Raw genomic sequence first — 56,998 nt, 5'->3', positions numbered from 1 at the left:
GACGTTCGAGGGCCCGCCGCTGATCACCACCGCCACCTTGCCGCGCAGGTCGACGCCGGCGAAGTCGTCGTGGCCGGCCTCGGGCATGTGCAGGCCGTAGCCGATGAACACCAGTGGCGCTTCGGGCAGGCTGGCCGGCTGGGCGACGCGGGCTGACAGCACCAGATCCTCGCCCAGCGCCATCGGGGCGGCGACGCCGTCCTTGACCAGGGTGACGCTGGACTTGTCGGGGAAGATCCGCTGCACGTCGAACGCGACGGGCTGCAGGTAGCCATCGACGCCGGCGGGCTTCAGGCCCATGGCCGAGAAGCGGCCGGCGACATAGGCGGCGGCGCGGTCATAACCGGGCGTGCCGGCCAGGCGGCCTTCCATGTTGTCGTCGGCCAGCACCTTGACGTGGGCCCACCAGCGCTCGGTGGCGGGAAGGTCGGCGGCGCAGGCCGAACCGGTTGCGACGAGGGCGGCCAGCAGGGCCAGGGGCGTGAGCTTGATCATGACGCGGACTTTCCAGGCGGCCGCTCAAGCTGGCAAGACTTCGTTCGTCGAACGGCGTCGATCGCACGTCGAACGTCAGCTCTCCTCGATCTGGCGCTCGTCCTCGCGGCTGATCGAGACCTCCTCGAAGTCCAGTTCCTCCTGCAGGATCAGGAAGGCGTCGGCGCCGACCTCGCCGGACAGCCGCAACTCCTCCAGCCGCAGGCGCTGGCCGTGGATGGCCTTGAGACCGATGGCGCGGCGGGCCTCCAGCGGGCCGGTGGCGGGCGGGAAGCCGGCGGGCACGGCGGCGAAGCGGTAGCGCCAGTGGTCAACGGCCTCGCCCGTCCGACCGTCCAGCACCCGCAGAGCGGCGCCGGCCAGGTCGGCGCGCAGGCGCACCAGCTCCTCGCCCAGGGCGTCCTCGCGATCCAGGCCCATCAGCCGGATCAGCGGCGTCAGGGTCAGGCCCTGCAGAACCAGGGTGGCCAGCACCACCGCGAAGGCGGTCAGCACGACGAGGTCGCGCTGCGGGAAATTGGCCGGCAGGGCGAAGGCCGTGGCCAGAGTCACCAGCCCCCGCATGCCGCACCAGCCGACCAGCACCCCGTGCTTGAGGCTGGGCATCGGATAGCCGCCGCGCAGGCTGTGGAACTGCTGGGCCAGGCGGATATAGACCAGCACCCAGACCATCCGCACCACGATCAGGCAGGCGACCACGGCCGAGGCGAACATCGCCGCCTCCATCAGCCGGTCGCGATCCATGGCCAGGACGATGGTGCGGGCCTGGAAGCCCATCAGCAGGAAGGCCACCACGTTCAGCAGGAACACCGCCGAGGTCCAGACCGCGAAGCTGTGGATGCGCATGCGCGGCGGCGTGCGCAGGGCGGCGGTGCTGGCCACGGTCATGGCGAAGGCCACCAGGCACAGCACTGGCGACACGCCCAGTCGCTCGGCCACCACCCAGCAGCCGAAGGCGACCACGAACTCCATGATGTTGCCGCCCAGGGTTCCGGTGACGAACGGGCTAAGGAACCGCAGAAGCCGCGCCAACAGCATGCCCAGGATGATCCCGCCCGGCGCGGCCAGGGAGAGCTTCACGCCCAGGGCCGGATCGATGCCGCCCTGGGCCTGGAAGGCCAGGGCCGCCGAGAACAGCAGCAGGGCAGAGGCGTCGTTCAGCAGGCTCTCGCCCTTCAGCACCGCGATCGAGCCGCGCGGCATGCGGACGCTGCTGAGCACGGCGGTGGCGGCCGCTGCATCCGGCGGAGCCACGATCGCGCCCAGGGCCACGGCGGCGGCGATCGGCAGGCCGGCCATGGCCACGCCCAGCCAGGCGACCGCGCCGGCGCTGAGCGCCACGGCGACCACGACCAGCGCGAACAGCGGCCGCCACAGCTTGCGGATGTCGGCCAGCGGGAAGTCGAAGGCCGCGTCCACCAGGGCCGGGGCCAGGAACAGGGCCAGGGCCGTGTGCGGCTCGATCGAGATGTTCGGCGCGCCGGGGACCAGCGCCAGGCATACCCCGGCGGCGGCCAGCATGGTCGGGTACGGCGCCTTGATGCGCCGCGAGACCTGCAGCAGCAGGACCGCGATGCCCACCAGGGCCAGCAGGCTCTCAAAGAAACTCACGCGGCGCGCTCCGAACGGTCAGGCATCGTAGCGGAAATCCTCGACATTCTCGTTGGCGACCGGCGCCTCCAGGCTCTTGCCGACGGCGATCTTGGACAAACGCACGTCGCGGACCGGCAGGGTGGGCTCGCCCCTGATGCGGCAGACGAACTTGGCCTCCTCCACGCGGACGTCGCGCATCACCAGGCCCTGGATCGGCGTCAGGCGGCGCTCATAGGTCGGGACCAGGTTGCGCCACTGATAGAGGACGTCGGTGTCGACGCTCAGCACCCCGCCGACGATCTTGGTGGCGCTGACGTTCTCGACGACGATGTTGCGGACATAGCCCCCTCGCCGCTCGTTGGTCTTCACGAACAGCAGGTTGTTGATCGGCACCGCCCAACCGTCCGCGCCCTTGCCATCGCCGGTGAAGTGGCAGTTCTGGACGAAGACGTTCTCGATCCCCGCCGACAGCTCGCTGCCGATCGCCATCAGCTGGTGGCCGTTCAGGATCTTGCAGTCGCGCATGACGATGTTGCGCGCCGGCCGGCCCAGCCGCCAGCCGTCCTGGTCGCGGCCTGACTTCACCGAGACGGCGTCGTCGCCCTGGTCGAAGACGCAGTCCTCGATCAGCACGTTCTGGCTCATCTCCGGATCGACGCCGTCATTGTTGTGGCCGTGGGCGCGGATCTTCACCCGCCGGATCACCACGTCGGTGCACAGGAACGGATGCAGCACCCAGAAGGGGCTGTCCTCGATGCTAATGTCCTCGACCAGCACATGGCGGCAGCGGTTGAACTGGATGAACTGCGGGCGAAGGTTCGCCTCTCCCGCCGTCATCTGCCGTTCGGCCACCGGCTCGCCCTTGGCGCTGGCGTGGTACAGCTTCACCAGCATGTCCATGTGCGGCTTGGGCCGCGCGTACCAGACCTTCCAGACGTCCAGCTTGGCCTTCAGCTTGCCGGATCCGGTGATGGCCACGTTCTCGCAGTCATAGGCGTAGACCAGCGGCGAATAGTTCCAGCACTCCAGCCCCTCCCAGGTGGTCAGGACCGGCGGCAGGTAGTCGGCGGGCTTTTCGGAGAACAGCAGCGTCGCGCCCTTGGAGAGATGCAGGGCGACATTGCTCTTCAGGTGGATCTTGGCCGTCGGCCAGGTCCCTTCGGGCACGACCACCACGCCCGAGCCCGCCGCGTTGGCGGCGGCGATGGCCTGAGCAATGGCGTCGCTGGTCTTGCTCTGGTCGCCTTGATCGGCGCCGAAGTCGGTGATCGGGAAACGGCGGCTCTTCGAGAAGTCCGGGACGCCAATGCTGGGCATGTCGAACGGCGCGGCCGGGCGGATCAGCTTGCGCGGCGCGGCGGACGCGATCGTCGGCGTCAGCAACGCCAGACCCGCAATGCCCCGTCGCGTCAGCTGCACGCCCATCGACCTCTCCGACTCTTTGAGCCAGGACAACCGATCAGCGGCCAATCACCAAGACAAAAGCGGCCCCGGGGTGTCCCCCAGGGCCGCTCGAAAACACATAGTCCCCCTGCGGAGGGCCGCTTTAGTCGTCGCGGTGGACGCGTTCGCGGCGCTCGTGCCGTTCCTGGGCTTCGACGCTCATGGTCGCCGTAGGGCGAGCATCCAGTCGAGCCAGGCCGATGGGCTCGCCCGTCTCCTCGCAATAGCCATAGGAGCCGTCCTCGACTCGGCGCAGGGCCTGGTCGATCTTGGAGATCAGCTTCCGTTGACGATCGCGGGTACGCAGCTCAAGAGCCCGATCGGTTTCCGAGGACGCGCGATCGGCGAGATCGGCGTGGTTCTCGGTTTCTTTCTGGAGATGAGTGACCGTCTCGCGAGATTCGCGGAGGATCTCTTCTTTCCATGCCAGCAGCTTTTGCTTGAAGTACTCAAGCTGCCGTTCGTTCATAAAAGGCTCGTCCTCGGAAGGACGGTAACCAGACTTCTCAACAAGAACAGTGGCCGTTTGCATCAACGCCTCACGCCCCAATGAACTCAGCCCTTAAGGGCTGCGTGCTTATAGCAAAAGGTGAGCCGCGTTCAATGAACCTCGCGTGAGTGGCGCGTTCACGTTGCGCCCCTCGCTCACGAAGCTCATTTCCACGGCGCGGACAGGTGTAAAACGCGCGAGAAGGCCAAGCGTGGCAGGGAAAAACCGCTTTCAGGTTCCCTGCCCGACGCATGTCAGTGGCCCGCCTGCAGCTTGGCCAGCTCGACGGCGGCGCGCGTCTCGATCTCGTTGAGGACCCCTTCCAGTTTGGGGTCGTCGGTGTTTTCGCGCTGCTCGCGAATGGCGCGGGTCAGACGGTCCAGGGTGCTGGGCGAGATGTCGCCGTCGATCAGAGCGATGCGGACCTCACCCAGGATGTCCAGGATCTGATCGGCGCGGCGGACCGCGCGCTTCTTGCGCTCCAGCGGGCTGCCGACGGCGCCCGTCTCCTGCAGCGCCAAGAGAGCATCGACCGAGCCGACGCCGGTCAGGCCGCCGACGGAGGTGGCGCCGACCGCGCCGGCCGGGGCCGCGCTCACGGACGGCAGGGAAAAGCCCGTCGATCCGCCGGCGGGCTTGGCCCGCGACGCGCCAGTCGACGAGACGCCCCCCGTGCTGGAAACCTTCATCCGACCGCTCCAAAAAGCTCGTGCGCGCGAGTCACTCTTCTCATCGCACGAAACATAGTGCGTCCGCGCGCTTGAAGTATGGTTAATGCCGGGCAGATTCTGCCGCCGGGCGCCGGGCGGACCACCGCCAAATCCGGAATCCCTTGAGTCATAAGGCCTTCAAAGTGGCCCGCTTCTGGCAAGAGGCGGCGCGGGGATCGTCCCCCGCTACGGAATTGCCATGTCGCGTTCATTCTTTCGCACCGTTCTTCGTCCGGTTCTGGCCGCCCTCGCCGTCGCCTCGGCCTTCGTCGCCGCGCCGGCGATCGGCAAGTCGCGCATCAAGGACATCGTCGCCTTCGAGGGCGTCCGCGAGAACCAGCTGATCGGCTACGGCATCGTCGTGGGCCTGAACGGCTCGGGCGACAGCCTGCGCAACGCGCCGATGACCAAGCAGAGCCTTGAGGCGATGCTGGAGCGTCAGGGCGTCAATGTCCGCGACGGTAACCTGAACACCAAGAACACCGCCGCCGTCATGGTCACGGCCAACCTGCCGCCGTTCTCGGCCGCCGGCTCCAAGGTCGACGTCACCGTCTCGACCCTGGGCGACGCCAAGAGCCTGCTGGGCGGCACCCTGCTGGTCACCAGCCTGCAAGGCGCGGACGGCCAGACCTATGCCGTGGCCCAAGGCAGCGTGCAGACCGGCGCCGTCGCGGCCGGCGGCGCCTCGGGCAGCTCGGTCACCAAGGGCGTGCCGACCGCGGGTCGGATCGCCGGCGGCGGCGTCATCGAGCGCGAGACCGGCTTCCAGATGGTCAATATGGACATCATGCGCCTGACCCTGCGCAATCCGGACTTCACCACCGCCCGCCGCATCGCCGACGCCATCAACGCCAAGTTCCCCAACTGCGCCCAGGCCCAGAACCCGACGATCATCGCCACCCGCGCCCCGCCCGGCACGGACATGATCACCTTCATGACCAACATCGAGAACCTGGAAGTCGAGCCCGACGGCCCGGCCAAGGTGGTGATCGACGAAGTGGCCGGCGTGATCGTGATGGGCGACGACGTCCGCATCAGCCAAGTGGCGATCGCTCAAGGCAACTTGACCATCTCGGTCCAGGAAAACCCCGCCGTCAGCCAGCCGGCGCCGTTCAGCCAGGGCCAGACCACCGTCGTCCCGCAGTCGACCGTCAATGTCGACGAGGAGAAGGGCAAGAAGCTGATCACCCTGGGCGGCGCGCCGTCGCTGAAGGGCCTAGTCGGCGGCCTGAACGCCCTGGGCGTCACGCCCCGCGACATGATCTCGATCCTGCAGGCCGTGAAGGCCGCGGGCGCCCTGCAAGCCGACATCGAGGTGATGTGATGAGCGCCTTCGACACCATCTCGACCTTTGTCCCGCAGTTCGGCGCGGCCGCCGCCACGGTGAAGACGGCCGCCAAGGCGGTGCAAACCGCCGGCGCGGCTGTCCAGAACGCGGTCGAGGACACGACCAAGGACACCGCCGCCCGCAAGAAGATCGCCGAGACGGCCAAGACCTTCGAGGCCTCGTTCCTGTCGGTGATGATGCAGCAGATGTTCGAGGGCGTGAAAACCTCGGAACCCTTCGGCGGCGGCAACGGCGAAGAGATGTTCAAGTCGATGATGACGGACGCCATGTCCAAGGAAGTCACCAAGGCCGGCGGCGTCGGCCTCTCCTCCGTCATTCAGCGCGAGATGCTGAAGATGCAGGGCCTGAAGGAGCACTAAGCCATGGCCATCGCCGCCGTCGACGCCGACGATCGCGTCCATCAGCTGACCCTGCTGACCGAACGCCTGACCGACCTGATCGCCAAGGAGGCCACGGCCTTCGAAAGCCACCGCCCGCACGAGGCGGCGCAGTACGTCGAAGAGACGGCGAAGCTCGCCAATGTCTATCGGCACGAGTCGATGCGGGTGCGCCACAGCCCCGCTCTGATCGAGGGCGCCAAGCCCGAGCTGCGCCATCGCCTGATGCGCGCCACCGAAGCCTTCGACGCCGTTCTGGCCCGCCAGGCCCGCGCCGTGAACGCGGCCAAGACCGTGACCGAGGGCCTGGTGCACGCCGTCGCCTCGGAAATCGCCAGCCAGCGCGCGGCGCCCGCCACGACCTACGGCGCCGGCGGCATGGTCAACGACCGCCCGCAGCATGGCGCGGCGATCACGCTGAATAGGAAGGCCTAGGGGGCCAGCCTCCTCCTAGACCTCCTCTTTCGTTGCCTTCCTGGGCCTTGTGCCCAGGACCCATCTGTCAGCCGGTTAGGCGCAGCTCCAGCGCGCTTCCACACCGCCGGAACAGCCCGCGGGCGCCGAACCTAGCGGCGCGATGGGTCCCGGGCACAAGGCCCAGGAAGGCGGTTGTGGGTTGGGTGGGGACACTATCCGATCAGCTCAAACACCGCCGCCCGCCGCATAGCCCCCTCCACGTCCCCGAAGTCCGCCACCGGATACTCGGCCAGCACCGTCAGCCGGTCGGTCGGCAGGGGCGCACGGAAGGGGTCGCCGATCAGCACCACGATCCCCGCCGCCACGCAGCGTCGCAGGAAGGTCTCGGTGCGCATCGCCAAGTCTGGTTCGTAGAACAGATCCCCCACCAGCATAAGCTCGACCTCCGGCGGGTCGCCGTCCAGCAGGTCGGCCTGCTCGACTTCGATCGTCACGCCGTTGGCCGCGGCGTTCAGGTGTGCGGCGGTGACCGCGTAGGGATCGACATCGACCGCCCTCACCGCTTTCGCGCCCACCAAGGCGGCGGCGATGGCCACCAGGCCCGAGCCCGCGCCCAGGTCCAGCACACGCTTGCCGGCCACGGTCTCCGGGTGATCAAGCACATGCCGCGCCAGGGCCAGGCCCCCGCCCCAAGGCCGCGCCCAGTAGGGTGAGCCGAAGTCCGGATCGGCGTCGGCCAGACGCATCAGGCCGCTGCTCGGCCCAGCACGGTGCAGGCGGATCTCCGGCGCGCCCGGGACGGGCTCGAGCGGCAGGCGGTCCTGGATGAAGGCTTCAAGATTCACCGGCGGACTTAAGCGCCTAGTGGGCGTCGCCGATCAACCGCTTCTTGCGCCGGTGCAGGCTGGCGGCGACGGCGATCAGCACCAGCGGGACCAGGGCCGACATCAGGTGCTCGGCCACCCCGTGCAGCCACGGCTTCAGCAGATAGCCGACGAGGCCCAGCACGTAGTAGCCGACCGCGAAGATCGACAGCCCCTCGACCAGACCCTGCAGCTTGGTCTGCAGCTGCAAGCTGGCGTCCATGCCGCGCAGGGTCTCCTGGTTCTGGCGGTCCTGGGCCAAGCCCAGCTTCGTGCGCAGCAGGTCGCCGCTGCGGGCGATGCGCAGAGACAGGTCATCCAGCCGCCGGTCGGCCGCCTCACGCGTGCGCATGGCCGGCAGCAGGCGCCGGGCGATGAACTCGCTCATGGTCGAGTGGCTGGGCACGCGGCGCTCGCGCAGGGCCTCCAGCCGGTCCAGGGTCAGGCGGTGGTAGGACTCGGTCGCCCCGCGCCGGAAACGGCTCTTGGCCGCGCGCAGTTCGACCTCGGCCGAGAGGGCCAGCAGGTGATCCAGGACACTCTGGCTGTCCTCGCCGGCCGCGAGACCACTGGTGATCGCCGCCAGCCGCGCCTCGGCCCCGTCCAGCCAGGCCAGCAGCTCGCGGGCCGGCGGAAAGCCGATCAGCGCCAGCTTCCGGTAGTTGCCGATCTCCAGCAGGGTCTGGACCAGGCGCGAGACCTCGTCATGGGCCAGGCTGACGTTCTGCACATGGATGCGGCCCGTGCCGCCTTCGCGCAGGCGGAAGTCAGTCCAGATCCGCGCCGCGCCGTCGAACACCTCGCACGAGACGCAGCGGGCGAGGTCGATGTGGCCGCCCAGGTCTGCATCGGAAGGCTGCTCGGCGCCGGGGGCCGAGACCGAGATCTCGACACCCCGGAACACCTGGCCCGGCGCGCCGTCCAGCCAGAAGGCGCTGGCCTCCGGCTGAGGCTGGAATCCGAGGTCGCGTCCCAGTTCCCCGTAGGCGAACCAGGTCCAGGTCGAGAATTCCTGGTGACGCTCCCACAACCAGCCGCCGTCTTCGTTCGCGACGACCACACGGCCCAGCGCGGGGTCCTGCCCCGGCGCGAACAGGGAGACGAAACCCGCCTCCGCCGTTCGCGCGTCGGGCTCGACCAGATAGACCCACTGGCGCAGCCGGACCGGCGCGCGGTCCAGTGGCAGCGCCCGCAAGTGCATCAGTTCGCTCAACGTCACTCGAAGAGGGTGGTCCCGACCGCCGTCCATCTCGTCCTCGCCCTGCGTTGCCGGGTCATCGAGTCATGCTCAATGTTACCGGTCACATAGACTTAACCGAGGGCGATCCTCCGTTCAATGCCGATCGCTTCAAGGAAGTCGGGATCGTGGCTGACGACCAGCAGCGCCCCGTCATAACCCGACAGCGCCGCCTCGACGGCCTCGATCGAGGCCAGGTCAAGGTGGTTGGTCGGCTCGTCGAGGATCAGCAGCTGCGGCGGCGTGGCGGCGCACAGCACGCAGGCCAGCGCCGCCCGCAGGCGCTCGCCGCCGCTCAGCGTACCGGCGACCTGATGCGCGGCGGTGTTGCGGAACAGGAAGCGGGCCAGGGCCGCATGGGCGTCGTTCTGGGTCGCGGCCGGGTTCAGGCGGCGGAAGTTCTCCAGGATGGTCTCGTCGTCGGCCAGCAGCGCCGCCCGCTGGTCCAGCAGGGCGACGGGGACGGAGAGCTTCACCTCTCCCGCAGTCGGGGTCAGGTCGCCGGTCGCCAGCCGGATCAGGGTCGTCTTGCCCGTCCCGTTCGGTCCCGATACCGCCACCCGTTCGGGGCCGGCGAGGCGGAACGACAGATCCCGGAACACCGGCGTCCCGTCCGGCCAGGCGAAGCCGACCGCGTCGAAGGCCAGCACCGTCCGCCCCTCAGGCAGACTCGACGACGGCAGGTCGAACCCCAGGGTCCGCGCGCGCTCGACGCGGGCCTCCGCCGACGCCTTGGCTTCGGCCGCCTGGCCCGCCAGCTTTTCGGCCAGCTTGCCCTCGCGCGCGCCGCTGTTCTCGGCCCGCTCGGCCATCGCGCCCAGCACGATCTTCGGCGTGCCGCCGCGATCGGCGAAGCGCTTGCCGGCGGCGTCGCGGCGGTCCTTGCGCTCGCGGGCGACCTGGGCCTCGCGGGCGACGCGGCGGACTTCCTTCTCGGCGTGGTCCAGGTCGCGCTGGGCGGCCTGCGCCTCCTCGGCCTTGCGCTCGGCATAGAGGTCCCAGCCGCCGCCGTACGAGCGCGCGCCCAGGGACGACAGCTCGACGATCCGGTCCATGCCGCGCAGCAGGCTCCGGTCGTGGCTGACCACCACCGCCCCGCCTTTCCAGCGGGCCAGCACCTTGGCGACGATCGCCTTGGCCTCGGCGTCCAGGTTATTGGTCGGCTCGTCCAGCAGCAGCACGTCCGGGCGCGCGATCAGCAGCCGCGCCAACCCCGCCCGCGTCGCCTGCCCGCCCGACAGCGCCGCCGCCGGCCGCTCGACATCGAGACCCGAGAGGCCCACATCGGCCAGCGCCTGGTCCAGCCGCGCCGGCAGGTCCCAGTCGGCCTCAGAAAGGTCGGTCTCGTCGCCCTCCCCACGCTCGATCCGCGACAGGCGATCCCAGTCGGGACCGACGCCCAGCAGGTCGACAAGCCGCGCCTCGGAGACGTCGGGCGTCTGGTCCAGCGTCGCGACCGCGCCCGTCCGCGACACGCTCCCGGCCAGCGGCGGACGCGCACCCGCGATCAGCGCCAGCAAGGTCGACTTGCCCGCGCCGTTGCGCCCAACGAGGCCGATGCGCTCGGCCCCGATGGACAGGTTCAGATTTTCGAAAAGCAGCCGGCCATCAGGCGTGGCGGCGGAAACGGCATCCAGAGTGACGAAGGACATGCGAACCCACGGTCAGGGAAACGAGAAGGACGAAGCGGTCTTCCGTCTTGCTGATCATGGTTGCCTCCATCGGATGAGAGCCGGGCTTTTACGCCTGCCGACGCAGACGAGCAAGCCGCGCCTAGGTCGGCGCCATGTTGCGCAGGACCCAGACCAGCGAACCGATGCCGCCGCAGAACACCATCATGTCGATGATGATCGAACGCGGCTTGGGCCCCTTCAACGCGTCGAACGCGTCGTGCTTGGCTTCCTGCTTGTCGCTTTCGGCCTTCTTGGCCATGGCTTGGTCCTTCTGACGCCGAGCCCCCGCCCGACGGTGGCGGTTTAACCATGCGTGGACTGAAGATCCCGCTTCCAAACAGGGTTTAGGGAATCCGAACGGCGGCGCTTCAAAAATTAAATCGCATCCGATGTAACCTCGGACTCGCGCCTCGCGAATGAACCTCCGTCACTCACTCTGGAGGTTTCGATGAAACCCGTGATCGCCGCCCTTGCCCTGATGTTTGGCGCCGCTCCGGCGATGGCCGCGGACCGCCCCGTCGTCGTCGAGCTGTTCCAGAGCCAGGGCTGCTCGTCCTGCCCGCCGGCCAACGCCAATCTGAACGCCATCGCCGGGCGGCCTGACGTCCTGGCCCTGAGCTTCGGCGTCACCTACTGGGACCAGCTGGGCTGGAAGGACACCTTCGCCACCAAGGCCTACACCGACCGCCAGCGCGCCTACGCCCAGGCGCTGGATGTCCAGCTGGGCACGCCGGAGATGGTGATCGAGGGCCGCGACAGCGTCATCGGCGCCGACGCGCGCGAGGTGGACGCCGCCCTGCGCCGCGCCCGCCCGGCCAGCGAGACCCGCATCGCCAACGCCTCGGGCCGCATCGAGATCGCCGCTGGCCGCGCCCCGCGTCGTCCCGCCGATGTCTGGCTGGTGCGGTATGATCCGCGCGTGCAGCAGGTGTCGATCCGGCGCGGCGAGAACGGCGGCAAGACCTTGCCTCACCGCGACATCGTCCGGCAGCTGACCCGCCTGGGCGGCTGGAGCGGGGCGGCGGTCAACTTCGCAGCTCCGCCAGCATCCGATTCAGCCTATCGCACGGCGGTGCTGGTCCAGGCCCCGAACGGCGGCCCGATCCTGGCGGCGGCGCGGCTGGACTAGAAGCAGCTAGAGCTGCAGTTCCAAGGCCTTGTCGGGAAACTCCGCTACGATCTTCAGACGCCCGCCCTGATGCTCGATCAACTTGCGGATTACGGAAATGCGCGGGTCTGCCTTCGTCTCGATCTTGGAGACGTTGGATTGGCTGGTTCCGAGAATGTCTGACAACTCGAGCTGCGAAAGGCCCAACTGCTCTCGCAAGACCTTAAGCAGCGAGACTTGGTCCCTCAGATAGCTGGCGGCTTCATCGACCTGCTTCTGTTCTGCAGGCGTCCAATCTGGCCGCCATTCGGCAAAGGTCTCTTCTTTCAATTGGCACCTGTGGCTTAACGCCCTTTCGGTCCCGGCTTGTAGACGCCACACGCGGCGTCGCGGACAATCGCTGTTTGTCCTGGCCTGATCTCAAGGGCTACGCGGTAGAACCGCCTGTCAAACGCCGTCCAGTAAGTCGCCGAATAAGGCTCGGTGAGCCCGTCCCATGACGGACATCCTGCCCGTTCGCGAGAATCCCAGCCCAAAGCGGCCGGACCTCCTTCGCGAAGAACAGTCTGGATAGCGTCCAGCTCGATCTGATTGCGTTTATCCCACTTCGACACCAGGCCGATGACGCGGACCTCGAAGACGACTTGCCAGGCGCTCATTGCGAACTCGCTGCTTTGGATATTTCACCATGTGCTCCTCGGTTCTGTCGTCAGCGCCCGGTAGCGCTGTGGCTTACAACTTGGCGGTTGCCACGACAGAGACATAATATTCCAATATGGAATATTATCAAGTGGCGACCGTCTGAGCTGCTGACAGTGGCTGTCAGCAGAAACGGTCCCTCGCGTGCGCGACATTTGTTCACACCTTGTTCTTGTGTTAATTCGCGCGTCGAGCCCTACATATAGCCGCTGCGCTGCGACCAATGTCGCCGCCCAACGTTCCGGAAAACATGGCTGAGCAACTGAACTTCATCCGCGTTCGCGGCGCCCGTGAGCACAATCTCAAGGACGTCAGCGTCGACATCCCGCGTGGCGAGCTGGTCGTGCTGACCGGCCTGTCGGGCTCGGGCAAGTCGTCCCTGGCTTTCGACACGATCTATGCCGAGGGCCAGCGCCGCTACGTGGAGAGCCTGTCGGCCTATGCCCGTCAGTTCCTGGAGCTGATGAGCAAGCCCGACGTCGACCTGATCGAGGGCCTGTCGCCCGCGATCTCGATCGAGCAGAAGACCACCTCGCGCAACCCGCGCTCGACGGTCGGCACGGTAACCGAGATCCACGACTACATGCGCCTGCTGTGGGCGCGGGTCGGGGTGCCGTACTCGCCCGCCACCGGCCTGCCGATCGAAAGCCAGACCATCAGCCAGATGGTCGACAAGATCACCGCTCTGCCCGAAGGCACGCGTCTCTACCTGCTGGCCCCCGTCGTTCGCGACCGCAAGGGCGAGTACAAGAAGGAGATCGCCGAGTGGCAGAAGGCCGGCTTCCAGCGGCTGAAGATTGACGGCGAGTACTACCCGATCGAGGACGCCCCGGCGCTCGACAAGAAGTTCAAGCACGATATCGACGTGGTCGTGGACCGCGTGGTGACCAAGCCCGACATGGAGCAGCGCCTGGCCGACTCCATCGAGCAGGCCCTGCGCCTGGCCGATGGCCTGGCCGTCGCGGAATTCGCCAATATCGAAGAGGGCGAGAAGGAGCCGCGCCGGATCCTGTTCTCGGAACGCTTCGCCTGCCCGGTCAGCGGTTTCACCATCGCCGAGATCGAGCCGCGCCTGTTCTCGTTCAACAACCCGGCGGGCGCTTGCCCGGTCTGCGACGGCCTGGGCGCGAAGCTCGCCTTCGACGCCGACCTGGTGGTGCCGGACAAAGACAAGAGCCTGCACAAGGGCGCCGTGGCCCCGTGGGCCAAGGGTCCCTCGCCGCTCTACACCCAGACCCTGCAGGCCCTGGCGCGCCACTACGGCTTCTCGATGGACGAGCCCTGGTACAAGCTGTCGGCCGACGCGCGTGACGTGGTGCTGCAAGGCTCCAAGGGCACGAAGATCAAGTTCACCTACGACGACAACGCGCGGAAGTACGAGGTCGAGAAGCCCTTTGAGGGCGTGCTGCCGAACCTCGAACGCCGCTGGCGCGAGACGGATTCGAGCTGGGTCCGTGAAGAACTCGGTCGCTACCAGTCCGACACCCCGTGCGAGACCTGCCACGGCAAGCGCCTGAAGCCCGAAGCCCTGGCCGTCAAGATCGACGCCATGGACATCGCCGAGGTCTCGATGCTGGCCATCCGTCCGGCCCGCGACTGGTTCGCCGGCCTGGAAGGCAAGCTCACCGACAAGCAGATGGAGATCGCGCGGCGGATCCTGAAGGAGATCAATGATCGCTTGCGGTTCCTGGTCGATGTCGGCCTGGACTACCTGAACTTGTCACGCGGCTCGGGCACCCTGTCGGGCGGCGAGAGCCAGCGCATCCGCCTGGCCAGCCAGATCGGCTCGGGCCTGACCGGCGTGCTGTACGTGCTGGACGAGCCGTCGATCGGCCTGCACCAGCGCGACAACACCCGCCTGCTGACCTCGCTGCAGGGCCTGCGGGACCTGGGCAACTCCGTGCTGGTCGTCGAGCACGACGAGGAAGCGATCCTCACCGCCGACTACGTGATCGACATGGGCCCGGCCGCCGGCGTGCATGGCGGCCAGATCATCGCCGAGGGCAAGCCTGAGCAGATCATGGCCAACCCGGCGAGCATCACCGGCCAGTACCTGACCGGCGCGCGCGAGATCGAGGTCCCCGAACAGCGCCGGCCGATCAGCAAGAAGAAGGTGCTGAAGGTCATCGGCGCCACCGGCAACAACCTCAAGAACGTCACGGCCGAGATCCCGGTCGGGACCTTCACCTGCATCACCGGCGTGTCGGGCGGCGGCAAGTCGACCTTCACGATCGAGACCCTGTACAAGGCCGCCGCGCGCCGCTTGAACAACGCTAGCGACGCCCCCGCCCCGCACGAGCGGATCGAGGGCCTGGAGCAGTTCGACAAGGTCATCGACATCGACCAGTCGCCGATCGGCCGCACCCCGCGCTCGAACCCGGCGACCTATACCGGCGCCTTCGGTCCGATCCGCGACTGGTTCGCCGGCCTGCCGGAGAGCAAGGCGCGCGGCTACGGCCCGGGTCGCTTCAGCTTCAACGTCAAGGGCGGCCGCTGCGAGGCCTGCCAGGGCGACGGCGTCATCAAGATCGAGATGCACTTCCTGCCGGACGTCTACGTCACCTGCGATATCTGCAAGGGCAAGCGCTACAACCGCGAGACCCTGGACGTGCTGTTCAAGGGCAAGACGATCGCCGACGTGCTGGACATGACGGTGGAAGAGGCCGCCGACTTCTTCAAGGCCGTGCCGCCGATCCGCGACAAGATGGAGACCCTCAAGCGCGTGGGCCTCAGCTACATCAAGGTCGGCCAGCAGGCCACGACCCTGTCGGGCGGCGAGGCGCAGCGGGTGAAGCTGTCCAAGGAGCTGTCGCGCCGGGCCACCGGCCGGACGCTGTATATCCTGGACGAACCGACGACCGGCCTGCACTTCGAGGACACCAAGAAGCTGCTCGAGGTGCTGCACGAGCTGGCCGACCAGGGCAACACCGTGGTGGTCATCGAGCATAACCTGGACGTGGTGAAGACCGCCGACTGGCTGATCGACTTCGGTCCCGAAGGCGGCGACGGCGGCGGCCAGATCGTCGCCACGGGCTCGCCGCAGGACGTGGCCAAGGTCGAGGCCAGCTGGACCGGCCGCTACCTCAAGGAACTGCTGGACCGCCACGAAGAGCGCCGCAAGGCGCGGGTGGCCGAGCTGAAGAAGGCCAAGCGGGCCTGACAGAAAAGCCCCGGAGAGCGATCTCCGGGGCTTCTTTTTTACTCGTAGCGGCTTCTACCAGCCACCGTCACCGTCGGTCGCGGCCGGCTCGCCGCCCTTTAGCGCCAAGTACATACTCGGCACGGGCGTAAAGATGATCAGGCTGGTCAGCACCGTGATCGCCCCGGACAGCAGCGCCTGGGCAATGCCCAGCGGGGTGAAATAGGCCTGCAACGACGTGGTGTCCGAACGCATCAGCCGCGCCGAAACCCCAATGTCTCCCGAGATGATCGCCGCCACGCCGCTCACGATGGACAGCAGCAGCAGCAGGACGATCACGAACATGACAGCCGCCAGGAAATAGGCTCCAATCATCGGCCAGAACTGGCCGCGGGTCATCGGCAAGGTCTTGAACAGCGTCACCTTGCCGGTATCGAAAGTCGCGGCCGTGCACAGCGAAAGACTGACGGCCAAGTAGATCATGGCCCCGATCATGCCGAGAAAAATCACCAGAACCAGAAACGCGCCAGTCGCGCCGCCCAACGCTCCAAGGAACCGCATCAAAATGGAGGAGATGACCAGCACGCCGAACAGCACCAGGTTGAACAGCAGCCAGACGATCGCCTGACGCACCTCGTCCACGCCCAGGCGCAGGTGAGCGAAGCCCTTGTCGTGGGGGCGCTGGACCAGACGGTTGACGCCCGCGAACATCACCCCGTTCACCAGCAGCATGTAGGGAATGGACACAAGCCAGGCCGGCGTCATGTCCCCCAGGACCTTGCTCAGCTCGTTCGGATCGGGATCGCCGCCCACTGTCTGCATGTAGGTCGTGAAGGCGTTCAGCTCTTTGCCGAAGAACATGATCATCAGCACGCTGTAGATGATCGATACGACCGTCATGATCAGCACCCACCAACCGATCGACTTCAGGTTCTCCCGCACCAGGCGGAAACCGGAGAAGGCCGCGTCGGAGGCGGAGAACTTGGACATGTCGGGCTCGTATCGATGGCGGGCAGAGCGACAGCCCTAACAAGGTTCGCGCCCCTTCGACAGTGCCGAACGCGGCTTTATTCGCCGGGGTTGCGGCCAGGGCGATCGCACCTCTAACATCCGTTTGAAAAGCGGCCGCCAGCGCCGCTGAACGGAGGGAACCGATGAAGCTCTATGGCGAGGCCATGCCGGCCCCCAATCCGCGCCGCGTGCGGGTCTTCCTGGCCGAGAAGGGCCTGGAAGTTCCCGAGATCTCTATCGGCATGCGCCAGGGTGGTCACAAGTCGCCAGAGCACTTGGCCCGCAACAGCCTGGGCCAGGTGCCGACCTTGGAACTCGACGACGGGACCACGATCAGCGAGACGGTCGCCATCTGCCGCTATTTCGAGGTGCTGCATCCCTCCCCGCCGCTGTTCGGGGTCACGGCGCTGGAGCAGGCGCAGGTCGAGATGTGGATCCGCCGGGCCGAGTTCCGGCTGATGGTCCCGGTTGGCATGTTCTGGCGTCACGCCCATCCGCTGACCGCGCGCCTGCTTAAGCAGAATGTCGAGTTCGGCGAGTCCAACCGCGAGGTGGTCGAACGCGCCCAGCTGTGGCTGGACAAGGAGCTGTCGGACGGCCGCCCCTACCTGACCGGCGAGACCTACACGATGGCCGACATCACCGGGCAGACGACGCTGGACTTCGCTGACTTCACCGGCCTGCACACGCCGGCCGAGGCCAAGCACGTGATCGCCTGGCGCGAACGGATGGCGGCGAGGCCCAGCGCTAGCGCTTGAGAACTGCCTAGTACCTTTAAATTTGCCTCCCTAGGCCTCGTGCCTAGGGCCCAGCCGTCCGCCTGCACCGCCTTGACGAGATGGACGCCAACGCTGCCGGAGCGTTCGAACAATCACGGCGCCAAGCCGCGCCCATGGGTCCTGGGCACAAGGCCCAGGAAGGCATGATTTAGGATGATCCGAGCCTGTTGAGCCAAACGCCCTCAGTCGTGCAGCCCCGCGTCGATCTCGTCCTGGTTCAACTGGGCAAAGGCCTTGGCCGGGGCGGCGACCAGGATCACGGTCTGCAAGGTCAGGAACACGGGGGCCAGCAGCAGGTTGGCCAGCAGCACCAGGATCACGCGCGGATGGCTGGCGACCACGTCGCCGGCCGCCGGGTCGACGCCGCCGCCCACGACATTGCCGATGATGGTCGAGACGGTCGTGCCGATGATCGACACCAGCGCCGCCAGGATGATCGCCAGGATGTACATGCCCAGGAGGCGCAGGAACTGCCCGTGGGTCTGGACCCAGGCCTCGCGGATATCGATGTGATGGTGCGAGAAGGCATGCGGGCCCAGCAGCGACAGGCGCACGGCCACCCATAGGGACAGGCCGATCACGGCCAGAGCGCCGAGGGTGGCGAACCAGCCGGCCGCCGCGCCCGACAGCAGCGACGCGCCCAGCACCACCGCGCCGGACGGGATCACCGTCACGCCCAGGGCCGCGGCCCAGGTGATCAGCGAGACGATCAGCAGCTGCAGCTCTTCCTTGCCCAGGCGCAGATAGGCGAAGCGGTCGTTCTGGGGCTCGATCACCGAGCGGATGATCGCCGCCTGCAGCACCGAGGAGAGGGCCAGGGCCACGGCGATCAGCAGCACCATCACCCCGCCCAGATGGGTGATCAGGTCCAGGATCTCGCGCGGGTCGGCCGAGCCGGCGCGTCCGGCCAGGGCCGCGCGGCCTTCGTCGCCCAGCACGATCTTGGCGAACAGGCCCAGGATCGGCAGCATGACCAGTGAGAAGGTCGCCCAGGCCAGCACCGGCAGCGGCTTGCGCCGCATGGTGCGAAGACCCTCGAGGGCGGCGTCGACGGGACGGACGGACATCTAGGCTTCCTGCGAGACCGCGTGGCGGCGGTAGAAGTGGGCCAGGGCGCCGGTCCAGGCCGGCATGGCGTAGAAATAGGTGCACAGCGCTAGCACGGCGGCGGTCACGGGGCCTTGCAGAGCGGCGCTCAGGGCGGCGCTGACCAGCAGCGCCGGCACGGCGACGGCCAGGCCGACAACCAGCAGGGTCGGCACATGGCCGCGCGTCAACGGAAAGGCGCTTAAGACCCGCACGCCCGACTGCTCGACCGTGGCCGGGGCGGATAGCGACAGGCGCAAGGCCAACCAGACCAGGATCGCCAGGCTGCCCAACGGCGCGACGACCAGGATCAGGCCCGCTGGCCCCGCGCTGGCGAAGGCGCCCTGCCAGCCGGCGATGGTGCCGGGATCGAAGTTCGGCGCGGCGGTGCGGGCCACGCCCAGGGCGACGCCGCCGACAATGACCATCAGGATGCAGCCGATCAAACCTACCAGGCTCAGGATCATCATTTGAGCCGCCAGCAGCCGCCACTCGTCACGGCCCCAGCGCAGGCCCTTGAAGCCGCCCGCGCGGTCGAAGGCGCGGCGGAACAGAGCGCCCTGAGCGATGACCCCGGCCAGCACGGTCGCGAAGAAGCGTAGCCCAGGCGGCAGCAAGCCGCCGGCCACGCTGATGATCGCCGCCAGCGCCAGGGCGCCCCAGCAGTCGCGAGCCGCGCCGGTCACGTCGGAAAAGCCCGCGCGCAGGGTCGCGCCGATGCTCGCCGATCCGTCCGCCATCCGATCAAGTCCCTCTTACGCGCGCCCACGCCACGAGTCGCCGCGAGCCTCGGCAATCTATGGCCTCGCCGCGGTTCTGGCGATGGCGTCGCGTGGACGCAATCGGATTTAAGCCTCGACCGGCGCCTGATCGCGCAGCGCCCGATAGGACGCCGCCCACGGGGCGCAGAACACGGTCACGACCACCGACGAGAACAGCACCCACAGCGCGCCGCCTGCGGCGATGGCCGGACCCAGCTTGCGGACGATGTCCATCGGCTGCTCGCGCACCAGCGCCTCGACCGCGCCCGGCTCGAACAGCCAGCTCATCTGGCCGCCCACGGCGAAGACCCCGCCGATGATCAGGCCGCAGAACAGCACCTCAATGCCGATCAGAAAGACCAGCAGCAGCAGGCTGACGCCCAGCAGCTGGCCGACATGACCCTTGGTGAAGCTCCACGACTCGAACAGCCGGAACTGCTTGTCGACGAAGGTCATCGGCGCGGCCATCGACAGCTTCAGCGCCAGCCAAACGAACAGGACCAGCACCAAGAGGCCGATCACGACCGCGGTCCCGATCATGGCGCTCTCGGCGCTGCCGCCCGCGCCCACCCCGACGATCGCCACCACGACTGCGGCCAGCAGGGCCACGACGAAGAAGCCGATATAGGCCAGCACGTACTCGACCAGGAACAGCAAGGTCAGCCAGCCCTCGCGCGCGCCCAGCCGCAGATAGCCGAACCGCGAGTCCTGCGGCGCCAGCACGGCGCGGAACACCGCGCAGCAGAGCACCGCGTTCACCGCCGTCGACCAGATCCAGGACAGGAGCTGAAACAGCATCATCCCCGACTGCAACCGCATGAAGCGGGCGAAGGTCTCGGGATCGTATTCCGGCCCCCGCTGAGCCGCGATCTGCATCAGCGCCGCGAAGTCGGGCCGCATGAACAGCAGCAGCAGGTACATCGGCACGGCGGTCGCGACCAGCATCGCCAGGCCCCAGCCCAGCACCGCCAGCGGCTTGCGCCCGATGATCCCGAAACCGGCCGTGGCCGCGTCGGCAACGGAAAACCTCGCCATGCTCCCTCCCATGCTCGCGCAACGCGAAACACCAGTCCCCTATCGTGAGCCTACACGCAGGTTTCGCCGAGCGACAGCCGGGGGTATAGGGCGCGCCATGACCACGAACTCGACCTACCAACCCGTCCACGTCATCGGCGGAGGCCTGGCCGGCTCCGAAGCCGCCTGGCAGATCGCCCAGAGCGGCGTGCCCGTCATCCTGCACGAGATGCGCAAGGACGACGCGACCGGCAAAGTCACCACCGACGCCCACAATACCGACGGCCTGGCCGAGATGGTCTGCTCCAACTCGTTCCGCTCGGACGACTGGCAGTTCAACGCCGTGGGCCTGTTGCACGCCGAGATGCGCAAGCTGGACAGCCTGATCATGTCCTGCGCCGACCAGCACCAGGTGCCGGCCGGCGGCGCCCTGGCCGTCGACCGCGACGGCTTCTCGGCCGAGGTCACCAAGCGCCTGTCCGCCCACCCGCTGGTCACCATCGTGCGCGAGGAGATCGCCGGCCTGCCGCCGGAAGAGTGGGACAACGTCATCGTCGCCACCGGCCCCCTCACCTCGCCGGCCCTGGCCCAGGCGATCCTGGACACGACCGGCGAAGGCCAGCTGTCGTTCTTCGACGCCATCGCGCCGATCATCCACTTCGACTCCATCGACATGGACAAGGCCTGGCGCCAATCGCGCTACGACAAGGAAGGCCCCGGCGGCGACGCGGCCGCCTACATCAACTGCCCCATGAACAAGGAGCAGTACGAGGCCTTCATCGACGCCCTGCTGGACGGCCCCAAGTCCGAGTTCAAGGAGTGGGAGAACGTCCCTTATTTCGACGGCTGCCTGCCGATCGAGGTGATGGCCGAACGCGGCCGCGAGACCCTGCGCCACGGCCCGATGAAGCCGGTCGGCTTGACCAACCCGCGCGATCCGCTGGTCAAGTCCTACGCCATCGTCCAGCTGCGCCAGGACAACGCCCTGGGCACGCTGTGGAACATGGTCGGCTTCCAGACCAAGCTGAAGCACGGCGTCCAGGCCGACACCTTCCGGATGATCCCGGGGCTTGAGAACGCCCAGTTCGCCCGCCTGGGCGGCCTGCACCGCAACACCTTCATCAACTCGCCCAAGCTGCTGGACAAGTCGCTGCGGATGAAGGTCGCCCCGCGCCTGCGCTTCGCCGGCCAGGTCACGGGCGTCGAGGGTTATGTCGAGAGCGCCGCCATGGGCCTGCTGACCGGCCGCTTCGCCGCCGCCGACCGCAAGGGCGCGCCGATCGACGCCCCGCCGCCAACCACCGCCCTGGGCGCGCTGGTCGAGCACATCACCGGCGGCCACCTGGAAGCCGGCAACGGTCCGGGCAGCTTCCAGCCGATGAACATCAACTACGGCCTGCTGCCGCCGCTCGAGGCCCCCAAGGTCGACGAGGACGGCAAGAAGATCCCGCTGAAGGAACGCGGCCGCGCCAAGAAGCGCCTGATGAGCCTGCGGGCCTTGAAGGACCTGGAAGCCTGGGCGGCGGGCTGAAATCAGCCCGCCAGACGCGCCCGGTCGACATCGGGCATGCGGTAGAGTTTCTCCTCGATCTCGGCGAGGCGCGACGGAACGATCTCGACGTTCGAGACGCCGTACAGCTTCTGGAAGTTCATGATCAGGGGCTGCCACTTGGCCGGATCGATCCGGTTCTCGTGGCCCTCCATGAGCAGGCTCGGATGCACGTGGACCCGAGTGATGCGAACCTCGAACGCCGAGATCAGCCCGGCGACCTGGGGATCGTCGCCCATGATGTCGTGGCGCGCCGCGACGACCGCTTCCAGCTGGATCGGGCACTCCAGGGCGCGAGGCGCGGCCACCGTCTGCGACGCGACCGGCGTCAGGCCGGCCGCCTCGAACTTGCGAGGCTCGTAGGCGTAGCCCAGCTTCTTCTTGAGTTCGGGCATCGCCTTGGTCCCGGTCAGGCGGGCCAGCCGGTTCACGGCGTCGGCTTGCGCCGGCGAGGTCAGGTTGATCACGCACTCTCCCGTACGGATCATGTTCTGCGGCGTCTGCGAGGCGGTCTGCAGGCCCAGCATGCACCGCCACCCCAGCCACCACGCCGACGACATCGGCGCGATATTGGCCGTGCCGTCCTCGTTCAGCGTGCTGATGAGAACCACAGGCGTGCCGAGGTAGAGGATCGAGGGTTCGATGGTGACGTGGGGGTCGGTCATGGGGGCTCCGTAGATTTGAACGGCGCCACTCATGAAGTTGACGGAACGGCGGAGACACCCGGTTCTTGCGACGCCAAATCGGGCCTCAGGCGACGCTCAAAGCGGGCAGCGAAGACGCAGCCTGGCGTAATCCGCCGCAATACAACCCCTTAAGGACGCCCCTCGCCGCGCGGCTTGAAAGCGCCTCATTCGAAGCTCCGGTATCGCCGCCTCGCGCCGGCTTCAGTTAGAATTTTCAACCCGTTGACCAGCTAACAACCGGTTATTTCCACCGCGCCGAACGGGGCCGGATTACGGCGTTCATTTTTCGACAAAACTGACAAAGTTTCAAATGACACCGGTTTCTCTTGCGTATGACACCGGTCGCAGTTAGCGGTACCAGCGATTTTTGGGACCAGCCGCGCAAAACAAGAGCTGGGCCCTTTTCCAACTTTTCCGGGAGGGAACCGTGCAAACTCATTCCAAGCATCGCCGCGCCTGTGCGCTTCTGGCTCAGACCTCGCTGGGCGCGCTGACGCTCGCCGCCGCCCTGAGCTTCTCCAGCGCCGCCCTGGCGCAAGAGCAGGCCGCCCAGCCCGCGCCGGCCGCTGAGCCCGCCCCGGCCGCCGCCGAGCCGGACGAAGTCGAAGCCGTCGTCGTCACCGGCTACCGCGCCGCCGTGCAGAGCGCGCTGAACATGAAGCGCAATTCCAGCGTGATGGTCGACGCCATCAACGCCGACGACATCGCCGACTTCCCGGACGCCAACCTGGCGGAATCGCTGCAGCGCCTGCCGGGCGTCTCGATCGACCGCGAAAACGGCGAAGGCCGCACCATCACCGTCCGCGGCCTGGGCAGCGACTTCACCCGCGTTCGCCTGAACGGCCTGGAAGCCCTGTCGACGGCCGGTCCGTCGAACTCGGGCGACGCCGCCAACCGCTCGCGCGGCTTCGACTTCAACACCTTCGCCTCGGAACTGTTCAGCGCCCTGAAGGTCCAGAAGACCGCCTCGGCCGAGACCGACGAAGGTTCGCTGGGCGCCACGGTCGACCTGGAGACCGGCAAGCCTCTGAACTTCAAGGGCAAGCGCCTGGCCCTGTCGGTGCAGGACGCCTACTACAAGAACGGCGGCACCCACTCGCCGCGCTTCGCCGGCCTGGTCTCGGACCGCTGGGACACCAACTGGGGCCAGTTCGGCGCCCTGTTCTCGGTGGCCTACAACAAGCGCAACCAGATCATCGACAGCTACCAGCGCCAGGCTGGCCAGTCTGACTACGCCTATCGTCAGGCCACCTTCCTGGGGACGGGTTCGACCACCGCCACGCCGGGCCGCCAGGGCTTCGCCGCCCCGACCGGCACGTCGTGCAACAACGGCGTGATCCCGGGCGTCAACATCACCAACGCCGCCGTCTGCTCGGCGCTGGTGGGTTCGAACCCGACCGCCTACAACCTGGTCAACAGCCCCTCCAGCGCCACGGTCGCCAACGGCGCGATCACCGCCGCCGGCCCGCTGACCCGCATCCCGGCCCTCGCCACGCTGAACCAGCAGGACCTGGACCAGAAGCGCACCGGCCTGACCGGCGCCCTGCAATGGCGTCCAACCAGCCGCACCACGATCTCGCTGGACTGGGTCTATTCGGAGCTGGAACAGCAGTCTGTCAACTATCAGGTCCAGACCGTCGGCCTGAACCGCAACAACACCAACGCCGCCCTGAACAGCATCACCGCCGGCGACACCGCCGCGGCCAAGCGCGCCCTGTACGCCAGCTGCACGGCCCGCGCCGCCAGCGCGATCCAGGACGCCATCGACTGCGGCCAGTCCATGAACGGCGGCGGCCTCGTCGCCGGCATGACCAACAGCTACAACCCGAACAACCTGGATCCGTACGACTACTACAACAACCCGCGCTCGGTGGGTTATGTGGCCGATCCGACCGGCACGGCCATGCTGACGCAGTTCATCGGCCGCCCGTCGGTCCGCCTGATCGACGCCGCGCTCTCGCCCACGGGCGCGAATGCCGACTACCTGAAGCTGGGCAATGTCGACCTGCGCTCGGCCGCCGACGCGTCGTTCTTCACGACCTACTTCCGCCAGTCGTCGCTGAAGCTGGAACACGAGTTCAACGACAACCTGTCGATGGTCGCCGTCTACGGTAAGTCCTCGTCGAACAACAAGACGCAGGGCCTGCTGGCCGACTTCATCCGCCTGGACAGCGGCCAGGGCGTGGCCGGCAACGACTACGTCACCTACGACGCCCGCGGCGGCGGCGACATGCCGGTGCTGAACCTGGGCTTCGACGCCACCCAAGCCAATGCCTGGGACTTCGTGAAGGGCTACTCGGCCCTGCGTAACTACCAGCGCTACACCCGCAACGACTACGAGACGATGCGCGTGGACTTCAAGTACGACCTGGACAGCGACACCGCCGTCCGGTTCGGCGTCAGCCAGCGCAAGTACGGCTTCTCGACCTCGGAATATCGCCGCCTGACCGGCGAGACCCTGAACCCCAGCCTGAAGGAAGCCGGCTCGAACGTCGCGGCCGTCAGCAAGGTCATCAACTGGGGCACCGGCCTGAAGGTCCCGGAAGGCACGACGACCGCGTTCCTGGCCCCCGACCTGCAGAAGATGACCGACCTGTTCGGCTTCAACTGCAACTGCATCAACAAGTACGGCGACTGGCGCCTGTCGTACCTGGCCAGCGCGGCCAACCGCTATTCGGTCGACGAGAAGGACACCAGCGCCTACGTCCAGTTTGACTTCAACACCCAGCTGTTCGGTCGTGAGCTGCGCGGCAACGCCGGCACGCGCTACGCGCTGACCGAGGTCGACTCGGACGGCCTGACCAACAGCTCGCGTCCGATCTCGGGCTCGAACAAGTACCACGACATCCTGCCGTCGCTGAACGTGTCGTACGAGCTGTATGACAACCTGCTGCTGCGCTTCGGCGCCGCCAAGGTCATGGCCCGTCCGCTGCTGGCCAACCTGGCGCCGAACGTGACCTCGATCAGCGTGCCGACCAACGGCGCGACGGTCGGCGCGTCGCTGACGGTCGGCAATCCGAAGCTGGATCCGTTCCGCGCCACCAACCTCGACCTGTCGCTGGAATGGTACTTCGCGCCGGGCGCCCTGGTCTCGGTCGCGGTGTTCAACAAGGACATCTCAAGCTTCCCGCAGACCCTGGTGTCGTCGGCCACGCTCGGCTCGATCATGGACGCGGACGCCATCGCGGCCCTGCGCGCGGCCCAGACCAACGTTCAAGCCCAGGCCTATATCGACAACAACAACCCGTTCGACGTCCGCCAGTTCGGCAATGCGCCGGGCGGCTACATCCGCGGCATCGAGTTCAACTACCAGCAGAACCTCACGTTCCTGCCCTGGTACTTCAAGAACCTGGGCGTCCAGTTCAACGCCACGCACCTGGAGTCGGAGCTGGAGTACATCGTGAACCCGGCCAACGCCCGCCTGGGCACGCCGGCGGTCACCGCCAAGGGTCCGTTCACGGGCGCCTCGCCGGACGCCTTCAACTTCACGGTCTTCTATGAGGTCGAAAAGTTCAGCGTCCGCCTGTCGTCGGCCTATCGCGCCAAGTACCGCACGCAGTACCCGATCGCGACCGGCACCTGCGACCCGGGCTTCTGCGACAGCCCGCTGGTCAACGACTTCCTGGGCAACAGCAGCACGTTCAACCTGGACGGCTCGATGACCTACAAGTTCAACAAGTACCTGACCCTGTCGGTCGACGCCCTGAACCTGACGAACCAAGCCGAGAACCGCTGGGCCTACCAGAACGATCCGGTTGTCACCCGCTACGCCGCGGTGGGCCGCTCGATCTTCGCGGGCATTCGGTTCGTCTACTAGTTTCCTCCCAAAGCGTTATTTCCTCCCAACGCTTGACTTGGGCCGCGCCGGATCACCGGCGCGGCCCTTTCTTTTTTCGGCTGGAGCCTTCGCACCTGCGGGACGTTCGGCCAGGGATGACCCAACTCCAGACCTGGATCGCTGCTTTCGGCTGGGCGCCGCCGTGGCTGGTCAGCACGGTGCTGATCACCGTGGCGGTCGTCGTGGCCCTGGCCGTCCATGCGATCGTCGTACGGATCGTCCGGCACACCATCTCGCGTCACAGCGCCTTCTGGCAGCCGCTGATCGCCCGCACGCGGCGACCGACCCGAATGGCCTTCATCGTCGCGGCCCTAGGCCCCGCCGTCTCGGCCGCGCCCCTCACCGCCGCCCAGGCGGCCGGCGCCAAGCACGTGCTGCTGGTGCTGTTCATCCTGCTGCTGGGCTGGATGGCCATGACCGCGCTCGACATCGGCGCGGCGCTCTACCTGCGAGGCTTCAGGGTCGACGTCGAAGACAACCTGCTGGCCCGTAAGCACGTCACCCAGGTGCGGATCCTGCGGCGCGCCGTGGCCATCCTGGTCGGCATCTTCACCCTGGCCCTGGCGCTGATGACCATCCCCGGCGTGCGGCAGTGGGGCGTCAGCCTGCTGGCCGCCGGCGGCGCGGCGTCGCTGATCGTCGGTCTGGCGCTCCAACCTCTTTTGACCAACCTGATCGCCGGCATCCAGATCGCCGTGACCCAGCCGATCCGCATCGACGACGCCGTGATCGTCGAGAAGGAATGGGGGAATATCGAGGAGATCAACGCCACCTATGTCGTCGTGCGCCTGTGGGACTGGCGGCGGATGGTGCTGCCGCTCAGCTACTTCATCCAGACGCCCTTCCAGAACTGGACCCGCGAGAGCGCCGCCCTGATCGGTACGGCCATGCTCTATGTCGACCCCGCCGCGCCAGTCGATCGCCTGCGCGCCAAGCTGGAGGAGATCGCCAAGGCCTCTCCCCTCTGGGACGGCAAGGTCGTCAACCTGGCCGTCACCGACCTGACCGCCGAGGTCATGGAGGTTCGCTGCCTGGTCAGCGCCCGCAACGCCCCCAAGACCTTCGACCTGCGTTGCGAAGTCCGCGAAAAGATGATGGCCTTCCTGCGGGATGAACTGCCGGACGCCTTCCCGAAGCGGCGACTGGCGTTGGCGGCAGAAGCCTCCGCCCTTTCGTAAGTAAGCAAATTATGACTTAACAGGAGGCGCCGCCGTCTCGACATGGCGCGCATGCGGGCGCCTGGGCGGGATCCTTCCGCTTGGGCGCTTGTCGCAGAAGGATGGCGGGCGCAGCCTGCTAGGGTTTCGGGATGGAAGCGGACGTGACCGTGGGTTTCGACATCGGCAGCCGAGCTAAGGCCCGCTGCGACCTGCTGGGCGTCATGCCCTACAGCGAGGTCGAGGGCCAGCTGACGCGCCGGTTCCTCACGCCCGCCCACGAGGCCGCCCTGACCGCCCTCTCCGGCTGGATGCTGGAGGCCGGCATGAGCGTGCGCCGCGACGCCGCCGCCAACCTGATCGGTCGCTACGAAGGCGAGCTGCCCAGCGAGAAGGCGCTGATCATCGGCTCGCACATCGACAGCGTCCGTAACGGCGGGCGCTATGACGGGCCGCTGGGGATCATGCTGGGCATCGACGTGGTCGAGGCCCTGAACCGCGCCGGCCGCCGCCTGCCCTTCGCGATCGAGGTGGTGGCGTTCGGCGATGAGGAAGGCTCGCGCTTCCCCGCCTCGATGAGCTGCAGCCGGGCGATCGCCGGGACGCTGGATCCTAGCGCGCTGGAGATGAAAGACGCCGAGGGCGTGTCGGTCGCGCAGGCGCTAGAGGCGTTCGGCGGCGATCCGGACAACATCGCCAGCGCGGCGCGCAAGCCGCGGGACGTGCTGGCCTTCCTGGAAGCGCACATCGAGCAGGGCCCAGTGCTGGAAGCCGAAGGCCTGGCCCTGGGCGTCGTCACCGCCATCGCCGCTCAGAAGCGGCTGATGGTGCGGATCGAAGGCACGGCCGGCCACGCCGGCACCACGCCGATGAACCTGCGCAAGGACCCCGGTCCCGCCGCCGCCGAAGCCATCCTGGCGCTTGAGCGGATCTGCCGCGCCGGGACCGATGGCCTGGTCGGCACGGTCGGCCGCATGACCGCCCTGCCCGGCGCCTTCAACGTCATTCCGGGCGCGATCGAGTTCTCGATGGACATCCGCGCCGAGACCTCCGCGACGCGCGATGAGGCGGTGCTGACCATCAGCGCCGAGATCCACGCCATCGCCGCCAAGCGCGGTCTGCGGGCCGAGGTCAGCCTGATGCAGGCGCTGGCCGAGAGCCCTTGCGATCCGTCGCTGATGGCGATGCTCGAAGAGGCCCTGGCCGACTTCTCCCTGCCCGCCCGTCGCCTGCCGTCGGGCGCGGGTCACGACGCCATGGTGATGGCCGACCTGTGCCCTGTCGCCATGCTGTTCATCCGCTGCGAGGGCGGGATCAGCCACAACCCGGCCGAGGCCGTCACCGAGGCCGACTGCGCCTTGGCGGCCCAGGCCATGCTCCACTTCATCGACAAGCTAGAACGACGCGAACGCGCATGACCGATACGTTTAAAGAACTCGACCACCCCGCCCGCCTGCTGATGGGGCCAGGCCCGATCAACGTGCACCCCCGCGTGCTGCGGGCCATGTCGGTGCAGTTGCTGGGCCAGTTCGATCCCGAATTCACCGGCTACATGAACGAGGTGATGAGCCTCTATCGCGGCGTGTTCGAGACGCAGAACCAGTGGACCTTCCTGATCGACGGCACCTCGCGCGCCGGGATCGAGGCGGCGCTGGTTTCGACCCTGTCGCCGGGCGACGACGTCGTGGTGGTCAATGCCGGCCGCTTTGGCCTGCTGCTGGCCGAGATCGCCGAGCGGTGCGATGCCAAGGTCACCTTCGTCGAGGGCGAGTGGGGCAAGGTCGTCGATCCGCAGGCGGTCGAGGACGCCGTCGCCCGCGTGAAGCCGCGCCTGGTGGCCTGCGTGCACGGCGACACCTCGACCACCATCGCCCAGCCGATCGAGGCCATTGGCGAGATCTGCCGCCGCCACGACGCGCTGCTGTATGTCGACGCCACCGCCACGCTGGGCGGCATGAGCGTCCCTGTGGGTAAGTGGCAAGCCGACATCGTCACCGCCGGCCTGCAGAAGTGCATGGGCGGCCCCTCCGGCTCGGCGCCGATCACCATCAGCGACCGCGCCGCCGAGCACATCTTCGGCCGCCGCCATGTCGAGAGGGGCCTGGCGACGCCGGGCGCGACGGGCAACGGCCGCCGTATCGCCTCCAACTATTTCGATCTGGCGATGATCATGGACTACTGGTCCGACAAGCGCCTGAACCACCACACCGAAGCGGCCAGCATGCTGTTCGCGGCGCGCGAGTGCGCCCGGATCGTGCTGGAGGAAGGCCTGGAAGCCCGCTTCGCCCGTCACCGCCAAGCGGGCGCGGCGATGGTCGTCGGGATCGAAGCCCTGGGCCTGACGGTCTACGGCGACCAGGCCCACAAGATGACCAACGTCACCGGCGTGATCGCCCCAAGCGGCGTCGACTACGACCGCGTCAAAGCCCGCATGCGCACCGAGTTCGAGATCGAGATCGGCGCGGCCTTCGGCCCTTTGGCCGGCAAGATCTGGCGCATCGGAACCATGGGCGTGAACGCTCGCAAGCACGCGGTTCTCCAGACCCTGGCGGCGCTCGAAGCGGTGTTGCGCTGGGAGGGTTTCAAGGCCCCGGCCGGCGCTGGCGTCGACGCGGCCGCGAAGGTGTTCGCATGATCGGCTCGGCCATCACCGTCTTCCCCCTCCGGGGGAGGAGCGCCGCAGGCGCGGAGGGGGCAAGTGTCCAGAACACTCACCTCACTCGCCCCCACCTGACCGCGCTTTGCGCGGTCGTCCGCCCCCGAAGGGGGCAGAAGGCATGACCCCTTACCCTCGAGACTTGATCGGCTACGGCGAACACCCGCCTCAAGCCCAATGGCCGAACGGCGCCCGCGTGGCCGTGCAGTTCGTGCTGAACTACGAGGAAGGCGCCGAGCGGTCGATCCTTCACGGCGACCCCGTCAGCGAGTTCTTCCTGTCGGAGATGGTCGGTGCCCAGCCCATCCAAGGCATGCGCAACATGTCGATGGAGAGCCTGTACGAATACGGCTCGCGCGCCGGATTCTGGCGCATCCGGCGGCTGTTCGAGGAGTTCGGCCTGCCCCTGACCGTGTTCGGCGTCGCCCAGGCCATGGAGCGCCATCCCGACGCCGTCGAGGCGATGATGCAGTCCGGCTGGGAGATCGCCACCCACGGCTATCGCTGGATCGACTACCAGCACTTCACGCCCGAGCAGGAGCTGGAGCATATCCAGCAGGCCATCGAGATCCAGAAGCGCCTGACCGGCGAGCGCCCCCTGGGCTGGTACCAGGGCCGCACCAGCCCCAACACCGCCCGTCTGGTCGCCGAGGAAGGCGGCTTTCTCTACGACGCCGACAGCTATGCCGACGACCTGCCTTATTGGGACGACCAGCACGGCCGTGCTCAGCTGATCGTGCCCTACACGCTGGAAGCCAACGACATGCGCTTCACGGCCGCGCAGGGCTTCAACACCGGCGAGCAGTTCTTCACCTATCTGCGCGACGCCTTCGACGCCCTGTACCTGGAGGGCGAGACCGCGCCGAAGATGATGAGCGTCGGCCTGCACTGCCGCGTGGTCGGCAAGCCCGGCCGCATCGGCGCCCTGCGGCGGTTCCTGGAGCACATCACCCGGCACGACCGCGTCTGGGTGGCCAAGCGCATCGACATCGCGCGGCACTGGATCGCGACCCATCCCTATGAGGTGAAGGCATGAGCGGCGCCCCGCCCCTCTCCCTGGCTCGGCTCAACAGCATGAACCAGACCGGCTTCACCACCGCGCTCGGGTTCGCGTTCGAGCTCTCGCCGTGGGTGGTCGAGCGGTCCTGGAGCGAGCGGCCGTTCGCCAGCGTCGAGGCCATGCATGAGGCCATGATGGCCGTGCTCGACAGCGCGACCACGGCCGACAAGCTGGCCCTGATCCGCGCTCACCCCGAACTGGCCGGCAAGGCCGCCATCGCCAAGCAGCTGACCGCCGAGAGCACCTCTGAGCAAGCCAGCGCCGGTCTCGACCGCCTGACGCCCGAGGAATTCGCCCGCTTCCACGAGCTGAACGCCGCCTACGGCCAGCGTTTCGGCTTTCCGTTCATCATCGCCGTGCGCCTGAACGACAAGGCCTCGATCCTGGCGGCCATGCAGGCGCGCCTGGCCCATGACGAGGCGGCCGAGATCGCCGAGGCGATCAAGCAGATCGGCCTGATCTCCAAACTCCGGCTGCTGGACGCGGTGACCGCCTGATGGACTACGATTTCGCCGCCTGGACCGGCATGGCGCTGCGCTGGCTGCACGTGGTAGCCGGCGTCGCCTGGATCGGCGCATCGTTCTACTTCGTCTGGCTGGACAACAATCTGCGCGATCCCAACCCGCCCAAGGACGGCGTGAAGGGCGAGCTGTGGGCCGTGCACGGCGGCGGCTTCTACCATTCGCAGAAGTACATGGTGGCGCCGGCGCACATGCCCGACCACCTGCACTGGTTCAAATGGGAGGCCTACACCACCTGGCTGTCGGGCTTTGCCCTGCTGACCGTGCTCTACTATGTCGGCGCGCCGGTCTATCTGATCGACCCGGCCAAGCATGCGTTCACGCAAGCCCAAGCCATCGCCACGGGCCTGGCCTTCATCTTCGGCGGCCTCCTGGTCTACGAGGCCCTGTGCCGCTCGCCATTGGGCAAGAATGGCAAGCTGTTCGGCGTGGTCTGGTTCGCGACCCTCACCGGCGCGACCTGGGCCCTGACCCAGATCTTCTCCGATCGCGGCGCCTTCATCCACGTGGGCGCGATCATCGGCACCTGCATGGTCGGGAACGTCTTCCTGATCATCATCCCCAATCAGCGCAAGATCGTCGCCGACATGCTGGCCGGCCGCCTCGTCGACCCGCGCCTGGGGGCGATGGGCAAGCAACGCTCGGTGCACAACACCCACATGACCCTGCCGGTCATCTTCATCATGATCAGCAACCACTATCCGGCCGTCTCGGGACACCCGAAGGCCTGGTTGCTGCTGGCCCTGATCAGCGCTGGCGCGATCTCGATCCGCTACTTCTTCATCCAGCGCCACTTCGGCAGGATCCGGCACGAGTTCCTGTTCTACGGCGCGATGCTGATCTTCGGCGCGACGGCGATCGCCAGCATCAAGCCCAAGGACAAGGTCGAGATCACCAGCCAGGTGCCCTTCACCACCGCCGAATCGATCATCCAGAAGCACTGCGTCATGTGCCACAGCAAAACGCCGACCCACACGGGCTTCTCGGCCCCTCCGCTGGGCGCGAGTTTCGACAACCCTGAGCACATCCGCACCTATGCGGGCAAAATCCGCGAACGGGCGGTGACTTCCACCAGCATGCCTCTTGGCAATGAGACCGCCATGACCGTAGAGGAGCGGGCCCAGCTGGGCGCCTGGATCAATCAGGGAGCCAAGATCCCGTGACCGACGCCGTCCTGGACGCGAACAAGACCGACACTGAAAGCGTCCCGCGCAAGCGCAACGCCGAACGCACACGGAAGGCGATCCTCGCCGCGGCGCTCAAGGAGTTCGCCCAGGCCGGCTTCGCTGGGGCCCGGATCGAGAAGATCGTCAAGGCCGCCAAGTGCAACATCCGGATGCTGTACCACTACTTCGGGGACAAGAAGGGCCTGTACATGGCCGTCCTCGAAAGCGCCTACATGGACCTGCGGGCGCGTGAGGCCGAGCTGAAGATCGACTTCGACAAGCCGCTGGAAGGCTTCCTCGAGCTGCAGCGCTTCACCTTCGACTATTTCGAGAAGAACCCCCGTTTCGAGGGCCTGCTGCGCAACGAGAACCTGCAGCACGGCAAGTTCGCCTCGCAGTCGCGGGTGGTCACCGAGACCGCCTTCCCGCTGCGCCACACCATGGAGCGGTTGATCGAAAGCGGCCAGAAGCAGGGCGTGTTCGGGCCAAACCTGGACCCCGTGCAGATCTACGTGACCATCGCGGCCATGAGCCGCTTCCACCTCGCCAACGGCTATTCGCTGTCGGCGACCCTGGACACCGACATGACCGCCTCCGAGTGGCGCAGGGCGCGGCTGGACCACGCCCTGGCCTTGCTGGAAGGCTATCTGACGCGCGGCGCGCGCTAGGTCTCAGAAGGTCGCGGGATCAGTTTCCCGGCAGCCCTTGGGCGAGGCGAACTCCAAGGACTGATCGACCAGGCCCGCTTCGGTCATCAATGTCAGCGGCTGACCATTGTAGGTCAGGCGGCCGTCCGTCAGGTCCAGCTCGCTCAGCTGCATATCCTTGGTTCCCTCGGGCGCCAGCACCGCGCCAGTCTCATAAGGACTGGGGATGCCGTTCGACCATTCTTCCACATGGACCCCCTCGGCCTTCATCGTGACGCGATCGATGGCGAGCAGCTCGTTCCTGCCCACCGCCAGGCCCAGCCAAACATAGCGCTTGCCCAGGAAGATCCGGCGGATCTCGCGATGGTGATCGCCGTCCTGGACATAGAAAGCAGCGGTCTTGCCCTTGACCACGTCATGAACCAGCAGCGGCCCCTTGAACTGGTTGTACCAGGCCAGGTTTCCGTCGCGCATGCAGGGCTGCCCCGCTGGCGCGCCTTGCCTCACGGTGAGCCTGAGCTGGCCTGTCGTGAAGTTGAAGCCGTTGACCTTGTTCCAATCGTCAACCAGCGCCGTCTCGAACTGATAGTTGGCCTCAAGCGCGGCGTCTTCTGGACTTGTGTCCTTCGCCGCCGAGGCCGAGGGCGTACAGCCCAGGACGCCATCCAGGGCGCGAACGCAATCGCGCCCCTCAGGACCGAGCCATTCTTCATAACGGGCATTGAGCCAGGACCGCAGGGCCGGATCGTCGGCGTTGTCGAACTTGCGACTGACGGTCGAACGGCTGTGCGTCACCACGAGCAAGGCGCTCTTTCCAGCGGCGACGTCATAGAGATTGATCGCGACGAAATGAGTAGCGCTTGTGCCCAGCGTGTTGGCGATGGATAGCACCTCTCGACGCCCATCATGATCCCAGTCCGTCACGCCGAAATAGACCTGGTTCTCGGGCCAAGCCTTGTCAGGCGCGGCGCTATCGACCGCGGGCTGCATAAAGAGGTTGCCATAGGCGCTCGCCGCTATGGGCTTGACCTCGTAGAACTGTCCGTCGCCGACCAGAAGGTTGAGCCGCAGCGACCCCAGCATCCGCAGGCATTTCAGGTCGGTTTCCGGTTCGCACGGCGCCTGCTCCTCGCTGGCCCAAACGGCGATATATTGCGAGCTGTCGCCACGATTGCGGAACGGCACAGCCCACACCGCGCCTGCGCCGACGTCACGTCGCGCCTGCTCGAAGGCTACCGTGTTGGAGATGTTGAGGCGCTGGTTGCGCGCCTCCTTGGCCAGGTCCAGCATCTTGGCGCCGTAGAGGCCGCCCGCGGCGACCAGCGCGGCCAGCAGCGACTTGGAGACCCAGCCCACCACATCCTTGCGGAAGGCGGCGACGATTTCGCCCGGCAGCGCCATCAGCCCGGACGACCGAGGCTTCACGGAAGCCCCGGCCTCTTCTGGCTTTTCGCTCGTCGGCGTCTCGGTCATTGGCGCCCCCACCATGCCTGGTGGAAGCTTAGAGCCGAACGCCGTGAGAGGCGAGTGCGATCGCGACTAGGCGGCGGGGGCTGGAGCGGGCGCGGTCGCCAGGGCCGGACCGCTGAACTCGCTTTCGATCGTGACCTGGACCTCGTCGCTGACGCCCATGGTCGTGCCGGGCGCGGGCACGCCGTAGGCGATGCCGAAGTCCGAGCGCTTGAACGTCCCCTTGGCCGAGAAGCCGACGCGGGCGTGCGGGTCCATCGGGTGACCGGCATAGCCGCCGTTATAGGTGACATCCAGGGTCACCGGCTTGGTGACGCCGTGCAAGGTCAGGTCGCCGGTCACCTTGCCGGTATCGGGACCCGTGGTCTCGACCTTGGTCGACTTGAAGGTGATGGCCGGATAGGTCGCGGTGTTCAGCCACTGCGCGCCGGTCAGTTCGGCCAGGAAGCCCTCGGGCGGGCTGGGAATGGTCAGCGACTTGGGATCGATCGTCGCTTCCAGCGCGCTGACGCCGGCGTTGTTCTGATCGAACTTCAGCTTGGCGTCGAAGCTGCCGAAGGCGGCGGTGTAGTTCGAAAAGCCCAGGTGGCTGACGCGGAACACCAGCGTCGAGTGGGCCTTGTCCAGCGTGTAGTCGCCCGCCGGAATGTCGGCCTTGGGCGGCTTGGGCGCGGTCGCCGTCGGCGCGGCGGCGGCGGGCGCCTCGGCCTTCTTCTCGGCGGTCTGCGGCGAACAGGCGGCCAGGGCCAGCAACGCCACGACAGGCAGAACAGACTTCATACGCTTCCCTCCGAAAGAGCCGGTCTCACGCGCCGGCGTTCTGGCGGAAGCGAGCGCGCCCCCACACTGACTGGACGTCAACGTGGGGGCGCGGTGGAGGTTGCGGAAGGGGGGCGCCCTTACGCGGCCATGAACATGTCGGCGGTCACCAGGGACGAGTCGACGTTCTTGAGCTGCACGGCCTGGGTGAACTCGTGGATGACCCAAGTGTCATTGCCCACGCCCAGCACCAGGTACTCCGGGACCTTCAAGGCGCCGCTCTGATATTGGGCCATGATCGCTTGGAGGTTCAGCTCGGCCAAGCTCGCATTGGCGGCCTGACCGATGTTCAGGATGCCGGGCGTAATGCCCGTCCCGCCGCGCGCTTCGAACACCAGCTTGTCGCCGGCGCCGAAATCCATGACCACGTCGGCGGTCGTCAGTTGCAGGTCGTGCGTGTCGAAGACGCTATCCGCGGCGTTGAACTTGAACGTGTCGTTGCCCGCGCCGCCGAACAGGACATCCCGGCCCTGGCCGCCGATGATCACGTCGTCGCCGCCATAGCCGTAGATTACGTCCGCCGAGGCGCCGCCGACCAAGAGGTTGGCTTCGCCGTCGCCCACCGGCAGGAAGTTGTCGATGCTGATCTTGTCCAGCGTGGTGTTGGCCAGCTTGACGACATTCTCAATGGCGCCGTTCGCCGCACCGCTGGGGGCGGCGAAGACATAGACGTCCGCTCCGACCTGCAGGGCCAGGTACGACAGATGCTGCGACGCCATGATCTGCGGCGCCGTCGTCGCGGCCGCCTGCCAGCTGGTCGCGGTCTGCTCGGCGTAGTGGATGACCTCACTGTGCGGGCCGAACACCAACTTATCGGTGACTTCCCAGTCGGTGATCACGTCGACGCCCACGTCGCTGGTCGTCGACCACACGGTATCGCCCTTGGCGAAGACGAAGCGGTCGGCATTGCCGCCGCCGGTCAGCGTGTCGGCGCCCTTGCCACCGACGATCGTGTCCTCGCTCCAGCCGCCGCTGATCGTGTCGTTGCCCTCGAACCCGCGCAGATAGTCAGCGCCGTTCGTGCCGGTCAGGTTGTCGATCCGCAGCGTCCCGCCCCAGGGCTGGAGCGCCATCATGTTGAGCGAGACGACCTTGTCGCCGTCCATGATGATCATGCGTTGCCCATCGGCGCTCAGCTGGACGCGATCCCCGAACCAGTTGCTGACGTTGCTATAGGGCTTCCAGTCGATGGCCGGGTCGTTGGGGATGGCGTAGACCTCTTCCAAGGTCCAGGTCGAGGTCTCGACGTCCAGGATCTTGCCGCCCGACAGGTCGACGATGAACAGGTGCTTCCCGTCGGCGCTAAAATCCATCCCGTAGATGTTGGCGGCGGGCGTGTCGCCCGCCAGCATCGGGATGTAGTCCACCAGGTTCACCTGATAGTCCAACTCGCCATCGTACACATGCACCAGGCCGGGATAGATCCACTGGGCGATCTTCGAGCCGTCGCCCGAAATGGCCTGGATCCCGGCGTTGAAGCCCTGCACGCCGTCGTCGTATCCATTGTGACGGACCACGACACCACCGCCCGCCTCCAGGATGAACAGCGGCCCGTCGGAGATGTTCGTCGGCGCCAGCAGCACCCCCTTATGGTCGTCGGTCACCGACATCGCGCCGCTCTGGGCATAGTTCGCCGTGCCGCGCGTGAAGGTTCCCGTCACCGGGTCCAGCGTCGTGATCGGCGTGAAGCCGGAACCGTCGTAGCTCTGGGTGAGCAGGATCTTGCCGTCGTTGGTGAACGCCGCATCCATGAACGTGCGGTCGTAGCCGGTGGCGGTCGTCGAATAGTCTTTGACCGTGCCGGTCTGCAGATCGACCACATGGACCTTGATGGTCGCCTTGTAGTCCCACTGTTCGCCCGAGGCGCCTTCCAGGAGACCTTCGGTGATCGCCAGGTAGCGCCCGTCCGGCGAGACATCCATGCCGCCCAACGCGCTGCCGACCAGGATATCGGCGCGAACCTGACCAGAGACCGTGTCGATGGCCAGGACGTGACCTTGGCCGGTCGTGACATAGGCCGTGCCGCCGTCCGCCGAGAGGATCGCATCCTTGATACCGGAGGCCGAGGTCACCAGGGTCCGCGACGCCAGCAGGCCGTCGACCGTCGCCGTGGTGTCCGACGACGACAATGTCACGGTCTTGTCGGAGAACTTCAGCTTCTCGATGTTCAGCAGGGTGTCGATGCCGTCGAGGCCCTTCACCGTCCAGGTCCCGTTGGCGTTCTTGGTCCAGGTGTAGTCGGTCGTCGCGCCGGTGAAGATCGCGGTGTCGACGCCCGCGCCGCCATCTAGGATGTCGTTGCCGCCAGCGCCTTGTAGGGTGTTGTCCTTAGCGTCGCCGATCAGGATATCGGCCATGCCGGAACCCTTGACGCCTTCGAAATTGATCAAGGTGTCGAGGCCGCCAGTCCTGGTGTCCTGCGGGCCGGTCTTGGACAGATCGACCCGAACCCCCGGGGAATTCTCGTATGAGACGACGTCGAAGCCCGCGCCGCCGTCCAGGATGTCGTCGCCGCCCGCGCCGCCATTGATCTCGTTGGCGCCAGCATCCCCCGTCAGGCGGTCGTTGCCGTAGCCGCCCGCGAGCTTCTCGATGTTCTGCACGACCATGTGGACGCCGGGCGCGATCACCTGATCGCCGGTGTTCGCCAGGTTCAAGGTGATGTCGGAAACCGACGAGAACGTGAGCGAGTCAAAACCCGCGCCGCCATCGACAGTCGTCGCGGCGCCCTCGCTGCCCGGCCCGGTCCAAACGATGATCTGGTCGTCGCCCGCGCCGCCCAGCAGCATGTCGCTGGGTTTGCGGTAGCTGCCGCGCAGGACGTCGTTGCCGTCGCCGCCGTCCAGGGTGTCGTTGCCGCCGATCCCGAAGATCACGTCGTCGCCCGCGTCGCCGTACAGATAATTCTCGGCGTCGTTACCGACGATGTAGTCGTTATAGGCCGAGCCCATCGCCGCCTCGACCGAGATGATCGTGTCGACGCCGTCCGGGATCGGGATCTGCGGGGCCGGAGCGCCCGACAGGTTGATGGTCACGCCCTTGTCGCTGAACGCGTAGTCGACCGTGTCCCAGCCCGCGCCGCCGTCAATGACGTTGACGCCATTACCGCCCGACAGGTGGTCGTCGCCCGCGCCGCCGTACAGCTTGTCGTTGCCGTCCGAGCCCCACAGGTAGTTGTCCTTGGCGTCGCCGGTCAGGACGTCGTCGAACTTGCTCCCGTACAGCAGCTCGACGCCGGTGATGGTGTCCTTGCCCGCGCCGATGGTGTCCTGGGCCGTGGTCTTGTTCAGGTCGACGGTGACGCCGGCCGTGGCGTTCTCGTACGAGCTCCAGTCGTCGCCGGCGCCGCCCTTGATGATGTCGTCGCCCGCGCCGCCGACCATGTAGTCGTCGCCGTCGCCGCCATCCAGGACGTCATTGCCCGCGTCGCCCCACAGGGTGTCGTTGCCCTTGCCGCCGCTGATCGTGTCGTTGCCGGCGTCGCCGACCAGCATGTTGTCCTTGGCGTCGCCCGTCAGCGTGTCGTTGTAGGCCGAGCCGTAGACGTTCTCGATGCTGGTCAGCTTGTCCGTGCCGCCACCGACGGTGTTCTGCGTGCCGGTGATGTTCAGGTCGACCTTCACGCCGGCCGTGGCGTCCTCGTAGGCCGCCCAGTCGTTGCCGTCGCCGCCGTCGATCGTGTCGTTGCCCGCGCCGCCCAGCAGGTAGTCGTCACCCGCGCCGCCTTGCAGAGTGTCGTTGCCGTCGTGTCCAGCCAGGACGTCGTCACCCGCCAGGCCCTTCAGCGTATCGTTGCCGCCGAAGCCGTAGATCGTATCGCTGTCCGCGCCGCCCGTAAGGGTTTCGGCGTTTTGCGTGCCTTGCAGATCCATCGTCGAACTTCCCCAAACCTGAACACAACCGAAGCGTGACCTAGGGTCTGCAAGGGCGGCGCCGAACCGCTTTCAGCGTTTTGGGGAGAATTAACGAAGAAACCGGTCGCCCAAGGCGCGAACCGTGCCGCTTCGGCACATGCAGCCCTTAGACAGCAAGGGTTTCATCCACAGGTTGGCGCATTTCGAGAATGGGCGTGGCGCGCGATATTCGGCCTTTTTGGACCATCGCGACGCCACGCGTTGAAGTGGAGTTACAGCCCCAGGATCGAACCGGCGTCGATCGAGGAGAGGTTGGCGCCGGTCAGGACGATCAGCGCGTCATAGCCCGTCCCCTCATCGCCCAGGTCGGCATAGAGGAGGACATCGCCGCCCGCTTGCACCGCCACGTAGCGGACGCCTTCGCCCGCGAACAGCGACGCCAGGGCCACCGGGCTGGGGGCTTCAAGCTCGGCGTAGTTGGTCGCTGAGCCGGACGGGCCGTCCAGGAATTGGATGTGATCCTCGGCGATGAAGTCGACGATCGTATCCGGCGTCGAGGGCAGGCTTTCGGCCGTTGCGAACACGAAGGTGTCCGCCCCAGCGCCGCCGTTCAACACATCCTGTCCCTCGCCGCCACGAAGCTCGTCCGCGCCATCGCCGCCGAGCAGCACGTCGTCGCCGGCCGCGCCATACAGCCAGTCGTCGCCCTCATTGCCCGCCAACCGGTTGGCGCCGGCGTCGCCATGGAAGGAGTCGGCCAGCTGCGTGCCGAGGATGTTCTCGACGTTGGAGAGCGTCAGCACGACGCCAGGGGCGATGGTCTGGGTCGCCTTGCCCAGGTCGACGAAGACCCCGGTCGGGAAGCTTCCGATACCCGAGGCGGTGAAGGCCAGGGTGTCGACATCCGCCCCGCCGTCGACAACGCGGGTGGTGGCGTAGTTCGACACCTCAAGGAAGTCGTTGCCCGCGCCTCCCAGCATGGTGTCGTTGGAGTTGCCGCTCTGAAGCGTGTCGTTGCCGTCGCCCCCGATCATGACCGAGCCGGAAGACGCAGCGCCGAAAGGCCAACCGGTCGAGATCAGATCATTACCGTCGCCGCCGTCCAGCACGTCGGCGCCGCCCTTGCCCTCGATCATATCGTTGCCCGCGCCGCCGCGGATGTAGTTGTCGCCGGTGCTGCCGACGATCCAGTCCTGGCCATCCGAGCCAACCGCATTCTCGATGGAGGTCAGGGTGTCTTGAGTCTCGATCCCCCAGGGGCCGAAGACTGCCACGCTCTGGTTCAAGAGGTTGATGAGGAGTTGGCCGGAGGCGACTACGCCCTCATAGCTGACCGTGTCGTTGCCAGCCCCGCCATCAATGACATTCTTGCCTGCGCCGCCGTTCAGATAGTCGTCGCCATCTCCGCCACGCAATGTGTCATTACCGTCGCGACCGTACAGCTGGTCGTCTCCCGCGCCGCCGCTCAGCACATTGTGATTGGCGTCGCCGATCAGGGTGTCGCCGGCGTTGCTGCCGGTCAGGTTCTCGACGTTGCTGATCGTCATCTCCACGCCCGCGGCGACCATCTGGCCGCCGGCCCTGTTCAAGTCGACGGCGACGCCGGTGGTGAAGCTCTTGAAGATGTCGTCGGTGAAGAACAGCGTGTCCACGCCCGTCCCGCCGTCGACGACGCGGGTGGTCGCGTAGTTCCTGACGCTCAGGCTGTCATTGCCAGCCCCGCCCAGCATGGTGTCGTTGGAATTGCCGCTGCCGAGGCTGTCGTCGCCTTCGCCGCCGATCATCAGCGAGCCCGCCTGGGTCGGATCGAAGTAGCTGTCCGTGGAGATCGCGTCGTTGCCGTCGCCGCCATCCAGTACGTCGGCGCCGCCCTTGCCTTCCAGCTTGTCGTCGCCCTTGCCGCCATAGAGCTTGTTGTCGCCCAGCGTGCCGACCATCCAGTCCACGCCCGTCGAGCCGATGGCATTCTCGATCGAGACGAGTTTGTCCGTCCATGGGCTAGGGGTTGGGCCGAGCTCCCAGGCCGAGCCGCCCAGATGGATCATCAGAAAGCTGGCGGCCGGCGCCGGATCGGCGTCCTCGTAGCTGACCGTGTCCTCGCCCGCGCCGCCGTCCAGCGTATCGCTGCCGGCCCCGCCGATCAGCAGGTCGTCGCCCTCGCCGCCTTGCAGGCTGTCATTGCCGCCCAGGCCCAGGATGGTGTCCGCGTCGGCCGTGCCGACCAGGATGTCGTCGCCTTCGGTTCCCGTCAGATACATGCGTAGACCTCCAGCCCCCGGATGGGGCGGAGGCATTGGCGATCAACCCAAGATCGTTCTCAAGTGAATTTTTCGCGCTCAGGACGATAATTATAAATCGCAACCCTGAGTTAACTCCGCCGTCGGATCAAAACAGCACGCCCTTGGCCAGCAGGGCGTGGACGCCCTTCTCGCCATTGACGGTTTGGGTCACCCGGAAGTCCACGGCCAGGGAACAGAACTGATAGGCCTGGACGCGGGTCAGGCTGGTGCGGGCGGTGATGAAGTCGATGGTCTGGCGCAGGGCCTGCTTCATGGCCAGGTCCAGATCCTCGTTGAAGCCCATCAGGATGTAGTGGGTCGGCGTCTCGGCGCGGGGCCATACGAAGCTCGCGACCCCAGCGGCTTGTTTGTGCAGGACGAAGGTGAAGGTCCCCGTCAGCCCCATCTCCAGCGCATTGACGCAGACCTCGCCGTCGCCCTGGCGGCCATGGCCGTCGCCGACCGAGAAGTTGGCGCCCGGGACCCAGACCGGCAGGTACAGGGTAGCGCCGGCGGTGAGTTCCTTGTTGTCCATGTTGCCGCCGTGCTCGCGCGGTTCGCGGCTGGAGAGGCGGCCGTACTTGGCCGGCGGCGCGACGCCCATGGTGCCGAAGAACGGGGCAAGCGGCAGCTGCGGCCCCCACTCCGGCTTGCAGACGCCCCGCGCCTTGTCGACGGCGATGTGACTGACATAGCGGTCGGGGAAATCCTCGGGCAGCGTCCCAGCCAACGGCCGGACAGCGCAATAACCCCAGTCGTTATTGGGTTCGATCGCCCCGATCCGCACCTCCAGCATGTCGCCCGGCTCGGCGCCGGCGATGGCCACGGGGCCGGTCAGGATATGCGGGCCGATGCGGGCCGGATTGCTGTCGTGGATCGCCTGCAGCGCGGCCGGCACTGCATAGGGCGAGCCGGGCGGCGGCATCACCTCGGTCCCGCCCGAGACGCACTCGAAGGTGACGCTGTCGCCGGGGTTCACGGTCAGCACGGGATCGAAGCCTGCGTCGAACATGCCGAAGCGGACGGTGTCGGGGGCCGAGGCCAGTCGGTGATGCGCCATCAAGTAAGCCTTTCCTTACATGAGCATCTCGCGCCGACAGTGGCGCGGACCCAAGGCTTGGCGCGTTGATGGACAGCGGATCCCCCTCGCCTGCTCTTCCCGCAGGCGATCCGCGTTGTAAGTGACGCTGGCTTGAGCGCCTTGCCATTCCGGGCCAAGCGGGACTGGCGTGTTTGACGAACCCCGGTGTATGAAGTTTTTTCTTACTTATGGAGTCGAGACCGCATGGCTCTGGACGCGGAAACGCAAGGCTTTCTGGGCCTGAAGGACGTCGAGATCGGTCCCTGGACCGCCGCGCGCGCCGCCGAGCGCGACCTGGTCATCCCGTCCGCCATCCTGCCTGGCGTCATCGACAACATCGCCCTGCTGCGCACCCAGACCAGCCTGTTCGTCTCGGCGCTGGAAGAGGCCGCCGGCGAAGCTCCTGAGGCGTTCGAACCATGAGCTTCTGCAGCGTCGTCGAGATCGCCGGCGAGGTCCGCGCCGGCCGTGTCACCGCCCGGTCCGTGACCGAGGCCACCCTCTCGCGCATCGCCCGGCTGGATGGCGCGATCAACGCCTTCACCGCCGTCACCGCCGAACGCGCCCTGGCCCAGGCGGACGCGGTCGACGCGGGACAAGTGACCGGACCGCTGGCCGGCGTGCCGTTCGCGGTGAAGAACCTTTTCGACATCGAGGGCCGGTCGACCATCGCCGGCTCCAGGATCCGCCGCAACGCCGCCCCGCCTTCGCACGATGCGACGCTGGTCCAGCGCCTCACCGCCGCCGGCGCCATCCTGGTCGGCGCGCTGAACATGGACGAGTTCGCCTATGGTTTCGTCACCGAGAACGCCCATGACGGGCCGGTCCATAACCCGCACGATCCGACGCGGATCGCCGGCGGCTCATCGGGCGGCTCGGCGGCGGCCGTGGCGGCTGGCCTGGTTCCCCTGACCCTGGGCTCGGACACCAACGGCTCGATCCGCATCCCGGCGGGCCTGTGTGGCGTGTTCGGCCTCAAGCCTACCTATGGCCGCCTGTCGCGCCAGGGCGTCTTCCCGTTCGTCGAGAGCCTGGACCATGTCGGCCCCTTCGCACGGTCGGTCGAGGACCTGGCCCTGGCCTATGACGTCATGCAGGGCGCCGATCCTACCGGCGACCACATCTGTGTGCGTGAGGCCGAGCCGCTGTCGGCCCGGCTCGACGCTCTGGCCGAGCAGCCCTTGCGCGTCGGCGTACTGGGCGGCTGGTTCCAACAGGGCGCGTTCCCGGAGGTGCTGGATGCCCTGGGCCGCGTCGCCGTGGCGCTGAAGGCCGACGACCTGGTCCAGCTGCCCGGCGCGGCCGCCGCCCGCGCCGCCGCCTTCAGCCTGACCGCCTTTGAAGGCGGGCAACTGCACCACGACGACCTGGCCGGCCGCGCCATGGACTACGACCCCGCCGTCCGCGACCGCCTGCTGGCCGGGGCCTTGCTGCCCGAGGGCGTGCACCGCGCGGCCCAGCGCTATCGCACCGTCTTCCGCGACCAGGTGCGCGAGGCCTTCCAGCGCTACGACATCCTGCTGGCGCCCGCCTCGGTGTGCCCCGCCCCGCCGATCGGTCAGGCGACCATGGAGGTGGACGGCGTGCCGGTCTCGGTGCGCAAGAACCTGGGCGCCTACACCCAGCCGATCAGCTATATCGGCCTGCCGGTCCTGGCCGCGCCGGTGAACCGTCCGGGCCAGTTGCCGATCGGCGTGCAGATCATCGCCCCGGCCTGGCGCGAGGACCTGGCCTTCGCCGCCGCCCTGCGCCTGCAGCGCGAGGGGGTCGTGGCCGCCCATGCTCCGAAAGGCGCCCTATGATCGTCAACGATCCCGCCGTGCTGGCCGAGGTCACCGCCCTGGTCGACGCCTATGAGGCGGCGCTGATGGGCAACGACGTCGAGGCGCTGGACGGCGCCTTCTGGAACTCGCCCCACACGGTGCGGCTGGGCGTGGCCGAGAACCTGTGGGGCTTTGACGAAATCGCCGCCTTCCGCGTCGGCCGCGCCGGCGGCTCGCCGCCCCGCACGCGGCTGCGGACGGAGATCACCACCTTTGGATCGGACTTCGCCGTGGCCAATGTCGCGTTCCGCCGCGACGACACCGGCAAGATCGGCCGCCAGAGCCAGACCTGGATCCGCACCGAGGACGGCTGGAAGGTCGCTTGCGCCCACGTGTCCCTGATGCAGGGCGGGAGCGATCAACGCCTCGCTTCAGACCAAGAAAAGCGCTAGAGCCCGCCAATGACGACCAAGATCATTTTCGACACCGACCCCGGCATCGACGACGCGATGGCCCTGCTGTTCATCGAGGCGAGCCCCGCCCTCGACCTGATCGCGGTGACGACCATCTTCGGCAATTCCGACATCGAGACCACGACGCGCAACGCGCTGTACTTGAAGGACCGTTTCGGCCTGAAGGCGCCGGTCTACAAGGGGACCGACAAGCCGCTGACCCGCCCCCGCAACCCGTCGCCGACCTTCGTGCACGGGATCAACGGCCTGGGCGATGTCGAACTGACGGGCCAGGTCCCCGCCCAGCCGGAAGCCAAGCCGGCCCACCAGGCGATCATCGACCTGGCCCGCCAGTATCCGGGCGAGGTGGTGCTGTGCGCCGTCGGTCCGCTGACCAACCTGGCCTTGGCGCTGCAGGCCGATCCGGAAGTCGCGACGCTGCTCAAGTCGGTCGTCATCATGGGCGGCGCGTTCGGCGTGGCTGGCAAGCCGGGCAACGTGACGCCCGTCGCCGAGGCCAATATCTGGAACGATCCGGAAGCGGCGGACCAGGTGTTCACGGCGCCGTGGGCGCTCACTGCGGTGAGCCTGGACGTGACCACCCAGGTGGTGATGTCGCCGGAATTCATGGAGGCGCTCGCGGCTGGCGGTTCGGACGCCGGCGGCTTCCTGAACGAAATTTCGAAGCCGTACGCGGCGTTCTATGGTGGTCGTGACGGCATCGTCGGCTGCTGCGTGCACGATGCGGCCGCGGTGGCGTTCGTGATCGATCCGACGCTGTTTGAAGTGCGCCGTGGGGCGGTGCGGGTGGTGACCGAAGGGATCACTCTGGGCCAAACCTGCCAGAGCCCTGAGGGGGAGCTGTTCGGGCCGTCGGCGTGGGATGACATGCCGGTGCAGGCGGCGACGATCGCGGTGGATGGGGAGCGGCTGCTGAAGCTCTATGCGGACACGATGAAGGCGGCGCACGGGTAAGGCCCCTCCACCGCCGTTCGGCGGTCCCCCTCCCCCAAAGGGGGAGGAGAGATCTCTGCCAATTCAGGCGGGGCGGTGAATTTCCTCCGCCCCGCTTGGGGGCGGACAGACCTCGCGCAGCGAGGTCAGGTGGGGGCCTGTGCTGAGTCCCGCCGATACCGCTCCACCCCGGCCAAATACGTCCGCGCCACCACCCGGTCATCGCCCAGCACCGTCAGCGCGAACAGCTTGTTCTCCAGGCTCTTGGTCTCCGCCAACCGCCGCGCCAGCAGCGGCGTCGCGGCCAGGTCCAGCACCACGAAGTCGGCTTCCTTGCCCGGCTCCAGATTGCCGATCATCCCATCCAGATCCAGCGCCCGCGCCCCGCCCAGAGTCGCCAGGTACAGCGCGTGGAACGGATCCAGCGCGTCGCCCCGCAGCTGCCCCACCTTGTAGGCCTCGCCCAGGGTGTGGAGGATCGAGAAGCTGGTGCCGGCCCCGACATCGGTGCCCATGCCGACTTTCACGCCGTGCGAGCAGGCTTCCTCCAGCGGGAACAGGCCCGAGCCCAGGAACAGGTTCGAGGTCGGGCAGAACGCCACCGCCCCGCCCTTGGCCGCCAGGCGCTGGAAGGCCTCACCCTTCAGGTGGACGCAGTGGGCGAAGACCGAGCGCTGGCGCAGCAGGCCAAAGCGGTCATAGACGTCCAGATAGTCCTTGGCCTTGGGGAACAGCCGGGCCGTTTCCTTGATCTCGTGAACGTTCTCCGACAGGTGCGTCTGCATCCAGACGTCGGGATGCCGGGCCAGCAGCTCGCCGGCCATGGCCAGCTGGGCGTCGCTGCAGCTGATCGCGAAGCGCGGGGTCACCGCGTAGCCCAGGCGGCCCTTGCCGTGCCAGTCGGCGATCAGCTGCTCCATGTCGGCGCGGCTGCTCTCGACCGTGTCGGTCAGGCCCTCGGGCGCATTGCGGTCCATTAGCGACTTGCCGGCGATCAGGCGCATGTCGCGGTCGAAGGCCTCGGCGAACAGCGCGTCGACCGAGACCTTGTGCACCGAGCCGAACACTAGGGCCGTCGTCGTGCCATTGCGCAGCAGCTCGTCGAGGAAAAACGCCGCCGTATCCGCCGCGTGCTTGGGATCGGCGAAGGCCGCCTCGGCCGGGAAGGTGTGCTGCTCCAGCCAGTCCAAGAGCTGCTTGCCGTGGGCGGCAATGATGTCGACCTGCGGGAAGTGGATATGGGTGTCGATGAAGCCCGGCGTGATCAGATGGCCGGTCAGGTCGTGCAGCTCGGCCTGGCCCAGCCACGGCGATAGCTCGGCATATTCGCCGCAGCCGACCACGCGGCCGTCCTCGACCAGCAGCAGGCCGTCCTTGTGAAAGGCGACCGCGCCCTCCTCCGTCTTGGTGGGATCGTCCAGCAGGTGGAGGATCGACGCCCTATAAGCTTGCACTGGTGTTCTCGTCGTTACGGGCTCGCGCCGCTTCCTGGCGCATCAGAAGGTCGGCGGCGACCGAGACCGCGATCACCTCCGGCGCCTTGCTCTTCAAATGGGGCAGGCCAATGGGACAGGTCAGACGGGTCAGCACGGCCTCCGAGAAACCATCGTCGCGTAACCGGCTCATGAACCTGGCGCGCTTGGTCTTCGATCCGATGACGCCAAAGTACGAAAAACCCCCACCGGCCAGGCCCGCCGACACCAGCGCATAGTCCAGGGCATGGTCGTGGGTCAGCACCAGGCCGTAGGCGTCGGGACCCGCGCCCATGGCCTTGGCGGCGATCTCGGCCGGCTCCAGCACGGTGACGCCGGGGATGTCAGCGGTCTCGGGACGGCTGTCGTACCAAGACAGGCGGAAGGGCAGCGGCTCGAAAGCTTTCGCGATCGCCTGTCCCACATGGCCGGCGCCAAACAGCAGCAGCGGCGGGCGCGGGGCCTCCGCCCGCTCGACCATCACGTCGCCCAACTCGGGCCGCGCTCCGCGCGCGGTGGCGGGCGCAACGCCGAACGAGACGGCAGGTCCTTCGGCGTCGGTTGCCAGGATCGGCGCGACCACCTTGGTCAGCAGGCCTGGGTCGAAACGCGTGCGGACCTCGAACGGCTGGGCGGCGTCCATGCGCTTGGCGGCCTCGGTCAGCCAGTCGCGGCTGTTGTCGTTCAGGCGCTCCAGGAACAGGCGCACACGACCACCGCAGCACTGGGCCAGCAGCGGGCCAAGCGGATAGTCCTGGATCGCGAAGTGAGCCTGGCCGCCGTCCAGCATCCGCCGCGCCTGGTCGGCGACGCGGTATTCCAGATTGCCGCCGCCGATGGTGCCCGACTGCCCGCCGCGCCAGACCACCATCTTGGTCCCGGCCTCGCGGGGGGCCGAGCCTTCGGTCGCCAGGACCGTCACGAGCGCCGCTTCATCGTGCGCATCGAGCCGGGCCAGGGCGGCTCTCGCCCAATTCCGGCTCATGCCAAAGCCCCCCAACTCCGACTTCCTCGGCGAAAGCCGGGGCCCAGATTCATCCGGAGCATTTGGAGTGCTCGCGCCAACGATCGCCACCACACCCCGCCACGCTCATGGGCTCGATCTGGGCCCCGGCTTTCGCCGGGGAGAACGGAGAAGAGAAGCTCAGGCATTCTTTGCCCTCGTCCTCACATCCTCGCAGGCCATCAGGATCGCTTCCGGCGTCGCGGGCGCGTCCAGCTGCGGGAACACCGCATAGTCGCCGACGCTCGCCACCGCGTGGTTGATCGCCGAGTGCACCGAGATCGCCAGCATCAGCGGCGGCTCGCCGACGGCCTTGGAGCGGTGCACCGTCGCCTCGACATTGCGGCCGGCCTTCCAGAGCCGCACATCCAGATGCGCCGGGCGGTCACCGATGGTCGGGATCTTGTAGGTCGAGGGGGCATGGGTCCGCAGGCGGCCCTGGGCGTCGAAGACCAACTCCTCGGTCGTCAGCCAGCCCATGCCCTGGATGAAGCCGCCCTCGATCTGGCCCAGGTCGATGGCCGGATTCAGCGACTTGCCGACGTCGTGCAGAATGTCGGCGCGGGTGACCTTCATCTCGCCGGTCAGGGTGTCGATCAGCACCTCACTGCAGGCGGCGCCATAGGCGAAGTAGTAGAATGGCCGGCCTGTGTGGGTGGCGCGGTCGTAGTGGATCTTGGGCGTGGCGTAGTAGCCGGTCGAGGACAGCGACACCCGCGCCAGATAGGCCTGGCGAATGAAGGCGCCGAACTCGATGGTCTCGGTCCCGACGCGGACGCCGGCCGGGGTGAAGGCGACTTCGTCGGGCCCAACGCTCCACTTCTTGGCCGCGAATTCGACCAGGCGCCCCTTGATCGTCTCGGCCGCATTCAGCGCCGCCATGCCGTTCAGGTCCGCCCCCGACGACGCGGCGGTGGCCGAGGTGTTGGGCACCTTGTCGGTGACGGTCGAGGTGATCTTCACGCGCTCGATGCCGACCTGGAAGGCCTGGGCGACGATCTGGGCGATCTTGACGTTCAGCCCCTGCCCCATCTCGGTCCCGCCGTGGTTCAGCATGATCGAGCCGTCGACATAGAGATGGATCAGCGCGCCGGCCTGGTTCAGGAAGGTCGTCGTGAACGAGATGCCGAACTTCACCGGCGTCAGGGCGATGCCCTTCTTCAGCACCGGGCTCGAACGGTTGAATGCCTCGATCTCGCGGCGGCGGGTCTCGTAGGCGCACGAAGCGGCCAGCTCGTCGATCAGCTGCGGCGCGACATTGTCTTCCACCACCTGGTGGTAGGGCGTCAGGTTGCGCCCCTCGCCGCCATAAAGGTTGCGGCGGCGCACCTCCAGCGGGTCCAGACCCGTGGCGGCGGCCACGGCGTCCATCACCCGCTCGATGGCGATCATGCCCTGCGGTCCGCCAAAGCCCCGGAACGCGGTGTTCGACACCGTGTGCGTCCGATAGCGGTGCGAGACGATCTCGATGGCGGGCAGGAAGTAGGTGTTGTCGACGTGGAACATCGCCCGATCGTTGATCGCCATCGACAGGTCGGTTGTCGCCCCGCAGCGCGAGGCCAGCTCCAGCGACAGGCCCGTCAGCCGTCCATCATCATCGAAGCCGACGTCGTAGGCGGCCTCGAAGTCATGCCGCTTGCCGGTCATGACCATGTCCTCGTCGCGGTCTGGACGGGCCTTGGCCGGGCGGCCGGTCTTCACGGCGACCAGGGCGGCGGCGGCGGCGAACAGCGAGGCCTGAGTCTCCTTGCCGCCAAAGCCCCCGCCCATCCGGCGCACCTCGACCGTGACGCAGTGGTCGGGCCGCCCCAGCACGCGGGCGATCAGGTGCTGCACCTCGGTGGGATGCTGGGTCGAGGACCAGACGTGGACGTCGCCGTCCTCGCGCGGGGTGGCCAGGGCGATCTGCCCCTCGAGATAGAAGTGGTCCTGGCCGCCGATCGCGAACCTGCCCTGCACGCGCCGAGGAGACGTCGCGAGCGCGGCCCGAGCGTCGCCCCGCGCCATGCGCTGGCTGGCCTCGATTTTCAGGTCCATCGCTCGGGCGGAGGCGATGTCGATGGCGGCCGGCAGGTCCTCATACTCGACTACGGCCTTGGTCGCGGCGGCGCGGGCGGCGGCGATCGAGGTGGCGGCGACGGCGAACAGGCTCTGGCCTACGCAATAGACCTCATCCGCCGCGAACAGCTTGTCGTCGTGGATGACGGGGCTGACGTCGTTCTCGCCCGGGATGTCTTCGGCGCTCAGCACCAGCACCACGCCCGGCGCCGTCCGCACCGCCGACAGGTCCATGCGCGTGATCTTGGCGTGCGCCTTGGTGCTCATGCCGAAGGCCACGTGCAGCAGGCCGGCCGGTTCGGGCATATCGTCGATATAGACCGCCGAACCCGCCACGTGCCGGGCGGCGCTGTCATGCGGCAGGGCCGCGTGCACGCCTTGGAAAGGCGCGGTCTCGATCACCGGGGTTGTCGCGGCGGAGTCAGCCAAGAGCGCTCTCCGGGGTGACACGGGTTTCGACGTCCTGGCGCTCCAGGAACACCTTGCGCAGCATATTCCTCGCCGCCAGGGATCGGTAGGCCGCCGAGGCGCGCATGTCGTTCATCGGCGTATAGTCGCTATCGAGCGCGGCCATCGCCGCCTCGATGGTCGCCTCGGCCCAAGGCTTTCCAGCCAACGCCGCCTCGCAGGCCTTGGCCCGCTTGGGCGTGCCGGCCATGCCGCCGAACGCGATCCGCGCGTCGGTGACCACACCGTCCTCGACCGCCATGCAGAACGCCCCGCACACCGCCGAAATGTCCTGGTCGAACCGCTTGGACAGCTTGAAGACCTTGAAGATCCGGCCCGCGTCGAGCTTTGGAACGATCACCGTCTCGACGAATTCGCCCGGCCGGCGGTCCTGCTTGCCGTAGTCGAGGAAGAAGTCTTCCAGCGGCAGCTCGCGGCGCTCCGCGCCCCGGCGCAGAACCAGGGTCGCCCCCGCCGCGATCAGGGCCGGCGGCATGTCGCCGATCGGCGAGCCGTTGGCGATGTTGCCGCCGATCGTGCCGCTGTTGCGCACCTGGGTCGAGCCCAGCCGCCGCATCATCTGGCCCAGATCCGGATAGAGCTTCGCTACGGCCTCGATGGCGTCGACATAGCGAACGCCGGCGCCGATCCGCAGGCCCTCGGAGGTCTCCTCCAACGCCTTGAGCTCGGCGACCTCGGACACGCTGATCAGGGTCGGCAGCGGCTTGCGCAGCTTGGTCACCCACAGGCCGACATCGGTGGCCCCGGCCACGATGGTCGCGTCCGGATGCGCCAGATAGGCCTGCGCCAGTTCCTCGACCGTACGCGGCGACAGCCAGGTGCGCGTGACACCGTGGACCTCGTCCTCGAAGCTGAGGCTCAGCATGGTCTCGTCGCGCACGGCGGAGAGATCAACCACCGGCGCGGCCTCGGCCTCGACGCCCTTGGCCACCTCGATGATCGGGCCATAGCCCGTGCAGCGACACAGGTTCCCGGCCAGCACCTCGCCGACCGGCGCGGCCGCGCCCTTGGCCGCGATCGCGCGGCCGTACAGCGACATGACGATACCCGGCGTACAGAAGCCGCACTGCGAGCCGTGCTTCTCGACCATGGCCTGCTGCACGGCATGTAACTCGCCGCCTTTCGCCAGGGTCTCGACCGTCAGCAGCGCCTTGCCGTGCAGCATCGGCAGGAACTGGATGCAGCTGTTCACCGCCCGCCAGGCGACACCCTCGCCGTCGGCCTCGCCGACCAGCACCGTGCACGAGCCACAATCGCCCTCGGCGCAGCCTTCCTTGGTCCCGGTCCGGCGCATGGGACCGCGCAGATGCTCTAGCAGGGTCGTCGTTGGGTTGGCCCCTTTGACCTCCTGCACCTGGCCGTCCAGCAGAAAACGGATCGTCGCGCCCATCAGCTGCCCCGATAGGTGGAATAGCCGTACGGCGAGACCAGCAGCGGCACGTGCCAGTGCTGCGCGACATTCGAGACCGCGAAATCGATGACCACCACGTCCAGGAACGGCGGGTCCGTGACTGGCAGGCCGGACGCCTTGAAATGGTCGCCGATCGCGAACTCCAGGCGGTATCCGCCGACCTCCAGGGCCTCTCCGGCGATAAGCCGCGCACGCCCGTCGGCGTCCGTGCGGAATTCCGCCAGCAGATGGACGTTGCCGCCTTCGCGCCGCGACACTCGCACCACGACATCGGCCGCCGGTTTACCGGCCGCCTGGTCGAGAATGTGTGTCGTCAGTCCGCTCATGCTCCGCCCTCTGATCTCTGGACCCGAGTCGATCTCGGTCGCTCCGGGCGCCTTTGTCCAGCGCCTTGCCCCACACGGATCGCGCCGGAAGGCCTAGCGCCGAACAAGGGGGCGTAAGGCGCCCGAAGCGCAGGCATTATATAATAGATTTATTACTTGTGAGAGCCGTAAATCACCGTTCGCGCGGGCGCGAACTGGTACCGGTACCAAGAAAAAACGCCCGACAGGCGGCGAAGGGTTGGAATTGCAGGCCCAACCCCGCTAGCAAAGGCTTTGACGCTTCGCGCTCAGACGAAGCAGCAGAACGCGCCGCGCAGGCCGCCCAGAGGAACGATCGATGGACGAGGATTTCCGTAAAGCCGCCCTGGACTACCACCGTCTTCCGCGGCCCGGGAAACTGGCGATCGAAGCCACCAAGCGGATGGCCACCCAGCGTGACCTGGGCCTGGCCTACTCCCCCGGTGTCGCCGCCCCTTGCGAGGCCATCGCCGCCGATCCCGACACCGCCCGCGACTACACCGCGCGCGGCAACCTGGTGGCCGTGATTTCGAACGGCACCGCCGTGCTGGGCCTGGGCAATATCGGTCCGCTGGCCAGCAAGCCGGTGATGGAAGGCAAGGCCGTCCTCTTCAAGAAGTTCGCCGGCATCGACGTGTTCGACATCGAGGTCGACGCCGAAGATCCCGATCGCTTCATCGAGGTGGTGGCGGCGCTGGAGCCCACCTTCGGCGGCATCAATCTGGAAGACATCAAGGCCCCCGAGTGCTTCATCATCGAGCGCACCCTGCGCGAGCGGATGAACATCCCGGTCTTCCACGACGACCAGCACGGCACCGCCATCGTCTGCGCCGCCGCGGTCCGCAACGCCCTGCTCGTACAGGGCAAGACGCTGAAGGACGTCAAGCTGGTGACCTCGGGCGCCGGCGCGGCCGCCCTGGCCTGCGTCGACCTGCTGGTCTCGATGGGCCTGCCGGTCGAGAACGTCACCCTGACCGACATCAAGGGCGTCGTGTACGCCGGTCGCGACGACGACATGCTCGACAACATGGCCCGCTATGCGCGCCAGACCGACGCCCGCACCCTGGCCGAGGTGATCGCCGGCGCGGACATCTTCCTGGGCCTCTCGGCCCCGCGCGTCTTCAAGCCCGAATGGCTGCCGCTGCTGGCCCCCAATCCGCTGATCCTGGCCATGGCCAATCCCGAGCCGGAGATCCTGCCCGAGCTGGTCCAGGCCGCCCGCCCCGACGCCATCATGGCCACCGGCCGCAGCGACTACGCCAACCAGGTCAACAACGTCCTCTGCTTCCCGTTCATCTTCCGGGGCGCCCTGGACGTCGGCGCGTCCGAGATCAACGAGGCGATGAAGGTCGCGGCCGTCGAGGCCATCGCCGAGCTGGCCCGCGCCGAGGCCTCGGAAGTGGTGGCATCGGCCTATGGCGGCGTCGCGCCGATGTTCGGCGCGCAGTACATCATCCCCAAGCCCTTCGACCCGCGCCTGATCCTGCAGATCGCCCCGGCCGTGGCCAAGGCGGCCATGGACACCGGCGTCGCCACCCGGCCGATCGCCGACTTCGACGCCTATCGCCAGGAGCTGGAGCTGTTCGTCTACCGCTCGGGCCAGCTGATGCGGCCGGTGTTCGAGCGGGCCCGCAAGGCGCCCGTCAAGGTGGCCTATGCCGAGGGCGAGGACGAGCGCGTGCTGCGCGCCGTGCAGACCGTCGTCGACGAGGGCCTGGCCCTGCCCGTGCTGATCGGCCGCCGCGAGGTCATCAAGGCCCGTATCGCCGAGATGGGCCTGCGCCTGGACATCGGCGGCAAGGTCGAGATCGTCGACCCTCAGGCCGACAAGGACCTCTTCGCGCCGCTAGTCGCCGAGTATCAGGGCCTGGTCGGCCGCCGTGGCGTGCCCCCTTCCGCCGCCCAGCGCCGCGTCGAGGGCCGCCGCACGGTGGCCGCCTCGATGCTGCTGTCGTCGGGCTATGTCGAGGCCGCCCTGGTCGGCGGCAGCGGCGACTGGTGGCAGCACATGACCTATGTGCTGCCGATCATCCCGCGCCGCGAGAACGTCAGCCGCGTCTACGCCATGTCGTCGCTGATCCTGGACAACGGCACGCTGTTCTTCTGCGACACCCACGTCAATGTCGACCCGACCGCCGAGCAGATCGCCGAGTGCACCCAGCTGGCCGCCGAGGCCGTCCGCCGCTTTGGCCTGACGCCCAAGGCCGCCCTGCTCTCGCACTCCTCGTTCGGGGCCAGCAACTCGCCGACCGCCCGCAAGATGCGCGAGGCCTTGGCCATCCTGCGCGAGCAGGCGCCCGACCTCGAGGTCGACGGCGAGATGCACGCCGACGCCGCGCTCAGCCAGCACCTGCGCGAGCGCATGGTCGCCGACAGCCCGCTGAAGGGCTCGGCCAACCTGCTGGTCATGCCGACCCTGGACGCGGCCAATATCGGCCTGACCCTGCTCAGCGCCGCCACCGAAAGCCTGCTGGTCGGTCCGGTGCTGCTGGGCATGAGCAAGCCGGTGCACGCCTTGGTGCCCAGCGTCACGGCCCGCGGCATCGTCAACCTGACGGCTCTGGCGGTGAACCAGGCGGCCTCGGAACGGGCCCGTACGGAGGCCTGAGGGCTTCCCTCTCAGGCCTTATCCTGAACGCAAGAAGCCCCGCGACGTGCAAGCGTCAGCGGGGCTTTTCTTTAGCGCCTGGAGGGCTTTCTAACGGCTTCAAAAGCCCCTGCCCGGAATGCCAAGAGGCCCCGTCCGACACCTCAGTGTCGGCGAGGCCTCTCAAAAGTCTCTGAAAAGGCCGTCCCTCCGGGGCGGCCTTTTCCCTGGCGTCCTTAGAGGATGCGCAGGTTGCCGGCCGAGGTCTTGCCCGAGCGGCGGTCTTGTTCCAGCTCGTAGCCGACTTGCTGGCCTTCGTTCAGGCCACGCAGACCGGCGCGCTCAACGGCCGAGATGTGCACGAAGATGTCGCCACCGCCGTTGTCCGGCTGGATGAAGCCGAAGCCCTTGGTGGTGTTGAACCACTTCACGACGCCGGTGCCGCTTTCGCCGGTGCCGGCCGAGAAGCTGCCGCCGCCGCCACCGCGCGGGCCGTCGAAGCTGCGCGGGGGACGTGCGCCACCGCGGCCGCCACCGGCCGGGACAGCGCCCTGGCCCGTCACGCGCAGGTTGCCGGCCGAGGTCTTGCCCGAGCGGCGATCTTCTTCCAGCTCGTAGTTGACTTGATCACCTTCGTTCAGGCCCGCCAGGCCCGAGCGTTCAACCGCGGCGATGTGGACGAACACGTCCTGGCCGCCGTCCTCGGGCTGAATGAAGCCAAAGCCCTTGGCCGGGTTGAACCACTTAACGACACCGTTCGCCATATTATCCTCAAACACCTCAATCGACGGGCTGATAGTCGGCCCGCGTCTTCCGGACGGAAGTCATGACGCAAAACCGCGCCCTGCGCTATGGGCTTTGAACGGAGAATATCGACCGGAGGGCGGCGAAAAGCAGAAAAATTCGCGTTTGGGGCAGCGAGCGTTGCGCGAATGCCACTCTAAATTGCACGTACAGATACAAAAAATCCCCGACCGCAATCGGACGGGGTGCATATGAGCGCTCTAGACGCCTTGGGACCTTGGGTGCGGGGACAGGATTTGAACCTGTGACCTTCAGGTTATGAGCCTGACGAGCTACCGGGCTGCTCCACCCCGCGTCAGGGTGTTTGATTGTGATGCAGGGTTTTGGACTTGGGGTGTTGATATCCTTTTGGCGGACCTGGCGGCGACCTACTCTCCCGCGCCTTGAGACGAAGTACCATTGGCCCAGGGGGACTTAACGACCGAGTTCGGAATGGGATCGGGTGGGGAACCCCCGGCAAAGCCACCAGGTCAGCGAAAAGGATATCACTTGGCCCTGCTGAGGGGCCAAGGATTGTAAAGAAGACATCAGTGTCTGAAGTAGAGCCATGCGTGTTGCATGGGTTTGACTGAAGAACGATCAAGCCTATCGAGCTATTAGTACCGGTAAGCTCCATGCGTCACCGCACTTCCACACCCGGCCTATCAACGTGGTGG

Annotated in this window: 48 protein-coding genes, 1 tRNA gene, 2 rRNA genes and 1 pseudogene (1 of these 52 cut by a window edge); 20 read left to right on the top strand and 32 right to left on the bottom strand. The window is 67.3% G+C overall.

The genetic code is table 11. From position 1 onward, the window contains the following. From J7528_RS19765 to J7528_RS19745, 5 genes are all read right to left on the bottom strand, one after another. A protein-coding gene (locus J7528_RS19765) for a M28 family metallopeptidase (RefSeq protein WP_291877978.1) crosses the window boundary here: on the bottom strand, window positions 1-495 show its 5' end (the start). Its footprint begins 1,092 nt before the window's first position; the window shows 495 of its 1,587 coding nt (coding positions 1-495); it begins with the start codon at window positions 493-495; its stop codon lies off the left edge, out of view. Window positions 496-570: 75 nt separating this feature from the next. Continuing rightward, window positions 571-2,106 (bottom strand): cation:proton antiporter, encoded by a 1,536-nt coding sequence (locus tag J7528_RS19760; protein WP_291877976.1) that lies wholly within the window; start codon window positions 2,104-2,106, stop codon window positions 571-573. Between the two features lie 18 nt (window positions 2,107-2,124). After that, window positions 2,125-3,513 (bottom strand): glycoside hydrolase family 28 protein, encoded by a 1,389-nt coding sequence (locus J7528_RS19755; RefSeq protein ID WP_291877973.1) that lies wholly within the window; start codon window positions 3,511-3,513, stop codon window positions 2,125-2,127. A 121-nt stretch (window positions 3,514-3,634) separates the two neighbouring features. Next, complete coding sequence (gene dksA, locus J7528_RS19750) at window positions 3,635-4,063, bottom strand: RNA polymerase-binding protein DksA (RefSeq protein WP_291877972.1); 429 nt, start codon at window positions 4,061-4,063, stop codon at window positions 3,635-3,637. 212 nt (window positions 4,064-4,275) lie between these two features. After that, window positions 4,276-4,710 carry a flagellar assembly protein FliX gene (locus J7528_RS19745; protein WP_291877970.1) on the bottom strand — a complete coding sequence of 145 codons (435 nt, stop codon included), beginning with the start codon at window positions 4,708-4,710 and terminating at the stop codon, window positions 4,276-4,278. A 220-nt stretch (window positions 4,711-4,930) separates the two neighbouring features. On the opposite strand from J7528_RS19745, the gene J7528_RS19740 reads away from it, so the two are divergent. Genes J7528_RS19740 through J7528_RS19730 form a run of 3 tightly spaced genes read left to right on the top strand, consistent with a single transcriptional unit; the run spans window position 4,931 to window position 6,891 of the window. After that, a complete protein-coding gene (locus J7528_RS19740; RefSeq protein WP_291877968.1) occupies window positions 4,931-6,055 on the top strand; it encodes a flagellar basal body P-ring protein FlgI in 1,125 nt (374 codons plus the stop codon). Then, the gene (locus J7528_RS19735) at window positions 6,055-6,438 is read left to right on the top strand and encodes a rod-binding protein (protein ID WP_363270229.1); all 384 of its coding nucleotides are present in this window, start codon (window positions 6,055-6,057) and stop codon (window positions 6,436-6,438) included. The genes J7528_RS19740 and J7528_RS19735 overlap by 1 nt, the downstream gene beginning before the upstream one ends. Window positions 6,439-6,441: 3 nt before the next feature. Then, window positions 6,442-6,891 carry a flagellar basal body protein gene (locus J7528_RS19730; protein ID WP_291877966.1) on the top strand — a complete coding sequence of 150 codons (450 nt, stop codon included), beginning with the start codon at window positions 6,442-6,444 and terminating at the stop codon, window positions 6,889-6,891. A gap of 194 nt (window positions 6,892-7,085) precedes the next feature. Here J7528_RS19730 and J7528_RS19725 read toward each other — a convergent pair whose 3' ends face one another. The 5 genes from J7528_RS19725 to J7528_RS19705 form a co-directional block, all read right to left on the bottom strand. Beyond that, on the bottom strand, window positions 7,086-7,718 hold the full coding sequence (locus tag J7528_RS19725) for a 50S ribosomal protein L11 methyltransferase (RefSeq protein ID WP_291877964.1): 633 nt from the start codon (window positions 7,716-7,718) through the stop codon (window positions 7,086-7,088). A gap of 16 nt (window positions 7,719-7,734) precedes the next feature. Continuing rightward, the gene (locus tag J7528_RS19720) at window positions 7,735-8,985 is read right to left on the bottom strand and encodes a DUF3422 family protein (RefSeq protein WP_291877961.1); all 1,251 of its coding nucleotides are present in this window, start codon (window positions 8,983-8,985) and stop codon (window positions 7,735-7,737) included. 62 nt (window positions 8,986-9,047) lie between these two features. Beyond that, on the bottom strand, window positions 9,048-10,625 hold the full coding sequence (locus J7528_RS19715) for an ABC-F family ATP-binding cassette domain-containing protein (protein WP_291877958.1): 1,578 nt from the start codon (window positions 10,623-10,625) through the stop codon (window positions 9,048-9,050). Continuing rightward, on the bottom strand, window positions 10,582-10,695 hold the full coding sequence (locus J7528_RS19710; protein WP_291877955.1) for a hypothetical protein: 114 nt from the start codon (window positions 10,693-10,695) through the stop codon (window positions 10,582-10,584). The genes J7528_RS19715 and J7528_RS19710 overlap by 44 nt, the downstream gene beginning before the upstream one ends. Before the next feature lie 51 nt (window positions 10,696-10,746). Continuing rightward, window positions 10,747-10,905 (bottom strand): hypothetical protein, encoded by a 159-nt coding sequence (locus tag J7528_RS19705; protein WP_291877953.1) that lies wholly within the window; start codon window positions 10,903-10,905, stop codon window positions 10,747-10,749. A 189-nt stretch (window positions 10,906-11,094) separates the two neighbouring features. Here J7528_RS19705 and J7528_RS19700 point away from each other — a divergent pair, with 189 nt between their 5' ends. Beyond that, window positions 11,095-11,775 (top strand): DUF1223 domain-containing protein, encoded by a 681-nt coding sequence (locus J7528_RS19700; RefSeq protein ID WP_291877951.1) that lies wholly within the window; start codon window positions 11,095-11,097, stop codon window positions 11,773-11,775. A gap of 6 nt (window positions 11,776-11,781) precedes the next feature. On the opposite strand, the gene J7528_RS19695 is transcribed toward J7528_RS19700, so the two are convergent. After that, entirely contained in the window at window positions 11,782-12,084 is a 303-nt protein-coding gene (locus J7528_RS19695; RefSeq protein ID WP_291877948.1) for a helix-turn-helix transcriptional regulator, read from the bottom strand. A 14-nt stretch (window positions 12,085-12,098) separates the two neighbouring features. Then, a complete protein-coding gene (locus J7528_RS19690; protein ID WP_291877945.1) occupies window positions 12,099-12,413 on the bottom strand; it encodes a hypothetical protein in 315 nt (104 codons plus the stop codon). A gap of 290 nt (window positions 12,414-12,703) precedes the next feature. Between J7528_RS19690 and uvrA the strand changes: the two genes are divergently transcribed. Then, entirely contained in the window at window positions 12,704-15,613 is a 2,910-nt protein-coding gene (gene uvrA, locus J7528_RS19685; RefSeq protein ID WP_291877941.1) for an excinuclease ABC subunit UvrA, read from the top strand. A 54-nt stretch (window positions 15,614-15,667) separates the two neighbouring features. Here uvrA and J7528_RS19680 read toward each other — a convergent pair whose 3' ends face one another. Beyond that, window positions 15,668-16,582, bottom strand: a complete 915-nt coding sequence (locus J7528_RS19680) for a hypothetical protein (protein ID WP_291877938.1) — start codon at window positions 16,580-16,582, stop codon at window positions 15,668-15,670. 164 nt (window positions 16,583-16,746) lie between these two features. Here J7528_RS19680 and J7528_RS19675 point away from each other — a divergent pair, with 164 nt between their 5' ends. Then, entirely contained in the window at window positions 16,747-17,361 is a 615-nt protein-coding gene (locus tag J7528_RS19675; RefSeq protein ID WP_291877935.1) for a glutathione S-transferase, read from the top strand. A gap of 203 nt (window positions 17,362-17,564) precedes the next feature. On the opposite strand, the gene J7528_RS19670 is transcribed toward J7528_RS19675, so the two are convergent. The 3 genes from J7528_RS19670 to J7528_RS19660 form a co-directional block, all read right to left on the bottom strand. Beyond that, window positions 17,565-18,449, bottom strand: coding sequence for a hypothetical protein (locus J7528_RS19670; protein WP_291877932.1), 885 nt, complete (start codon window positions 18,447-18,449; stop codon window positions 17,565-17,567). Next, window positions 18,450-19,208 (bottom strand): hypothetical protein, encoded by a 759-nt coding sequence (locus J7528_RS19665; RefSeq protein ID WP_291877930.1) that lies wholly within the window; start codon window positions 19,206-19,208, stop codon window positions 18,450-18,452. Window positions 19,209-19,316: 108 nt separating this feature from the next. Beyond that, window positions 19,317-20,264 carry a hypothetical protein gene (locus tag J7528_RS19660; protein WP_291877927.1) on the bottom strand — a complete coding sequence of 316 codons (948 nt, stop codon included), beginning with the start codon at window positions 20,262-20,264 and terminating at the stop codon, window positions 19,317-19,319. A 97-nt stretch (window positions 20,265-20,361) separates the two neighbouring features. On the opposite strand from J7528_RS19660, the gene trmFO reads away from it, so the two are divergent. Further along, the gene (trmFO, locus tag J7528_RS19655; RefSeq protein WP_291877925.1) at window positions 20,362-21,774 is read left to right on the top strand and encodes a methylenetetrahydrofolate--tRNA-(uracil(54)-C(5))-methyltransferase (FADH(2)-oxidizing) TrmFO; all 1,413 of its coding nucleotides are present in this window, start codon (window positions 20,362-20,364) and stop codon (window positions 21,772-21,774) included. A gap of 2 nt (window positions 21,775-21,776) precedes the next feature. Here the strand turns inward: trmFO and J7528_RS19650 are convergent, their stop codons facing one another. After that, a complete protein-coding gene (locus J7528_RS19650; protein ID WP_291877922.1) occupies window positions 21,777-22,457 on the bottom strand; it encodes a flavin reductase family protein in 681 nt (226 codons plus the stop codon). 448 nt (window positions 22,458-22,905) lie between these two features. Here J7528_RS19650 and J7528_RS19645 point away from each other — a divergent pair, with 448 nt between their 5' ends. The 8 genes from J7528_RS19645 (at window position 22,906) to J7528_RS19610 (ending at window position 33,544) form a co-directional block, all read left to right on the top strand. Beyond that, window positions 22,906-26,295, top strand: coding sequence for a TonB-dependent receptor (locus J7528_RS19645; RefSeq protein ID WP_291877919.1), 3,390 nt, complete (start codon window positions 22,906-22,908; stop codon window positions 26,293-26,295). A 116-nt stretch (window positions 26,296-26,411) separates the two neighbouring features. Continuing rightward, window positions 26,412-27,494 carry a mechanosensitive ion channel domain-containing protein gene (locus J7528_RS19640; RefSeq protein ID WP_291877916.1) on the top strand — a complete coding sequence of 361 codons (1,083 nt, stop codon included), beginning with the start codon at window positions 26,412-26,414 and terminating at the stop codon, window positions 27,492-27,494. A 143-nt stretch (window positions 27,495-27,637) separates the two neighbouring features. After that, a complete protein-coding gene (locus J7528_RS19635) occupies window positions 27,638-28,891 on the top strand; it encodes an allantoate amidohydrolase (RefSeq protein WP_291878111.1) in 1,254 nt (417 codons plus the stop codon). After that, the gene (locus J7528_RS19630) at window positions 28,888-30,108 is read left to right on the top strand and encodes an alanine--glyoxylate aminotransferase family protein (protein ID WP_291877913.1); all 1,221 of its coding nucleotides are present in this window, start codon (window positions 28,888-28,890) and stop codon (window positions 30,106-30,108) included. The genes J7528_RS19635 and J7528_RS19630 overlap by 4 nt, the downstream gene beginning before the upstream one ends. 142 nt (window positions 30,109-30,250) lie before the next feature. Further along, a complete protein-coding gene (gene puuE / locus J7528_RS19625; RefSeq protein ID WP_291877910.1) occupies window positions 30,251-31,165 on the top strand; it encodes an allantoinase PuuE in 915 nt (304 codons plus the stop codon). After that, window positions 31,162-31,686, top strand: coding sequence for a 2-oxo-4-hydroxy-4-carboxy-5-ureidoimidazoline decarboxylase (gene uraD / locus J7528_RS19620; RefSeq protein ID WP_291877907.1), 525 nt, complete (start codon window positions 31,162-31,164; stop codon window positions 31,684-31,686). Before puuE ends, uraD begins: the two co-directional genes overlap by 4 nt. After that, complete coding sequence (locus tag J7528_RS19615; RefSeq protein ID WP_291877904.1) at window positions 31,686-32,873, top strand: urate hydroxylase PuuD; 1,188 nt, start codon at window positions 31,686-31,688, stop codon at window positions 32,871-32,873. Before uraD ends, J7528_RS19615 begins: the two co-directional genes overlap by 1 nt. Beyond that, window positions 32,870-33,544 (top strand): TetR/AcrR family transcriptional regulator, encoded by a 675-nt coding sequence (locus J7528_RS19610; RefSeq protein ID WP_291877901.1) that lies wholly within the window; start codon window positions 32,870-32,872, stop codon window positions 33,542-33,544. Before J7528_RS19615 ends, J7528_RS19610 begins: the two co-directional genes overlap by 4 nt. Window positions 33,545-33,547: 3 nt before the next feature. On the opposite strand, the gene J7528_RS19605 is transcribed toward J7528_RS19610, so the two are convergent. The 5 genes from J7528_RS19605 to J7528_RS19585 all read right to left on the bottom strand — a co-directional run bounded on the left by J7528_RS19605 (window position 33,548) and on the right by J7528_RS19585 (window position 43,008). Further along, window positions 33,548-34,996 (bottom strand): hypothetical protein, encoded by a 1,449-nt coding sequence (locus J7528_RS19605; protein WP_291877898.1) that lies wholly within the window; start codon window positions 34,994-34,996, stop codon window positions 33,548-33,550. A gap of 66 nt (window positions 34,997-35,062) precedes the next feature. Continuing rightward, window positions 35,063-35,773, bottom strand: a complete 711-nt coding sequence (locus J7528_RS19600) for a YceI family protein (protein ID WP_291877896.1) — start codon at window positions 35,771-35,773, stop codon at window positions 35,063-35,065. Window positions 35,774-35,892: 119 nt separating this feature from the next. After that, window positions 35,893-39,684 (bottom strand): hypothetical protein, encoded by a 3,792-nt coding sequence (locus J7528_RS19595; RefSeq protein ID WP_291877893.1) that lies wholly within the window; start codon window positions 39,682-39,684, stop codon window positions 35,893-35,895. A 254-nt stretch (window positions 39,685-39,938) separates the two neighbouring features. Continuing rightward, a complete protein-coding gene (locus J7528_RS19590; RefSeq protein WP_291877890.1) occupies window positions 39,939-41,924 on the bottom strand; it encodes a calcium-binding protein in 1,986 nt (661 codons plus the stop codon). A 127-nt stretch (window positions 41,925-42,051) separates the two neighbouring features. Continuing rightward, window positions 42,052-43,008, bottom strand: a complete 957-nt coding sequence (locus J7528_RS19585) for an acetamidase/formamidase family protein (RefSeq protein ID WP_291877887.1) — start codon at window positions 43,006-43,008, stop codon at window positions 42,052-42,054. A 222-nt stretch (window positions 43,009-43,230) separates the two neighbouring features. Here J7528_RS19585 and J7528_RS19580 point away from each other — a divergent pair, with 222 nt between their 5' ends. The 4 genes from J7528_RS19580 to J7528_RS19565 are packed head-to-tail and all read left to right on the top strand — an operon-like array spanning window position 43,231 to window position 46,216. Next, on the top strand, window positions 43,231-43,449 hold the full coding sequence (locus tag J7528_RS19580) for a hypothetical protein (protein ID WP_291877886.1): 219 nt from the start codon (window positions 43,231-43,233) through the stop codon (window positions 43,447-43,449). Then, window positions 43,446-44,828 (top strand): AtzE family amidohydrolase, encoded by a 1,383-nt coding sequence (locus J7528_RS19575; RefSeq protein ID WP_291877884.1) that lies wholly within the window; start codon window positions 43,446-43,448, stop codon window positions 44,826-44,828. Before J7528_RS19580 ends, J7528_RS19575 begins: the two co-directional genes overlap by 4 nt. Next, entirely contained in the window at window positions 44,825-45,241 is a 417-nt protein-coding gene (gene hpxZ / locus J7528_RS19570; RefSeq protein ID WP_291877883.1) for an oxalurate catabolism protein HpxZ, read from the top strand. The genes J7528_RS19575 and hpxZ overlap by 4 nt, the downstream gene beginning before the upstream one ends. A 9-nt stretch (window positions 45,242-45,250) precedes the next feature. Then, the gene (locus tag J7528_RS19565) at window positions 45,251-46,216 is read left to right on the top strand and encodes a nucleoside hydrolase (protein WP_291877881.1); all 966 of its coding nucleotides are present in this window, start codon (window positions 45,251-45,253) and stop codon (window positions 46,214-46,216) included. Between the two features lie 125 nt (window positions 46,217-46,341). On the opposite strand, the gene guaD is transcribed toward J7528_RS19565, so the two are convergent. The 5 genes from guaD to uraH all read right to left on the bottom strand — a co-directional run bounded on the left by guaD (window position 46,342) and on the right by uraH (window position 52,933). Then, window positions 46,342-47,649 (bottom strand): guanine deaminase, encoded by a 1,308-nt coding sequence (gene guaD / locus J7528_RS19560; RefSeq protein ID WP_291877879.1) that lies wholly within the window; start codon window positions 47,647-47,649, stop codon window positions 46,342-46,344. After that, the gene (gene xdhC / locus J7528_RS19555) at window positions 47,636-48,652 is read right to left on the bottom strand and encodes a xanthine dehydrogenase accessory protein XdhC (protein ID WP_291877877.1); all 1,017 of its coding nucleotides are present in this window, start codon (window positions 48,650-48,652) and stop codon (window positions 47,636-47,638) included. The genes guaD and xdhC overlap by 14 nt, the downstream gene beginning before the upstream one ends. A 159-nt stretch (window positions 48,653-48,811) precedes the next feature. Beyond that, window positions 48,812-51,157, bottom strand: a complete 2,346-nt coding sequence (gene xdhB / locus J7528_RS19550; RefSeq protein WP_291877875.1) for a xanthine dehydrogenase molybdopterin binding subunit — start codon at window positions 51,155-51,157, stop codon at window positions 48,812-48,814. Next, on the bottom strand, window positions 51,150-52,586 hold the full coding sequence (gene xdhA, locus J7528_RS19545; protein WP_291877874.1) for a xanthine dehydrogenase small subunit: 1,437 nt from the start codon (window positions 52,584-52,586) through the stop codon (window positions 51,150-51,152). Before xdhA ends, xdhB begins: the two co-directional genes overlap by 8 nt. Continuing rightward, entirely contained in the window at window positions 52,586-52,933 is a 348-nt protein-coding gene (gene uraH, locus J7528_RS19540) for a hydroxyisourate hydrolase (protein WP_291877872.1), read from the bottom strand. Before uraH ends, xdhA begins: the two co-directional genes overlap by 1 nt. Before the next feature lie 337 nt (window positions 52,934-53,270). Between uraH and J7528_RS19535 the strand changes: the two genes are divergently transcribed. Further along, window positions 53,271-55,559 carry an NADP-dependent malic enzyme gene (locus J7528_RS19535; RefSeq protein ID WP_291877870.1) on the top strand — a complete coding sequence of 763 codons (2,289 nt, stop codon included), beginning with the start codon at window positions 53,271-53,273 and terminating at the stop codon, window positions 55,557-55,559. Window positions 55,560-55,774: 215 nt separating this feature from the next. Here J7528_RS19535 and J7528_RS19530 read toward each other — a convergent pair whose 3' ends face one another. The 5 genes and pseudogenes from J7528_RS19530 to J7528_RS19510 all read right to left on the bottom strand — a co-directional run. Next, window positions 55,775-55,969 carry a cold-shock protein gene (locus J7528_RS19530; protein ID WP_233206781.1) on the bottom strand — a complete coding sequence of 65 codons (195 nt, stop codon included), beginning with the start codon at window positions 55,967-55,969 and terminating at the stop codon, window positions 55,775-55,777. Between the two features lie 129 nt (window positions 55,970-56,098). Then, window positions 56,099-56,302, bottom strand: a pseudogene (locus tag J7528_RS19525) (cold-shock protein); the annotation flags it as partial. A 258-nt stretch (window positions 56,303-56,560) separates the two neighbouring features. Further along, window positions 56,561-56,637: transfer RNA gene (locus tag J7528_RS19520), tRNA-Met, on the bottom strand. A gap of 60 nt (window positions 56,638-56,697) precedes the next feature. Beyond that, a 5S ribosomal RNA gene (rrf, locus tag J7528_RS19515) occupies window positions 56,698-56,812 on the bottom strand. Window positions 56,813-56,917: 105 nt separating this feature from the next. Continuing rightward, window positions 56,918-56,998 (bottom strand): 23S ribosomal RNA (locus J7528_RS19510); the annotation flags it as partial.

Source organism: Caulobacter sp., from assembly GCF_017744445.1.
Taxonomy (GTDB): domain Bacteria; phylum Pseudomonadota; class Alphaproteobacteria; order Caulobacterales; family Caulobacteraceae; genus Caulobacter.
This window is presented reverse-complemented; position numbering and strand designations above follow the sequence as displayed.

What these genes read in the sequence shown, in the direction of transcription:
- J7528_RS19755 (WP_291877973.1), bottom strand. Translation starts at nt 3,513, where the DNA reads ATGGGCGTGCAGCTGACGCGACGGGGCATTGCGGGTCTGGCGTTGCTG.
- dksA (WP_291877972.1), bottom strand. Translation starts at nt 4,063, where the DNA reads ATGCAAACGGCCACTGTTCTTGTTGAGAAGTCTGGTTACCGTCCTTCC.
- J7528_RS19745 (WP_291877970.1), bottom strand. Translation starts at nt 4,710, where the DNA reads ATGAAGGTTTCCAGCACGGGGGGCGTCTCGTCGACTGGCGCGTCGCGG.
- J7528_RS19740 (WP_291877968.1), top strand. Translation starts at nt 4,931, where the DNA reads ATGTCGCGTTCATTCTTTCGCACCGTTCTTCGTCCGGTTCTGGCCGCC.
- J7528_RS19735 (WP_363270229.1), top strand. Translation starts at nt 6,055, where the DNA reads ATGAGCGCCTTCGACACCATCTCGACCTTTGTCCCGCAGTTCGGCGCG.
- J7528_RS19730 (WP_291877966.1), top strand. Translation starts at nt 6,442, where the DNA reads ATGGCCATCGCCGCCGTCGACGCCGACGATCGCGTCCATCAGCTGACC.
- J7528_RS19720 (WP_291877961.1), bottom strand. Translation starts at nt 8,985, where the DNA reads ATGGACGGCGGTCGGGACCACCCTCTTCGAGTGACGTTGAGCGAACTG.
- J7528_RS19715 (WP_291877958.1), bottom strand. Translation starts at nt 10,625, where the DNA reads ATGTCCTTCGTCACTCTGGATGCCGTTTCCGCCGCCACGCCTGATGGC.
- J7528_RS19710 (WP_291877955.1), bottom strand. Translation starts at nt 10,695, where the DNA reads ATGGAGGCAACCATGATCAGCAAGACGGAAGACCGCTTCGTCCTTCTC.
- J7528_RS19705 (WP_291877953.1), bottom strand. Translation starts at nt 10,905, where the DNA reads ATGGCCAAGAAGGCCGAAAGCGACAAGCAGGAAGCCAAGCACGACGCG.
- J7528_RS19700 (WP_291877951.1), top strand. Translation starts at nt 11,095, where the DNA reads ATGAAACCCGTGATCGCCGCCCTTGCCCTGATGTTTGGCGCCGCTCCG.
- J7528_RS19690 (WP_291877945.1), bottom strand. Translation starts at nt 12,413, where the DNA reads ATGAGCGCCTGGCAAGTCGTCTTCGAGGTCCGCGTCATCGGCCTGGTG.
- uvrA (WP_291877941.1), top strand. Translation starts at nt 12,704, where the DNA reads ATGGCTGAGCAACTGAACTTCATCCGCGTTCGCGGCGCCCGTGAGCAC.
- J7528_RS19680 (WP_291877938.1), bottom strand. Translation starts at nt 16,582, where the DNA reads ATGTCCAAGTTCTCCGCCTCCGACGCGGCCTTCTCCGGTTTCCGCCTG.
- J7528_RS19675 (WP_291877935.1), top strand. Translation starts at nt 16,747, where the DNA reads ATGAAGCTCTATGGCGAGGCCATGCCGGCCCCCAATCCGCGCCGCGTG.
- J7528_RS19670 (WP_291877932.1), bottom strand. Translation starts at nt 18,449, where the DNA reads ATGTCCGTCCGTCCCGTCGACGCCGCCCTCGAGGGTCTTCGCACCATG.
- J7528_RS19665 (WP_291877930.1), bottom strand. Translation starts at nt 19,208, where the DNA reads ATGGCGGACGGATCGGCGAGCATCGGCGCGACCCTGCGCGCGGGCTTT.
- J7528_RS19660 (WP_291877927.1), bottom strand. Translation starts at nt 20,264, where the DNA reads ATGGCGAGGTTTTCCGTTGCCGACGCGGCCACGGCCGGTTTCGGGATC.
- trmFO (WP_291877925.1), top strand. Translation starts at nt 20,362, where the DNA reads ATGACCACGAACTCGACCTACCAACCCGTCCACGTCATCGGCGGAGGC.
- J7528_RS19650 (WP_291877922.1), bottom strand. Translation starts at nt 22,457, where the DNA reads ATGACCGACCCCCACGTCACCATCGAACCCTCGATCCTCTACCTCGGC.
- J7528_RS19640 (WP_291877916.1), top strand. Translation starts at nt 26,412, where the DNA reads ATGACCCAACTCCAGACCTGGATCGCTGCTTTCGGCTGGGCGCCGCCG.
- J7528_RS19630 (WP_291877913.1), top strand. Translation starts at nt 28,888, where the DNA reads ATGACCGATACGTTTAAAGAACTCGACCACCCCGCCCGCCTGCTGATG.
- puuE (WP_291877910.1), top strand. Translation starts at nt 30,251, where the DNA reads ATGACCCCTTACCCTCGAGACTTGATCGGCTACGGCGAACACCCGCCT.
- uraD (WP_291877907.1), top strand. Translation starts at nt 31,162, where the DNA reads ATGAGCGGCGCCCCGCCCCTCTCCCTGGCTCGGCTCAACAGCATGAAC.
- J7528_RS19615 (WP_291877904.1), top strand. Translation starts at nt 31,686, where the DNA reads ATGGACTACGATTTCGCCGCCTGGACCGGCATGGCGCTGCGCTGGCTG.
- J7528_RS19605 (WP_291877898.1), bottom strand. Translation starts at nt 34,996, where the DNA reads ATGACCGAGACGCCGACGAGCGAAAAGCCAGAAGAGGCCGGGGCTTCC.
- J7528_RS19600 (WP_291877896.1), bottom strand. Translation starts at nt 35,773, where the DNA reads ATGAAGTCTGTTCTGCCTGTCGTGGCGTTGCTGGCCCTGGCCGCCTGT.
- J7528_RS19595 (WP_291877893.1), bottom strand. Translation starts at nt 39,684, where the DNA reads ATGGATCTGCAAGGCACGCAAAACGCCGAAACCCTTACGGGCGGCGCG.
- J7528_RS19590 (WP_291877890.1), bottom strand. Translation starts at nt 41,924, where the DNA reads ATGTATCTGACGGGAACCGAAGGCGACGACATCCTGGTCGGCACGGCC.
- J7528_RS19580 (WP_291877886.1), top strand. Translation starts at nt 43,231, where the DNA reads ATGGCTCTGGACGCGGAAACGCAAGGCTTTCTGGGCCTGAAGGACGTC.
- J7528_RS19575 (WP_291877884.1), top strand. Translation starts at nt 43,446, where the DNA reads ATGAGCTTCTGCAGCGTCGTCGAGATCGCCGGCGAGGTCCGCGCCGGC.
- hpxZ (WP_291877883.1), top strand. Translation starts at nt 44,825, where the DNA reads ATGATCGTCAACGATCCCGCCGTGCTGGCCGAGGTCACCGCCCTGGTC.
- J7528_RS19565 (WP_291877881.1), top strand. Translation starts at nt 45,251, where the DNA reads ATGACGACCAAGATCATTTTCGACACCGACCCCGGCATCGACGACGCG.
- xdhC (WP_291877877.1), bottom strand. Translation starts at nt 48,652, where the DNA reads ATGAGCCGGAATTGGGCGAGAGCCGCCCTGGCCCGGCTCGATGCGCAC.
- xdhA (WP_291877874.1), bottom strand. Translation starts at nt 52,586, where the DNA reads ATGGGCGCGACGATCCGTTTTCTGCTGGACGGCCAGGTGCAGGAGGTC.
- uraH (WP_291877872.1), bottom strand. Translation starts at nt 52,933, where the DNA reads ATGAGCGGACTGACGACACACATTCTCGACCAGGCGGCCGGTAAACCG.
- J7528_RS19535 (WP_291877870.1), top strand. Translation starts at nt 53,271, where the DNA reads ATGGACGAGGATTTCCGTAAAGCCGCCCTGGACTACCACCGTCTTCCG.